The 57,671-nt window shown below is 34.7% G+C and carries 57 protein-coding genes and 2 tRNA genes (2 of these 59 cut by a window edge); 40 read left to right on the top strand and 19 right to left on the bottom strand.

What is annotated here, in order from left to right; translation table 11 throughout:
• From glgB to lepA, 4 genes are all read right to left on the bottom strand, one after another.
• Window positions 1-1,425, bottom strand: the 5' portion of a protein-coding gene (gene glgB / locus Q5N74_RS07845) for a 1,4-alpha-glucan branching protein GlgB (protein ID WP_304388210.1). It extends 483 nt beyond the left edge of the window; 1,425 of the gene's 1,908 nt are visible here — the first part of the coding sequence; the start codon lies at window positions 1,423-1,425; the stop codon falls past the left edge of the window.
• A gap of 1 nt (window position 1,426) precedes the next feature.
• The gene (locus Q5N74_RS07840; RefSeq protein WP_304388209.1) at window positions 1,427-2,692 is read right to left on the bottom strand and encodes a glucose-1-phosphate adenylyltransferase; all 1,266 of its coding nucleotides are present in this window, start codon (window positions 2,690-2,692) and stop codon (window positions 1,427-1,429) included.
• Between the two features lie 6 nt (window positions 2,693-2,698).
• The gene (locus Q5N74_RS07835; protein WP_304388208.1) at window positions 2,699-4,105 is read right to left on the bottom strand and encodes a glycogen synthase; all 1,407 of its coding nucleotides are present in this window, start codon (window positions 4,103-4,105) and stop codon (window positions 2,699-2,701) included.
• Between the two features lie 493 nt (window positions 4,106-4,598).
• On the bottom strand, window positions 4,599-6,395 hold the full coding sequence (gene lepA, locus Q5N74_RS07830; RefSeq protein ID WP_304388207.1) for a translation elongation factor 4: 1,797 nt from the start codon (window positions 6,393-6,395) through the stop codon (window positions 4,599-4,601).
• Window positions 6,396-6,623: 228 nt separating this feature from the next.
• Here lepA and Q5N74_RS07825 point away from each other — a divergent pair, with 228 nt between their 5' ends.
• The 3 genes from Q5N74_RS07825 (at window position 6,624) to dusB (ending at window position 11,416) form a co-directional block, all read left to right on the top strand.
• The gene (locus Q5N74_RS07825) at window positions 6,624-9,095 is read left to right on the top strand and encodes a hypothetical protein (protein ID WP_304388206.1); all 2,472 of its coding nucleotides are present in this window, start codon (window positions 6,624-6,626) and stop codon (window positions 9,093-9,095) included.
• Between the two features lie 104 nt (window positions 9,096-9,199).
• The gene (locus Q5N74_RS07820; RefSeq protein WP_304388205.1) at window positions 9,200-10,333 is read left to right on the top strand and encodes a T9SS type A sorting domain-containing protein; all 1,134 of its coding nucleotides are present in this window, start codon (window positions 9,200-9,202) and stop codon (window positions 10,331-10,333) included.
• Window positions 10,334-10,420: 87 nt separating this feature from the next.
• Window positions 10,421-11,416: a tRNA dihydrouridine synthase DusB gene (dusB, locus tag Q5N74_RS07815; RefSeq protein ID WP_304388204.1), complete on the top strand. Its 996-nt coding sequence runs from the start codon at window positions 10,421-10,423 to the stop codon at window positions 11,414-11,416.
• A 270-nt stretch (window positions 11,417-11,686) separates the two neighbouring features.
• Here the strand turns inward: dusB and Q5N74_RS07810 are convergent, their stop codons facing one another.
• Both Q5N74_RS07810 and rbfA read right to left on the bottom strand, forming a co-directional pair.
• Entirely contained in the window at window positions 11,687-12,892 is a 1,206-nt protein-coding gene (locus tag Q5N74_RS07810) for an ABC transporter permease (protein WP_304388203.1), read from the bottom strand.
• 7 nt (window positions 12,893-12,899) lie between these two features.
• Window positions 12,900-13,304 carry a 30S ribosome-binding factor RbfA gene (rbfA, locus tag Q5N74_RS07805; protein WP_304388202.1) on the bottom strand — a complete coding sequence of 135 codons (405 nt, stop codon included), beginning with the start codon at window positions 13,302-13,304 and terminating at the stop codon, window positions 12,900-12,902.
• Window positions 13,305-13,458: 154 nt separating this feature from the next.
• Here rbfA and mce point away from each other — a divergent pair, with 154 nt between their 5' ends.
• From mce to Q5N74_RS07790, 3 genes are all read left to right on the top strand, one after another.
• Window positions 13,459-13,869 (top strand): methylmalonyl-CoA epimerase, encoded by a 411-nt coding sequence (gene mce / locus Q5N74_RS07800; RefSeq protein ID WP_304388201.1) that lies wholly within the window; start codon window positions 13,459-13,461, stop codon window positions 13,867-13,869.
• Window positions 13,870-13,955: 86 nt separating this feature from the next.
• Window positions 13,956-14,029: transfer RNA gene (locus Q5N74_RS07795), tRNA-Ile, on the top strand.
• Between the two features lie 318 nt (window positions 14,030-14,347).
• Window positions 14,348-14,542, top strand: a complete 195-nt coding sequence (locus Q5N74_RS07790; RefSeq protein WP_304388200.1) for a PID-CTERM protein-sorting domain-containing protein — start codon at window positions 14,348-14,350, stop codon at window positions 14,540-14,542.
• Here Q5N74_RS07790 and Q5N74_RS07785 read toward each other — a convergent pair.
• Window positions 14,539-15,141, bottom strand: a complete 603-nt coding sequence (locus tag Q5N74_RS07785) for a riboflavin synthase (RefSeq protein ID WP_304388199.1) — start codon at window positions 15,139-15,141, stop codon at window positions 14,539-14,541. The genes Q5N74_RS07790 and Q5N74_RS07785 overlap by 4 nt on opposite strands.
• A 105-nt stretch (window positions 15,142-15,246) precedes the next feature.
• On the opposite strand from Q5N74_RS07785, the gene pdxA reads away from it, so the two are divergent.
• The 9 genes from pdxA (at window position 15,247) to Q5N74_RS07740 (ending at window position 22,877) form a co-directional block, all read left to right on the top strand.
• Complete coding sequence (gene pdxA, locus Q5N74_RS07780) at window positions 15,247-16,293, top strand: 4-hydroxythreonine-4-phosphate dehydrogenase PdxA (RefSeq protein WP_304388198.1); 1,047 nt, start codon at window positions 15,247-15,249, stop codon at window positions 16,291-16,293.
• A gap of 162 nt (window positions 16,294-16,455) precedes the next feature.
• Window positions 16,456-16,995 carry a DUF177 domain-containing protein gene (locus Q5N74_RS07775; RefSeq protein WP_304388197.1) on the top strand — a complete coding sequence of 180 codons (540 nt, stop codon included), beginning with the start codon at window positions 16,456-16,458 and terminating at the stop codon, window positions 16,993-16,995.
• A 9-nt stretch (window positions 16,996-17,004) separates the two neighbouring features.
• Entirely contained in the window at window positions 17,005-17,208 is a 204-nt protein-coding gene (gene rpmF / locus Q5N74_RS07770; RefSeq protein ID WP_069829108.1) for a 50S ribosomal protein L32, read from the top strand.
• Window positions 17,209-17,388: 180 nt separating this feature from the next.
• Window positions 17,389-18,390, top strand: a complete 1,002-nt coding sequence (locus tag Q5N74_RS07765; RefSeq protein ID WP_304388196.1) for a beta-ketoacyl-ACP synthase III — start codon at window positions 17,389-17,391, stop codon at window positions 18,388-18,390.
• Window positions 18,391-18,413: 23 nt separating this feature from the next.
• Window positions 18,414-18,893 (top strand): acetyl-CoA carboxylase biotin carboxyl carrier protein, encoded by a 480-nt coding sequence (accB, locus tag Q5N74_RS07760; RefSeq protein ID WP_304388195.1) that lies wholly within the window; start codon window positions 18,414-18,416, stop codon window positions 18,891-18,893.
• 96 nt (window positions 18,894-18,989) lie between these two features.
• Window positions 18,990-20,342: an acetyl-CoA carboxylase biotin carboxylase subunit gene (accC, locus tag Q5N74_RS07755; RefSeq protein ID WP_304388194.1), complete on the top strand. Its 1,353-nt coding sequence runs from the start codon at window positions 18,990-18,992 to the stop codon at window positions 20,340-20,342.
• A 273-nt stretch (window positions 20,343-20,615) separates the two neighbouring features.
• On the top strand, window positions 20,616-21,728 hold the full coding sequence (locus Q5N74_RS07750; protein WP_304388193.1) for an FAD-binding oxidoreductase: 1,113 nt from the start codon (window positions 20,616-20,618) through the stop codon (window positions 21,726-21,728).
• 1 nt (window position 21,729) lies between these two features.
• A complete protein-coding gene (mtgA, locus tag Q5N74_RS07745) occupies window positions 21,730-22,413 on the top strand; it encodes a monofunctional biosynthetic peptidoglycan transglycosylase (RefSeq protein ID WP_304388192.1) in 684 nt (227 codons plus the stop codon).
• A gap of 2 nt (window positions 22,414-22,415) precedes the next feature.
• Entirely contained in the window at window positions 22,416-22,877 is a 462-nt protein-coding gene (locus Q5N74_RS07740) for a 3-oxoacyl-ACP synthase (protein ID WP_304388191.1), read from the top strand.
• 1 nt (window position 22,878) lies between these two features.
• Here Q5N74_RS07740 and Q5N74_RS07735 read toward each other — a convergent pair whose 3' ends face one another.
• From Q5N74_RS07735 to Q5N74_RS07710, 6 genes are all read right to left on the bottom strand, one after another.
• Window positions 22,879-23,793 (bottom strand): ABC transporter ATP-binding protein, encoded by a 915-nt coding sequence (locus Q5N74_RS07735; protein ID WP_304388190.1) that lies wholly within the window; start codon window positions 23,791-23,793, stop codon window positions 22,879-22,881.
• 85 nt (window positions 23,794-23,878) lie between these two features.
• Window positions 23,879-26,026, bottom strand: a complete 2,148-nt coding sequence (locus Q5N74_RS07730) for a prolyl oligopeptidase family protein (RefSeq protein ID WP_304388189.1) — start codon at window positions 26,024-26,026, stop codon at window positions 23,879-23,881.
• Between the two features lie 89 nt (window positions 26,027-26,115).
• Window positions 26,116-27,105, bottom strand: coding sequence for an aspartate-semialdehyde dehydrogenase (locus Q5N74_RS07725; RefSeq protein ID WP_304388188.1), 990 nt, complete (start codon window positions 27,103-27,105; stop codon window positions 26,116-26,118).
• Between the two features lie 142 nt (window positions 27,106-27,247).
• The gene (gene mscL / locus Q5N74_RS07720; RefSeq protein WP_304388187.1) at window positions 27,248-27,649 is read right to left on the bottom strand and encodes a large conductance mechanosensitive channel protein MscL; all 402 of its coding nucleotides are present in this window, start codon (window positions 27,647-27,649) and stop codon (window positions 27,248-27,250) included.
• Window positions 27,650-27,711: 62 nt separating this feature from the next.
• Window positions 27,712-28,818, bottom strand: coding sequence for an alanine racemase (alr, locus tag Q5N74_RS07715; RefSeq protein WP_304388186.1), 1,107 nt, complete (start codon window positions 28,816-28,818; stop codon window positions 27,712-27,714).
• A complete protein-coding gene (locus Q5N74_RS07710; protein WP_304388185.1) occupies window positions 28,811-29,458 on the bottom strand; it encodes a thymidine kinase in 648 nt (215 codons plus the stop codon). The genes alr and Q5N74_RS07710 overlap by 8 nt, the downstream gene beginning before the upstream one ends.
• Before the next feature lie 106 nt (window positions 29,459-29,564).
• Here Q5N74_RS07710 and Q5N74_RS07705 point away from each other — a divergent pair, with 106 nt between their 5' ends.
• The 4 genes from Q5N74_RS07705 to Q5N74_RS07690 are packed head-to-tail and all read left to right on the top strand — an operon-like array spanning window position 29,565 to window position 31,923.
• Window positions 29,565-30,308 carry a hypothetical protein gene (locus tag Q5N74_RS07705; protein ID WP_304388184.1) on the top strand — a complete coding sequence of 248 codons (744 nt, stop codon included), beginning with the start codon at window positions 29,565-29,567 and terminating at the stop codon, window positions 30,306-30,308.
• Window positions 30,308-30,979, top strand: a complete 672-nt coding sequence (gene rsmI / locus Q5N74_RS07700) for a 16S rRNA (cytidine(1402)-2'-O)-methyltransferase (RefSeq protein WP_304388183.1) — start codon at window positions 30,308-30,310, stop codon at window positions 30,977-30,979. Before Q5N74_RS07705 ends, rsmI begins: the two co-directional genes overlap by 1 nt.
• A 16-nt stretch (window positions 30,980-30,995) precedes the next feature.
• Complete coding sequence (locus Q5N74_RS07695; RefSeq protein ID WP_304388182.1) at window positions 30,996-31,340, top strand: HopJ type III effector protein; 345 nt, start codon at window positions 30,996-30,998, stop codon at window positions 31,338-31,340.
• A gap of 13 nt (window positions 31,341-31,353) precedes the next feature.
• Entirely contained in the window at window positions 31,354-31,923 is a 570-nt protein-coding gene (locus tag Q5N74_RS07690; RefSeq protein WP_304388181.1) for a uracil-DNA glycosylase family protein, read from the top strand.
• Window positions 31,924-32,605: 682 nt separating this feature from the next.
• On the opposite strand, the gene Q5N74_RS07685 is transcribed toward Q5N74_RS07690, so the two are convergent.
• Window positions 32,606-33,196, bottom strand: a complete 591-nt coding sequence (locus Q5N74_RS07685) for a carboxymuconolactone decarboxylase family protein (RefSeq protein ID WP_304388180.1) — start codon at window positions 33,194-33,196, stop codon at window positions 32,606-32,608.
• 68 nt (window positions 33,197-33,264) lie between these two features.
• Between Q5N74_RS07685 and Q5N74_RS07680 the strand changes: the two genes are divergently transcribed.
• The 6 genes from Q5N74_RS07680 to Q5N74_RS07655 all read left to right on the top strand — a co-directional run bounded on the left by Q5N74_RS07680 (window position 33,265) and on the right by Q5N74_RS07655 (window position 40,231).
• Window positions 33,265-34,275, top strand: coding sequence for a dipeptide epimerase (locus tag Q5N74_RS07680; protein ID WP_304388179.1), 1,011 nt, complete (start codon window positions 33,265-33,267; stop codon window positions 34,273-34,275).
• Window positions 34,276-34,281: 6 nt separating this feature from the next.
• Entirely contained in the window at window positions 34,282-35,313 is a 1,032-nt protein-coding gene (locus Q5N74_RS07675; RefSeq protein ID WP_304388178.1) for an aminotransferase class I/II-fold pyridoxal phosphate-dependent enzyme, read from the top strand.
• Window positions 35,314-35,502: 189 nt separating this feature from the next.
• Window positions 35,503-35,925, top strand: coding sequence for an OsmC family protein (locus Q5N74_RS07670; protein ID WP_304388177.1), 423 nt, complete (start codon window positions 35,503-35,505; stop codon window positions 35,923-35,925).
• A gap of 48 nt (window positions 35,926-35,973) precedes the next feature.
• Complete coding sequence (gene recJ / locus Q5N74_RS07665) at window positions 35,974-37,662, top strand: single-stranded-DNA-specific exonuclease RecJ (RefSeq protein WP_304388176.1); 1,689 nt, start codon at window positions 35,974-35,976, stop codon at window positions 37,660-37,662.
• A 163-nt stretch (window positions 37,663-37,825) separates the two neighbouring features.
• A complete protein-coding gene (locus tag Q5N74_RS07660) occupies window positions 37,826-38,962 on the top strand; it encodes a Fic family protein (RefSeq protein WP_304388175.1) in 1,137 nt (378 codons plus the stop codon).
• A gap of 3 nt (window positions 38,963-38,965) precedes the next feature.
• The gene (locus Q5N74_RS07655) at window positions 38,966-40,231 is read left to right on the top strand and encodes an MFS transporter (protein ID WP_304388174.1); all 1,266 of its coding nucleotides are present in this window, start codon (window positions 38,966-38,968) and stop codon (window positions 40,229-40,231) included.
• A gap of 6 nt (window positions 40,232-40,237) precedes the next feature.
• Here Q5N74_RS07655 and Q5N74_RS07650 read toward each other — a convergent pair whose 3' ends face one another.
• Both Q5N74_RS07650 and Q5N74_RS07645 read right to left on the bottom strand, forming a co-directional pair.
• Entirely contained in the window at window positions 40,238-40,993 is a 756-nt protein-coding gene (locus Q5N74_RS07650) for a UDP-2,3-diacylglucosamine diphosphatase (RefSeq protein ID WP_304388173.1), read from the bottom strand.
• A gap of 219 nt (window positions 40,994-41,212) precedes the next feature.
• Window positions 41,213-41,665 carry a 6-carboxytetrahydropterin synthase gene (locus tag Q5N74_RS07645; protein ID WP_304388172.1) on the bottom strand — a complete coding sequence of 151 codons (453 nt, stop codon included), beginning with the start codon at window positions 41,663-41,665 and terminating at the stop codon, window positions 41,213-41,215.
• 111 nt (window positions 41,666-41,776) lie between these two features.
• On the opposite strand from Q5N74_RS07645, the gene Q5N74_RS07640 reads away from it, so the two are divergent.
• From Q5N74_RS07640 to Q5N74_RS07600, 9 genes are all read left to right on the top strand, one after another.
• On the top strand, window positions 41,777-42,418 hold the full coding sequence (locus tag Q5N74_RS07640) for a 2OG-Fe(II) oxygenase (protein ID WP_304388171.1): 642 nt from the start codon (window positions 41,777-41,779) through the stop codon (window positions 42,416-42,418).
• Window positions 42,419-42,703: 285 nt separating this feature from the next.
• The gene (locus Q5N74_RS07635; protein WP_304388170.1) at window positions 42,704-43,498 is read left to right on the top strand and encodes a universal stress protein; all 795 of its coding nucleotides are present in this window, start codon (window positions 42,704-42,706) and stop codon (window positions 43,496-43,498) included.
• Window positions 43,499-43,504: 6 nt separating this feature from the next.
• A tRNA-Ala gene (locus tag Q5N74_RS07630) sits at window positions 43,505-43,578 on the top strand.
• A 537-nt stretch (window positions 43,579-44,115) separates the two neighbouring features.
• Complete coding sequence (locus Q5N74_RS07625) at window positions 44,116-44,346, top strand: helix-turn-helix domain-containing protein (protein WP_304388169.1); 231 nt, start codon at window positions 44,116-44,118, stop codon at window positions 44,344-44,346.
• Between the two features lie 80 nt (window positions 44,347-44,426).
• The gene (locus Q5N74_RS07620) at window positions 44,427-45,635 is read left to right on the top strand and encodes a primase-helicase family protein (RefSeq protein WP_304388168.1); all 1,209 of its coding nucleotides are present in this window, start codon (window positions 44,427-44,429) and stop codon (window positions 45,633-45,635) included.
• Between the two features lie 205 nt (window positions 45,636-45,840).
• Window positions 45,841-46,689: a toprim domain-containing protein gene (locus Q5N74_RS07615; protein ID WP_304388167.1), complete on the top strand. Its 849-nt coding sequence runs from the start codon at window positions 45,841-45,843 to the stop codon at window positions 46,687-46,689.
• Window positions 46,690-46,711: 22 nt separating this feature from the next.
• Complete coding sequence (mbpA, locus tag Q5N74_RS07610) at window positions 46,712-47,194, top strand: mobilization protein MbpA (protein ID WP_304388166.1); 483 nt, start codon at window positions 46,712-46,714, stop codon at window positions 47,192-47,194.
• Window positions 47,195-48,058, top strand: coding sequence for a relaxase/mobilization nuclease domain-containing protein (locus Q5N74_RS07605; protein ID WP_304388165.1), 864 nt, complete (start codon window positions 47,195-47,197; stop codon window positions 48,056-48,058).
• A 16-nt stretch (window positions 48,059-48,074) separates the two neighbouring features.
• A complete protein-coding gene (locus Q5N74_RS07600) occupies window positions 48,075-48,401 on the top strand; it encodes a DUF6730 family protein (protein ID WP_304388164.1) in 327 nt (108 codons plus the stop codon).
• 96 nt (window positions 48,402-48,497) lie between these two features.
• Here the strand turns inward: Q5N74_RS07600 and Q5N74_RS07595 are convergent, their stop codons facing one another.
• Window positions 48,498-49,526: a LacI family DNA-binding transcriptional regulator gene (locus Q5N74_RS07595; protein WP_304388163.1), complete on the bottom strand. Its 1,029-nt coding sequence runs from the start codon at window positions 49,524-49,526 to the stop codon at window positions 48,498-48,500.
• Window positions 49,527-49,698: 172 nt separating this feature from the next.
• Between Q5N74_RS07595 and Q5N74_RS07590 the strand changes: the two genes are divergently transcribed.
• From Q5N74_RS07590 to Q5N74_RS07570, 5 genes are all read left to right on the top strand, one after another.
• Window positions 49,699-52,326, top strand: a complete 2,628-nt coding sequence (locus Q5N74_RS07590) for a TonB-dependent receptor (RefSeq protein ID WP_304388162.1) — start codon at window positions 49,699-49,701, stop codon at window positions 52,324-52,326.
• Between the two features lie 97 nt (window positions 52,327-52,423).
• On the top strand, window positions 52,424-52,765 hold the full coding sequence (locus Q5N74_RS07585; protein ID WP_304388161.1) for a glutaredoxin family protein: 342 nt from the start codon (window positions 52,424-52,426) through the stop codon (window positions 52,763-52,765).
• A gap of 8 nt (window positions 52,766-52,773) precedes the next feature.
• A complete protein-coding gene (locus Q5N74_RS07580; RefSeq protein ID WP_304388160.1) occupies window positions 52,774-54,132 on the top strand; it encodes an MFS transporter in 1,359 nt (452 codons plus the stop codon).
• A gap of 36 nt (window positions 54,133-54,168) precedes the next feature.
• A complete protein-coding gene (locus tag Q5N74_RS07575; RefSeq protein ID WP_304388159.1) occupies window positions 54,169-55,107 on the top strand; it encodes a carbohydrate kinase family protein in 939 nt (312 codons plus the stop codon).
• Window positions 55,108-55,120: 13 nt separating this feature from the next.
• A complete protein-coding gene (locus tag Q5N74_RS07570) occupies window positions 55,121-56,854 on the top strand; it encodes a glycosidase (protein WP_304388158.1) in 1,734 nt (577 codons plus the stop codon).
• A gap of 72 nt (window positions 56,855-56,926) precedes the next feature.
• Here the strand turns inward: Q5N74_RS07570 and Q5N74_RS07565 are convergent, their stop codons facing one another.
• Window positions 56,927-57,124, bottom strand: coding sequence for a hypothetical protein (locus Q5N74_RS07565; protein WP_304388422.1), 198 nt, complete (start codon window positions 57,122-57,124; stop codon window positions 56,927-56,929).
• A gap of 28 nt (window positions 57,125-57,152) precedes the next feature.
• Here Q5N74_RS07565 and Q5N74_RS07560 point away from each other — a divergent pair, with 28 nt between their 5' ends.
• Entirely contained in the window at window positions 57,153-57,287 is a 135-nt protein-coding gene (locus Q5N74_RS07560) for a hypothetical protein (RefSeq protein WP_304388157.1), read from the top strand.
• Here the strand turns inward: Q5N74_RS07560 and Q5N74_RS07555 are convergent.
• Window positions 57,276-57,671, bottom strand: partial view of a nucleotidyl transferase AbiEii/AbiGii toxin family protein gene (locus Q5N74_RS07555; RefSeq protein WP_304388156.1) — the 3' portion only. 291 nt of this gene lie beyond the right edge of the window; 396 of the gene's 687 nt are visible here — the last part of the coding sequence; its start codon lies beyond the right edge, outside the window; the stop codon is at window positions 57,276-57,278. The genes Q5N74_RS07560 and Q5N74_RS07555 overlap by 12 nt on opposite strands.

Here is a 57,671-nt window from a genome sequence, read left to right as displayed (position 1 = left end):
TAATTTAGTACCAGGATGCGTAAACATATAGCCGTATAGAAGACGCAGGTTTGCAAAACGTTGCCATTCATCACCCGGCATTCTACCTAGTATGGAGTTTTTACCATAAACCACTTCATCGTGCGATAGTGGTAACATAAAATTCTCTGAAAACACATAGGCTAAACTAAAGGTTATATCGTTTTGGTGGTATTTTCTATATATTGGATCTTTACTAAAATAGTCCAATGTATCGTGCATCCACCCCATCATCCATTTCATTCCAAATCCTAAACCGCCTAAAAATACGGGTTTAGAAACACCTGGAAATGCGGTAGACTCTTCAGCAATGGTTTGTGTGTCTGGAAATGATGCGTAAATTTCTTGATTTAATTCTTTAAGAAATTCTATCGCAGCTAAGTTTTCTCGACCGCCGTAAATGTTTGGTTCCCATTCGCCGTCTTCTCTAGAATAATCTAGAAATAACATGGAGGCCACGGCATCAACACGCAATGCATCTGCATGGTATTGATCCATCCAAAAGGCAGCATTACTTATTAAAAAGGATTTAACTTCGTTTCTTTCGTAGTTGAAAATCAAACTTTTCCAATCTTGGTGGTAACCTTTGCGCTTGTCTGGGTGTTCGTATAAACTAGAACCATCAAAAAAGCCTAAGCCATGTGCATCTTCTGGAAAATGAGAAGGGACCCAGTCTAAAATAATACCAATATCGTTTTGGTGTAATTTATCGACTAAATATTTAAACTCTTCTGGGTATCCAAAACGAGACGATGGAGCAAAATAACCTGTAAGTTGGTAACCCCACGAAGGGTCGTAAGGGTATTCCATAATAGGCATGAGTTCTACGTGAGTAAAATTCATGTCTTTTACGTAGGTAACCAAGTCGTCTGCCAATTCGTAATAAGACAAAAATCGGTCTTCTTCGATATGGCGTTTCCAAGATCCTAAATGGACTTCGTACACCGAGTATGGAGCGTCTAAAGCGTTGTTCTTTTTACGCTTTTTCATCCAATCGGTATCTTTCCATCTATATGAATCTTCCCAAATAACGGAAGCCGTTTTTGGTGGGTGTTCGCAACGACGTGCGTATGGATCTGCTTTTTCCGTTTTTATACCGTTGTTGTGGCTTTCAATTTTGTATTTGTAGATGTTTCCTTTACCCACAAGTGGAATAAAGCCTTCCCAAATACCACTGCTATCCCAACGAACGTTTAATTGGTGTTCGCCTTCGGCCCAATAGTTAAAATCGCCAATTACAGAAACTTGTTTTGCGCTAGGAGCCCAAACAGCAAAGTAAGTGCCTTCAATACCATCAACAGTTGTTAGATGAGACCCAAATTTTTCATAAAGCCTATAGTGTTTACCTGCTTTAAAAAGGCTAATATCGAAGTCTGTAAATAGACTATAAACTTTTACTTGTGCCATATTATATTATAAATCCATTAGGAATAATTGCTCCTTTTTTAACAACTACAATACCATCTTTAATAGCGTAAGTGTCTGTTTCGGTATCTTCTAAGTGACTACCTCCATTAATCCTTACATCATCACCAATGCGACAGTTTTTGTCAAGAATGGCATTTTTAATAAAGCAGCGTTCGCCAATGCCCATTAAAACATCAATTTTCTTTTCTTCAATTTCTAAAAGTGTTTCATAGTAATCGCTACCCATCATATAGGTTTTGATAACGGTACTTTCTTTACCAATTCGAGACCGAATACCAATTACAGATTGTTCAATTTTAGCAGCGCTGACAATACAGCCTTCGGCAATGACTGTTTTGTTTAGTGAGGTACCAGCTAATTTGGTAGTAGGTAGCATGCGTGCACGTGTGTAAATACGTTTTGATTTATCGTATAAATCGAATTTAGGAATATCGTCTGTTAAACCAAGATTTGCTTCGAAAAATGAATCAATATTACCAATATCAGTCCAATAGCCTTCATATTGAAAACTTAGTGTTTTATGCTCTTCAATAGATTGTGGAATAATTTCTTTACCAAAATCGTTTGTAGATTGGTCGTTCATTAATTCTACTAAAAGCTCTCTGTTGAAAATGTAAATACCCATAGATGCTAGGTAGTTACGCTCTTCTTTTTTCATGTCGTCACTTACTTCCGATGTCCAATCTGGTAATAAACTAGCATCTGGCTTTTCAATAAAAGAGGTCACAACGTTTTCGTCGTTTGCTTTTAAAATACCAAAAGAAGTGGCGTCTTTAGCGTTTACAGGAATGGTTGCAATAGAGATTTTAGCATTACTTTTTTCGTGAGCCTCAATCATTTTATCATAATCCATTTGATAAAGTTGATCTCCAGAAAGTATCAAGGCATAATCAAAATCATGTCTTAAAAAATGGTGCATACTTTGGCGAACAGCATCGGCAGTTCCTTGAAACCAACCTTTATTTCCTGGTGTTTGTTCTGCAGCTAATACATCAACAAAAGCACTACTAAAAAAACTAAAATGATAGGTGTCTTTAATATGGCGGTTTAGAGAAGCGGAATTGAACTGTGTTAATACAAACATGCGTTTTATGTCTGAATTGATACAGTTAGAGATTGGAATATCTACTAATCTGTATTTACCGGCTATTGGTACAGCTGGTTTTGAACGTTCTTCTGTTAATGGGTGCAATCTAGAACCTTGCCCACCACCTAAAATGATGGCTAGTACCTTGTTATTAATCATATTGGTTTAGTTTATTGATTTATATAAATTTTTGTATTCTGCTGCTGAAACGTGCCATGAATGGTCTATTTCCATTATTGTGTTTCTTGTTTTCTTGTATTTTTTTTGGTTTTTATATAGGGTAACGCCACGATTTATAGCGTTTGTTATTTCTGAAATAGTGACATTATTATGGCAAATACCAAAACCGTTTTCTTCAGAAATATCGGTAACGGTGTCTTTTAAACCACCAATACTCCTAACTATAGGAATGGTGCCGTAGCGTAAGGCATACATTTGGTTTAAACCACAAGGCTCTACACGTGAAGGCATGAGTAAAAAATCGGCACCAGCATAAATAATATGTGATAGTTTTTCATCGTAGCCTATAAAAGCATTGTATGTACCAATGTAATCTTTTTTTAAGGTTTCTAACTGTTGCTCAACAAAATCATTTCCAGAGCCTAATAACAAAATATTAAGGTTGTTATTGTCTAGTGCTTCTTTAAAGACTTCCGGAAATAAATCAGATCCTTTTTCTCCTACCAATCTACCAATAAAAGCAAAAAGAGGTTTTTCAAAATCTAGATTAAAAGTATCACACAAGAATTTTTTATTAGCTTCTGCGCCAGCTTTAACGGTTTTTATATTATAGTTTGCTTCTATATAATAGTCTGTTTCAGGGTTCCAAACATCGGTATCTATACCGTTTAGTATCCCAGAGCATTTATCGCTTTCTGCGCTTAATAAACTTTCAAGCCCATTGGCGGCTAGTTTTAGTTCTTCCATATAACTTGGCGATACCGTGGTAACGTGCCAAGCGCATTTAATAGCCGATGCTAACGGGTTTATGGTACCACCCCAATCTAATAAACCAACATGGTCGAAATTAAATGGTGGAATTAAACCCACTTTTAAATGCGAAAACCACCCTTGGTATTGGGCGTTATGTATGGTTACAATATTTGGTATTTTTCTAAAGGCTTCATATTTATAGCTTTCTTGAAGCATAAAAGGAATGAGCCCCGTGTGGTGATCGTGACAGTGAATGATATCTGGATAATTATCCCAAGTTAATAACCAATCGAGTGCTGCAATTTGAAAAGCTAAAAAGCGCTCGGTATCATCAGATGAATACACGTATTCTCTAAATAATAGGTCTGGGATATCTATAAAAAAGACATCAAAATCTAAAGGTTTTTCGGTTAATGTTAAAACATTAAAACCAATAAGGTTATTACCTAAAGTGACGTTATTACTATAAACCGTTGTAAACGCATTTTCTTTGGTAAACTTATTATCATAAAAAGGCATGATAACTTGAGAATTGTCTTCAGAACTCTTTTGGTATTTTGGGAGAGCTCCTACAACATCTGCAAGACCTCCAACCTTTGCAACTGGGTAGCATTCTGCACTAATATGGATAATTGTCATTTAATATTTTTGCTTTGTTTATAAACTTACAAAAATATTATGCAACAAATTGAAGGAAAATTATTTTTAAAGAAATTATTGAGGATTGCTCATTAATCAAATTATTCAATAATAAAATTTATATTATAGGTTGAAATAATAGTAATCATTCAATCAATTTTCGGCCTAAGTTGTAATTTCAACAAATAACGTAGGTTTATTTAGTCAGTATTTTTAAGTAAAAAACTAAAAAAGTAGCTGTTTTTTTATACTTTAACATGAAAATATGGCTTAAGGTTTACTTGGGTGTTTTAAGGTTGCCCGCCAGATGTGTAAATTACAGTATATATAAGGACGCTTGTATACGGTTACTTTTTTTACAAATAGACCTTTATTTTGAATTTATAAAGCAACTGGAATAAAAAAAGGAACCTCATTCAGAGATTCCTTTTTGCTTTATTATTTTTATTCAAACCTTGTGAATTCGTTAATTTTCGAACTCGAAAGGGATGTGTTAATCATTCAATTTTAAAACAGCCATAAATGCTTGCTGAGGTATTTCAACATTACCTACTTGACGCATACGTTTTTTACCTTTTTTCTGTTTTTCTAAAAGCTTACGTTTACGCGAAATATCACCACCATAACATTTGGCAGTTACATCTTTACGAAGTGCTTTAATAGTTTCACGAGAAATAATTTTAGCACCAACGGCGGCTTGAATTGGGATGTCGAATTGCTGACGTGGAATTAATTCCTTCAACTTTTCACACATTTTTTTACCTATATTTTGTGCGTTATCAGCGTGAATTAATGCGGAAAGTGCATCAACCGGTTGTGCATTTAATAAAATGTCTAAACGTACTAATTTTGACACTTTCATCCCAATAGGGTGATAATCAAAAGAAGCATAGCCTTTTGAAACGGTTTTTAAACGGTCGTAAAAATCGAATACAATTTCTGCTAAAGGCATTTCAAAGGTTAACTCAACACGTTCTGTAGTTAAATAGGTTTGGTTGGTTACAAGGCCTCGTTTTTCAATACACAACGACATAACATTACCAATAAAATCGGCTTTAGTAATAATAGTTGCTTTTATATATGGTTCTTCAACACGGTTTACGGTTGAAGGGTCTGGTAAGTCTGATGGGTTGTTTACAATAAAAGCCTCGTTTGGGTTTTTATTTGTAAATGCATTGTACGATACATTGGGAACCGTAGTGATTACCGTCATATCGAACTCGCGCTCTAAGCGTTCTTGGATAATTTCCATATGAAGCATGCCTAAGAATCCACAACGGAAACCAAAGCCTAAGGCAGCAGAACTTTCTGGAGCAAACACCAACGATGCATCGTTCAATTGTAGTTTTTCCATCGAGTTACGAAGCTCTTCATAATCTTCTGTATCAACTGGGTAAATACCAGCAAAAACCATGGGTTTTACATCCTCAAAACCTTCAACGATATTGGTGGTAGGGTTTGCAAAATCGGTAATAGTATCACCCACTTTTACTTCTTTTGCGGTTTTAATACCTGTAATTAAATAGCCAACATCACCCGTTTTAACCGATTGTTTTGCTACTTGTGTTAATTTTAAGGTTCCTACTTCATCTGCATAATATTCATTATCCGTCGCAACAAATTTAATTTTTTGTCCTTTTTTAATTTCTCCATTAAACACTCTAAAGTAGGTTTCAATACCTCTAAACGTGTTATAAACAGAATCGAAAATTAAGGCTTGAAGGGGTGCATCTGGATCGCCTTTAGGCGCAGGAACACGTTCTATAATGGCTGCTAATATATTTTCGACGCCAAAACCTGTCTTTCCACTCGCATGAATAACTTCTTCAGGTTTACAACCTAATAAATCAACAATATCATCGGTAACTTCTTCAGGGTTTGCACTTGGTAAATCGACTTTATTTAGAACTGGTATAATTTCCAAATCATTTTCTAAAGCCAAATATAAATTTGAAATCGTTTGTGCTTGAATACTTTGTGCAGCATCCACAATAAGTAACGCACCTTCGCATGCAGCGATAGAACGCGATACTTCATAAGAGAAATCGACGTGACCCGGTGTGTCAATAAGGTTTAGAATATAATTTTCTCCCTTATACATATATTCCATTTGGATGGCGTGCGACTTGATGGTAATACCACGTTCGCGCTCCAAATCCATACTATCAAGTAGTTGGTTTTGTTTTTCTCGTTCGGTTACAGTACCTGTAAAATCTAACAAACGGTCTGCAAGCGTGCTTTTACCGTGATCTATATGTGCAATAATGCAAAAGTTTCTAATATTCTTCATAAAGAATTCCTACCCTAATTTAATGTACAAATATAGATGTTTTAAATGACGCTGAAAGATTGAAAGCAGGTAAATTACATTATCTGGCGTTAGTTGGCCTAATAAATGTATTTTTAAAGCTTATGTTGTAGGTTTTTTTAGATTTGTAAAATTAAACCTTCACTTGAATTACTAGTCTAACAGAGTGTTATTTCAACAAGCAATCAAATTAAAACAAACCGTGTTTACATGCTTAATTTTATAAAAAATCTTAAAAAAGGTCTACTAAATAGTCTTTTAATAGGTATTACTTTTACTGCTTTTTTACAGGCTCAAGAGAAAAAATCAATTCCAAATATTGAAAAAATATATGTGCATACCGATAGGTCTACTTACGCTTTAGGCGAGTCGTTATGGTATAAAGCCTATTCGGTTTATGCGTATAATAACTTGCTTTTTAATGATAGTAATATTTTGTATGTTGAATTAATTTCACCCGATTCAAAAATAATAGTTCAAAATAAAACGCGCCTAGAAGATGGGTTGGGGCATGGCGATTTTAAATTAACAGATTCTACAGGTGTTAAAGCGGGTGTATATCAACTTAGAGCCTACACAAACTACAGTCGAAATTTTGGTACCGATTTTGTTTTTAAGAAAGAGATTTTAGTAACGGATGTTTTTGATAATAAATTGAATAAACCCGATGCTAAGTTGAAACCTATAAAGATGGAAAAAACCACCTTGGACGCGACTCCAAACACTTTTGATGTTCAGTTTTTTCCTGAGGGCGGTTCGCTTTTAAGCACTGTTGAAAGTGTTATCGCGTTTAAGGCTGTAGACAGTAAGGGAAAGCCTGTAAAGGTGCAAGGTAAGGTGGAGGATTCTAGTGGTGAACTCGTTGCTTTTTTTGGAAGTATGCACGATGGGATGGGTAAATTTCAATTGAAACCCATGAAAGGGAAACAGTATCATGCAGTCATTTCATTTGCAAATGGAACGGAAATAAATGTACCACTTCCTAAAGTTAACGAGACGGGCTATTTGTTAAGTTTCAAAAAAATTAATAATAGCGATGTTGTAACGATTAAAACCAATGAAGCCACCATACAGCAGCAGCCTAATGCGCCAGTTACTTTGGTTTGCAAAACAAGAGGGGTTTCTTATTTTGATGGCACACAACTATTAAAAGAAACAAGCTTATCTTTTGAATTGCCTAAAACGGATTTCCCAGAAGGTATTAGTCAAATAACATTATACGATGCTAATTTAAGACCACAGAGTGAGCGTTTGGTGTATGTTGAAAAAGAACAGGATTTAGAAGTGACCCTTGCAACCGATAAAAAAATATACGAACCCTTAGAAAAAGTAACGGTTAACATAGCGTCTAAAACCAAAACGGGTGTTGGGGTGCCAGCAAGTTTTTCTTTAAGTAGCGTCGATTTAAATGGCGTGAAAGATGCTTCAAGTAATGGAACCACTATTAGTTCTTATTTTTTAATGGAATCTGATATTAGAGGGCAAGTACATAATCCTGGTTATTATTTTAATGCCAATAACTCGAAGCGTTTTGAGCATTTAGATTTATTGCTTTTAACACAAGGTTGGCGTGATTTTTTATGGAAAAAACTTCCTAAATTAAACGATTCTTTAGCTTATGAAATAGAAAAAGGTTTTACCATTTCTGGTAGGGTTAAAAAGCTTTTTGGTGATAAACCTTTAGAAAATAACACTGTTTCTTTAACATTGTTTAGCAAAAGTGGTATGAACGGACTTAATACCATAACCGATTCCAACGGAAGCTTTAAGTTTGATAATTTGCATTTTACAGGTAATGCAAGTATGTATTTAAATTCCAAAAATGAAAAAGGAAAAAGTAATGGCATGGTGGAGTTGGATACCTTAAATTGGACACCTATGCGTGTCGATTTTAAAAGTAAGATACCTGTTGAAACACCACAAATGAGTATTTTTAAAGAACAGGTGTACAGAAAATATGTTCTTAATGGCGTAGCACCAGAAAATGTATTGGATGAGGTGGAGGTTATTGCAAAAAAGCCCAGGACTGTAGAAAACATGAATAGTGATTTATTTAGAGGGTATGTTATAGATGAAGAATCGCCTCCTTTTGTAGATATTTTTGAATTGTTGAGATATGCCATCCCCACTCTTGATCTTAACACTTCCGAGTCAATTAAATTCAGTAGAAACACAGAGCCTGCCCTTATTGTAGTTAATCAAACCCGTATATTAGACCCAGATCCAGATTATGAAGGAGCATTAATGGTACTTGATTATGTAAGAGGTATTATGGTTGACGATGTCCTCAAAATAGAATATGACAACAGTGCTGTTTCTACCATGATATACGGTAACCAAGGACGAAATGGTGTTATATCTATTTATCTAAAAGGAACGGGTGATTACGATACATCAAAAAAAACGTTTCATTCTTTAAAACAACACATTGAAGGGTTTTATAATGCACGTGAGTTTTATTCGTTTAACCCCGAAAAACCATCTTTAGAAATGGATAATAAAGAAAAGGTTAGGAATACTATATACTGGAACCCATATATGCATCCAGACCCAACAGGTGTTTCTCAAGCAAGTTATTACAATACAGAAGTTGAAACCAATATAAAAGTAAGTTTAGAAGGCATAACGGCAAACGGTATTCCTGTTGTGCTGCATACCAATTATAGTGTGAAGCGTGACTAGTTTTTAGGTGTTTTTTAAAAGTCTATTATTCATAATAGCACCTTGTTTTTTATATAAAGTCAATTTTTAGCTTAATTTTGATTCCTTGAAGTAAATGGCTAATTATGAAATACCTAATTACATTATCACTAGGCATCATAGGCATATGGAGTGCAAGTGGACAAATAAAAAATGCTACTGAAAAATTTCCGCTACCAACTATTTTAAACGAATCATCTGGTGCTATTTTTTTTAATGGTAAAGTAATTACTCATAACGATTCTGGTGGCGAGAACAAACTTTATGAACTGGATACCATTTCTGGGAACGTAACCCGAGAAGTGGTTATTAGTAATGCCACCAATTTAGATTGGGAAGATATCACCCACGATGATACAAGTATATATATTGGCGATATTGGGAATAATGTTAGCGGAAACAGAACCGATTTAAAAATCTATAAGATTAATAAAAGCGACTACACCAATCAAACAAGCGTCCATGCAGAAACCATTGCTTTTAGTTATTCCAACCAAACAGATTTTACATCCAATCCCAATAACACCGAATGGGATGCCGAAGCATTAGTGTCATTTGATGCTTCAAATTTAATCCTATTTAGTAAAAATTGGGTCAATGGAAGCTCCTTAGCGTATGTTGTACCTAAAACGCCAGGAACTTATACGCTGTCACCTTTAGCAACCACACTGGCCAGTGGCGGATTAATTACTGGAGGCACTTATAATATTTTCTCGGGGAAACTTTATTTAGTAGGATATTCCGAAGCGCTAGAGCCTTTTGTTTGGGTGAGTGAAAACTTTACTGGTAACGATATTTTTTCAGGAACAAATACCCAAATCATGCTTTCTTCATTTGGTTTTGAACAAGCAGAAGCCATTACGTTTGTTAATGAAAATAGATATTTTATCACCTCGGAATCGTTTTCAAAATCATTTGGTAGTTTTACTATAGCAGATCATGCAAAATTAATTTCCTTTTCAACCAATGATACTCGGTTGTCATTAAATAAAATAAACGAAGCTGAGGCTATTTTGCTTTACCCAAATCCTGTAATAAATTATCTAACCATTAAAAACGCCGCAGTTAATAAGGTTGAAATCTATGACGCTAAACTAACTCAACTTTATACGGGTACTAATAAAATTATAGACATGGAGCATTTTAGTAAGGGTATTTATATTGTTAAAATGATGTCTAATCAAGGCGAGCTAGCAATAAAAAAAGTGGTTAAAAAATAGCGTATTTGCTACAAGTTTTAGTGGCTATAATTAGGTGTGTTATTAGGTTTACTCAAAAAACACTAATTTTGCATCAAAATTTTCAACGTGGTAAAAATACACAACATAGAACTTCCCGATTTTCCATTGCTTTTAGCACCTATGGAAGATGTTAGCGATCCTCCATTCAGAGCCTTATGTAAAGAACAAGGTGCCGATGTGGTGTATACTGAATTCGTATCGAGCGAGGGCTTAATTCGTAACGCCGCAAAAAGCGTTATGAAGTTGGATATTTATGAAAAAGAGCGACCAGTGGGCATTCAAATATTTGGTGCCAATTTGGAAAGCATGCTGCAAACCATCGATATTGTTGCAGAATCAAAACCAGACATTATCGATATCAACTTTGGTTGTCCCGTTAAAAAAGTAGTAAGTAAAGGCGCTGGTGCCGGCATTCTAAAAGATATTTGTTTAATGGAGCAACTTACCGCTGAAATGGTGAAACGCACCAGCATCCCCATAACAGTAAAAACCCGTTTGGGTTGGGATCACGATTCTATACGCATTCTTGAAGTTGCCGAAAGGCTGCAAGATGTTGGCTGTAAAGCCATCGCTATTCATGGGCGTACCCGTGCGCAAATGTATAAGGGAAATGCCGATTGGAGACCCATTGCCGATGTTAAAAATAACCCACGCATGCACATTCCTGTATTTGGAAATGGTGACGTTGATACGCCAGAAAAGGCTATGGAAATGCGCGATGTTTACGGTTTAGATGGCTGTATGATAGGGCGCGCCAGTATTGGTAACCCATGGTTTTTTAAGCAAGTAAAACACTTTTTCACAACAGGCGAACACTTAGCACCTATTTCTATTGAAGAGCGTGTAGAGGCAGCACGCCGTCACCTGCAAATGGCTATCGATTGGAAAGGCGAAACTTTGGGCGTTTTCGAAACCCGTCGCCACTACACCAATTACTTTAAAAACATTCCACACTTTAAAGAATTACGAATGAAAATGGTAACGAGCGACCATTCAGAAGATGTTTTTGCAGCCTTCGATGAGGTCTTAGATCAGTTTGCCGATTATCAATTTACAGAGTAGTTTAACTTGGGCAAATGGCAAAAGCCACCGCGCTATCCGCTATATCTTTTTAAAACGACTTTGCAAGGGGCGAGCAAAGAAGCAACCTACTAAATTTTAGTTTGCGCTACAGTTTGTGCCTATTAAAGTTTTAAAAAGGATGCCGCTACTATCGCTTTTGCGGGCTTTCCGAAGGTTTTTTCTTTTTATTAAAGGAGTTGGGAAAATGCAAGTTCGCACCTAATGGTTTTTCAAAACTTGTGAAATCTCAAGAATTAGAATTCTACGAAGTTAATGGCCTTCTACCAACGATTTTGTAACCCGTACCGATGCTATTTTAGAAGCAATAATACCCAAAACGGAAATGGTTATAAATACAATAAGTAAATTTTCAATTTTGATATTTACAGGGTAAGCTAACGAAGGTGTAATCATAACCAGCGAAAATGTTTTTTGAAGAAACACAATAATTAAGCTAATTACTAAGCCTATAAAACCACCCACAACACTCATTAAACTCCCTTGGTAAAAGAAAATACGGCGAATGTCTCTTACGGTAACACCTATATTAAATAAAGTATTGAGGCTTCGTTTTTTATCGAGCATCATCATAATTAAGGAACCAATCACGTTGAAAAATGCAATAATCAACACCAGCGTAAAAATGAGGTAAACCGCCAAGTTTTCAGTGTTAAGCATTTTGTAAAGCGCATCGTTTAATTGGGCTCTATTTTTTATAATAACTTGATCTCCTAAAATAGCTTGAATGCGTTCTTTCGCAAGGGTTTCATCAACACCGTCCTTCAGTTTAAATTCGATGGCACTTATTTGGTTGGGTTCATAATTTAATAAATTCTGAGCCAATTCAATAGGAGCAAACACATAGCTGTCGTTTAGTTTTTCATTAATAAAAAACACACCCACGTTAATAACGTTCATGCTATTAAATGCATTTTTTATGGAAGTAATTTGTCCTTTTCCAGGTTTCGGCACATAAATATTTATCGGGTTGGTATAGTCTAAAATACCTAAAGATAAATTGGTTGCAATACCCCAGCCCACTATAATTTGTCGCGATTTTGGTTCTATCCAATGCCCGTGTTCTATAACCGTATCAAAATTAACTACCTGTTGAAAATGCTCGTCAACACCCTTTATGGTGGCGATGGTATTTTTGTCTTGAGACGCAATGATAACACGCTCTTCAACAATTTTGGCATATTGTGCTATGTCGTCTAACTTATTAAGTTTGCTAATGGCGTCGTCGGTTAGTATGAACGACTTTCCAACGGCAGTTTCTGCTTTCAGGTTAGGATCTATTATGCTCGAAAATTGAAGCGTAAAATCTTTTAAACCGGCAAAACCAGAAAGCACAATAAATAAGGAGGCAGAACCTAAAATAACACCAATAACGGCGATAATGGTAATAAAATTAATAGCATTGTTACTGCTTTTTGAGCGTAAATAACGTTTTGCTATATATAAAGGGAAGTTCAAATTTCGATTAAGATTTTTTCCTTTTGTCTAAAATAGATGGGTCTTTAATAGGGTTTTCTTGGCCTTTTAAAGATTTGTCAATTTGGTCGATGTACTCTAAAGAATCGTCAATAAAAAATTCTAAATTAGGCATACGGCGCAATTGGTTTCTTGTGCGTTGTGCTAATTCATGTCTAATTAATGGGGTGTTCGATTTGATTCCAACCAGCAATTCTTTTGCTTTGTCGTTAGGAAAAATACTTAAATATACTTTAGCAACCGATAGATCTACCGTTACCTTTACTTTAGAAACTGATATTAATATGCCATGCATGCCACCTTGTGTAGCAGCGCCCTGAAGCACTTCAACTAAATCGCGTTGTAAAACCGATCCTATTTTTTTCTGTCTTTGACTTTCCTCTACGTTACTCATTTTGATACCTATTAAAGGTTTAGGATGCAAAAATAGCGGTTATTTAAAGATTATCTTACTTTTGGTAGGCAAAATTTGTATCTTAATAAGTTTTCCGTTAAAGCGGAATGAATAAAGAGATTTCTTTTAACAAGGGAATGACAAAAACTAAACAATGAATAAAATTGAACACATAGGAATAGCGGTTAAAAACATCGAAAATTCTAATGAGTTGTTTTCTAAACTTCTTGGAGCGCCCAGTTATAAAACAGAAACCGTAGAAAGTGAAGGTGTAAAAACCTCCTTTTTTAAGGTGGGAAGTAATAAAATTGAACTTTTAGAAGCAACCAATGCCGATAGTCCTATCGCAAAGTTTATAGATAAAAAGGGAGAAGGCATCCATCATATCGCTTTTGATGTGGAAAATATTGAAGAAGAAGTAAAAAGATTAACAGGTGAAGGTTTTGTTGTTTTAAACGAAATAGCCAAAAAAGGGGCTGATAATAAGCTAGTTGTTTTCCTGCACCCTAAAAGTACAAACGGTGTTCTTATAGAGTTGTGTCAAGAAATTATTTTAAAAGAATAATTTTCTTGCGGAGTTTTAAAATTAGTATTAAATTCGCAGCCAATTTCGGCATGAAGCGGTATTTAATACGGTAACATATACGAAGCGGTCCTATAGCTCAGTTGGTTAGAGCACCTGACTCATAATCAGGTGGTCCCTGGTTCGAGCCCAGGTGGGACCACGGTTTTACAAAGCCTTTCAAGCAATTGAAAGGCTTTTTTTTGTACTATAATTAATAAGATGTTAATTCTTTTTTAAAACCGTAATAAATCAATTTAACTTCTATACTATTTTATATATATTTGTCTTGATTATAAAAAATGAAAGATTTTTTTTATACAAAAATACTTTTTCCATGAAAGAGGCGTTTTTTATATAATTAGAAAAAATAAAGAATAATTGCATTTTGTCGATCATTTTTAGCGCTTCACAGATGATTTAAGCCTAAAAAACACAGAATTCCTTTGTTGGCTTGGTTTTTTTTATACATTTGCACCCAATGACAATACAAAATAAAAGAATATTTGCCTCAATCTTATTTGTATTAATAAGTGTTGTATGCGCAGCTCAAACACAACCGCCGCCGCCAGGGATACCACCACCACCGGGGCTTCCTATTGATGGAGGTGTACTTATAGGTGTTTGTGTTGGTTTATTCTATGGTGCAAAAAAACTAGTGTTTAATAAAAACTAGTTTTTGCCCAAATGCCCTAGTTCTAGAAGTCTAGATACATATTTTCCTAAAACATCAAATTCTAAATTTACTACAGTTCCTTTTTCAAGGGTATTAAAATTGGTGTGGTTATAGGTGTAAGGTATAATCGCAACACTAAAGCTGTCTTTTTTTGAGTTTACAACGGTTAAACTTGTTCCGTTTATAGTTACCGATCCTTTTTCTATCGTAATATTATTTAAAGACGTGTCATAACTAAAAGTGAATTCCCAACTTCCATTGGCTTCATTAATATGCGTGCAAACAGCCGTTTGGTCTACATGTCCTTGTACAATATGGCCATCTAGCCTATCGCCCAATTTCATGGCACGTTCTAAATTTACTTGGCTACCAATTTGAAGTGAGCCTATATTGGTTTTATTTAAAGTTTCTTTTATGGCAGTAACCGTATACTCGTCACTATCAATACTTATTACCGTAAGGCAAACGCCATTATGAGCAACACTTTGGTCTATTTTTAATTCGGGGGTAATCACACTTTTTACGGTGATGTGAAGATTATCTAATTCAGATTTTAAATTTGAAATGGTTCCAATATCTTCAATTATTCCAGTAAACATAATATTGTTTGTTTATTTAACTAAATTTGCGATTCCAAATGAATACCAAAAAGGTTTTTTATTCGGAATAATTATCAAAATTACAAACAAAAGTTGTCATTCTTAATGAAGAAATCGGAAAATATAGTAGTTGGTATATCAATAGGTGACTTAAATGGCATTGGTGGAGAAATTGTTTTAAAAACATTTGAAGACGCTAGGATGCTAGAATTCTGTACGCCCGTAATTTTTGCATCGTCAAAAGTTATGAATTTTTTCAAAACACATTTTAATTCGGAAATCAATTTCAATAGCATAAATAATTTAAATCAATTAGCGACAGGAAAGGTTAATGTGTTTAATTGTTGGAATGAACCTGTAACTATAGACTTTGGTAAAGAAGATATTAAAATAGGGGCGTACGCGATTAAATCGTTGGAAGCCGCAACAAAAGCACTAAAAGAAAGCCTAATTGATGTTTTGGTTACAGCACCTATAAATAAACATAATATACAATCTGAAGAATTTAAATTCCCAGGTCATACCGATTATTTGGCGCAAGAACTAGAAGGAGAAAGCCTAATGTTTATGGTAACCGATTCGCTTAGAGTGGGGTTATTAACAGACCATGTGCCTGTAAAAGATATTGTAGAGAACCTAACGGAAGCATTAATAACTAAAAAAATAAATGCTGTTTATAACTCCTTATTAAAGGACTTTAATATTGTAAGACCAAAAATTGCCGTGTTAGGTATAAACCCGCATACGGGAGATAATGGTGTAATAGGTAATGAAGATGATACTATTTTACGCCCAACACTTCAAAAAATAAAGGAAGATGGTAAGCTAGTTTATGGTCCTTATGCTGCAGATAGTTTTTTTGGTTCTAATAATTATAAGAATTTTGATGCTATTGTAGCAACCTATCACGATCAAGGTTTGATTCCTTTTAAAACATTATCCTTTGGTCAAGGTGTTAATTTTACCGCAGGATTAAATAAAATTAGAACATCTCCAGACCACGGAACTGCCTATGAAATAGCAGGAAAAGGGGAGGCCGACGAGAACTCTTTTAAGGAAGCTGTTTTCACTGCCATTCAAATTTTTAGAAACAGATTTGATTATGAGGAACTTACAATAAATCCTCTAAAAAAATCAAATAGAAAGATGTAAACAAAAAAATGTTTATAAGTAATGTTGCTTAAATAAAAATTTATATATTTGCAGGCTCAAAATAGATGTGATAATGAAACGAGCATGTTCAAAATTTTATTTCACAACGAGATGATTAATAGCGAACTGCATGTGTCCGTTTAAAAAAAATAAGATAAACACATGAAGCCATTAAAAGAGTTTACAATTCCATTTGTAGGGTTAAAGCTAGGAAAGCATCATTTTGAGTATAAAATAGAGCAAGCGTTCTTTGAATATTTTGAGTATGAAGAGTTTAATGATGTAAAAATTGATGTTGATCTAATATTAGATAAAAAATCAACTTTACTAGAATTAAATTTTAAAATTTCAGGATTTGTAAATGTTAATTGCGATTTAACAAACGAGCCTTACAATCAAACCATAGATAATGAGTTTGATTTGGTGGTGAAATTTGGAGATGATTATAATGACGAGTTTGAAGATATTCTTATTGTGCCTCACGGAACATATGAGATTATCACACAACAATACATTTACGAATTAATAGTACTATCAGTACCAATTAAACGCGTTCACCCAGGAGTTAAAGATGGAACTTTAGATTCTGATATACTTGAAAAACTAGAAGAATTAAGCCCAAGGCTTAAGGAAGAAAAAGAAACTGAAGAGGAAACCGATCCTCGTTGGAATACATTAAAGAAACTATTAACGGATAAATAAATATAAAAAATGGCACATCCTAAGAGAAAAATCTCGAAAACAAGAAGAGATAAAAGAAGAACACATTATAAAGCAACTGCGCCACAGATTGCTACTTGCCCAACAACTGGTGAAGCACACCTGTATCACAGAGCTCATTGGCATGAAGGAAAACTATATTATAGAGGTCAAGTATTAATTGACAATTCTGAAGCTGTAGAAAACGTAGCATAAGTAATATGCATGCATATAATAAAACGCTCACATGTGAGCGTTTTTTTTATGATATGCTTTTTCTGCAGGACAAAAACACGTACTTTGCATTATATTTCGTAAGAATTTAGTAGTTTTCACGAAATATTGAGTGTTTTTGTTCAATTTTAATGATTTTTTGATCAATTTAACTATAGAGTTATGGGAAAAATCTCAGCAGCAATAACCGCTGTTGGCGCTTATGTGCCAGAATACATCTTAACCAATCAAATTCTTGAGACTTTGGTTGACACTAATGATGAATGGATAACTTCCAGAACAGGGATTAAAGAGCGTCGAATTCTTAAAGACGAAGGTAAGGGAACTTCTTACTTAGCTATAAAAGCGGCTCAAGACCTTATTAATAAAAAAGGTATAGACCCTAAAACAATAGAACTTGTTATTGTTGCAACAGCAACTCCAGACATGAAAGCGGCTTCAACAGCCTCTTACACTGCAACCGAAATAGGAGCGACAAACGCATTTTCATTCGATATGGATGCGGCATGTTCTAGTTTCTTATACGGTATGTCTGTAGCATCAAGTTATATAGAATCTGGTCGCTATAAAAATGTATTATTAATTGGAGCCGATAAAATGTCTTCAATAATTAATTATAAAGATAGAGCGACTTGTATTATTTTTGGTGACGGAGCAGGTGCTGTTTTGTTTGAACCGAATGAAGAAGGTTTAGGTCTTCAAGATGAATACCTAAGAAGTGATGGTACTGGTAGAGAGTTTTTACAAGCTACTTATGGTGGGTCTTCATTTTCATTAACAGCAGAAATTTTAGAGCAAGGTGGTCAATATGCTTTTCAAGAAGGTAAAACGGTATTTAAAAATGCTGTTTTCAACATGGCAGATGCTGCAGTTAAAATATTAGAACGTAATAATTTAACAAAAGATGATGTAGACTGGTTGGCAGCGCATCAAGCAAACAAACGTATTATTGATGCAACCGCAAACCGCATCGATTTAGACGAAAAGAAAGTGATGATTAATATTCATAAGTATGGTAATACCACATCGGCGACTTTACCGTTACTATTAAATGATTATGAATCGCAACTTAAAAAAGGAGATAATGTAATTTTTGCCGCTTTTGGAGGCGGATTTAATTGGGGATCCATTTATTTAAAATGGGCATATAATTCAGTAAACTAACCACTAACTAATTAGTAAAGATTATGGATATTAAAGAAATTCAAAACTTAATCAAATTTGTAGCCAAGTCTGGAGCAAGCGAGGTTAAATTAGAAATGGATGATATTAAAATCACCATTAAAACAGGATCAGATCCAGAAACAACAGCAGTACATTACGCACCAATGGCACCTCAAATGCCACAAATGCATGCACCTGTTGGAGAAGCTCAACCTGTTGCAAGTGCAGCTGCTCCTGCAGCGCCTGCAGAAGAAGATTCAAAATTCATTACCATTAAATCACCAATTATAGGAACGTTCTATAGAAAACCATCACCAGATAAACCATTATTTGTTGAGGTTGGACAAACCATTGCTGAAGGTGATGTGCTTTGTATTATAGAAGCTATGAAACTATTCAATGAAATTGAATCTGAAGTTTCAGGAAAAGTTGTTAAAATATTAGTTGATGATTCTTCTCCGGTTGAATTCGATCAACCATTATTTTTGGTAGACCCATCTTAATTTGAAGTTTAAAGTTTGAAAGTTTAAAAGTTTGAAAGCATATGTGCCAGAAAACTTGTAAACAACTAAACCATTAACTCTTAAACTCAAAATATTATGTTTAAAAAAATACTGATTGCCAATAGAGGAGAAATAGCACTTCGTGTTATTAGAACCTGTAAAGAAATGGGCATTAAAACAGTGGCTGTTTATTCAACCGCAGATGCAGAAAGTTTACACGTTAAGTTTGCAGATGAAGCTGTTTGTATAGGGCCCCCTTCAAGTGCACTTTCTTATTTAAAAATGTCTAACATTATATCGGCTGCAGAAATTACAAATGCAGACGCGATTCATCCAGGTTATGGGTTTTTATCTGAAAACGCTAAATTTTCAAAAATTTGTGAAGAGCACGGAATCAAGTTTATTGGTGCCTCTCCAGAAATGATTGATAGAATGGGAGACAAAGCCAATGCAAAAACAACAATGATTGCTGCAGGCGTACCATGTGTTCCAGGAAGTGAAGGTGTAATTCAATCATTCGAAGAATGTGAGAAAGTTGCTAAAATCACAGGATATCCAGTCATGCTTAAAGCATCTGCTGGTGGTGGTGGAAAAGGAATGCGAGGCGTTTTTAAACCTGAAAATTTAAAAGATGCTTGGGATTCTGCACGTCAAGAAAGTAAAGCTGCTTTCGGTAATGACGATATGTACATGGAGAAACTTATTGAAGAACCAAGACATATTGAAATTCAAATTGTTGGTGATTCTACAGGTAAAGCATGTCATTTATCTGAAAGAGATTGCTCGATTCAACGTCGTCATCAAAAACTAACAGAAGAAACTCCTTCACCATTTATGACCGATGAACTTCGAGAAAAAATGGGAGCTGCAGCTGTAAAAGCAGCAGAATATATTAAGTATGAAGGCGCAGGAACTATCGAATTTTTAGTAGATAAGCACCGCAACTTCTACTTCATGGAGATGAATACCCGTATTCAAGTAGAACACCCTATAACAGAACAAGTCATAGATTTCGATTTAATTCGCGAACAAATTCTTGTTGCTGCAGGGGTGCCAATTTCTGGTAAAAACTATTTACCAAAATTACATTCTATAGAGTGTCGTATTAATGCTGAAGACCCGTTTAACGGCTTCCGCCCATCACCAGGAACTATCACAACGTTACATGCGCCTGGAGGTCACGGTGTACGTTTAGATACGCATGTGTATGCAGGTTACACGATACCGCCAAATTATGATTCTATGATTGCTAAGTTAATTACAACGGCGCAAACAAGAGAAGAAGCGATCAATAAAATGAAACGTGCTTTAGATGAATTTGTAATTGAAGGTGTAAAAACCACCATACCATTCCACAGACAATTAATGGATCATCCAGATTATTTAGCTGGAAATTATACCACGAAGTTTATGGAAGATTTTGTGATACAAAAACAAGTTGAAGACTAAATAAAAATACTAAAAACTCCGGAAGCAATTTCGGAGTTTTTTTATGGTGTTCCTTTTGCTTTTTTTTAAGGAAAAGCAAAAGTCAGGCTATCCGCTATATCTTTTTAAAAGGTCCTTGCGAGCACTAAGAACGAGGCAATCTGTTAAATGGTTGTCCAAACATGTTAATTACTACCCTATTTTAAAAAGGATGCCGCTTCTATCCTTAACACAAAACACACATTCATATCATTATTTCACTATTTTTACAAGTAACAAGAATTCAAAAACGAAATGAATCTCTCTTATTGGGAAATAAAATCATGGTTTACCAACGTAGATTTCACTATTGTTGGCAGTGGTATTGTGGGCCTAAGTTGTGCCTTGCGGTTAAAAGAACAATTTCCAAAAGCTAAAATAGTCATCTTAGAAAAAGGCATGTTGCCACAAGGAGCTAGCACAAAAAACGCGGGATTTGCTTGTTTTGGTAGTCTTAGCGAACTACTAGACGATTTAAAAACACATTCTGAAGACCAAGTAATTCAATTGGTAGAAAAGCGCGTAAAGGGGCTCCAGTTGCTAAGAGATACTTTGGGTGATGCAGCTATAAACTACCAAAATAATGGGGGCTATGAGCTGTTTTTAAAGGATGATATGCTGTTTGAAACCTGTCTTTCAAAACGAGTAGATATCAATAATTTGCTTCAGCCTATATTCAGAAAAGAAGTTTTTAGTGTAAAGTCGAATCATTTTCATTTTAAAAATATTAAAGAACAGTATGTTTTTAATCAGTTTGAAGCGCAAATTGATACGGGAGCTATGATGGAAGGATTGCTTCTAAAAGTACAAACAGCAGGTGTTAAAATTCTAAATAACATAACGGTTGAAGGTTTTTCAGAAGCCAGTAATTCCGTTAAAATAAAAACGAATGCTGTCGAGTTTTCTTCATCCAAATTATTTATTGCCACCAACGGTTTTGCATCTCAACTTATTGCAGAAATCGTGAAACCAGCACGGGCGCAAGTACTTATAACAAAACCCATTAAAAATCTTCTTATAAAAGGGACTTTTCATTTAGATAAAGGGTATTATTATTTTAGGAATATAGATGATCGTATTTTGCTAGGAGGTGGCAGAAACCTTGATTTTAAAGGGGAAGAAACGACCGAATTTGCAGAAACAGAAATCATTCAGAATAAATTAGAACACTTGTTAAAAACCATCATTTTACCTGAAACTTCTTTTGAAATTGAACAACGATGGAGTGGTATTATGGGCGTTGGAAAACAAAAAAATACAATTGTAAAACCATTGAGTAATCACGTATATTGCGGCGTAAAATTAGGTGGTATGGGAATTGCCATTGGAAGTTTAGTTGGTAAAGAATTAGCAGAATTAATAGCATAATATGTTTAGAAAAATATTTAGATTTTTATATAAAAGTTTCCTTTGGTTTTTTGCGATTTCAATAGGTTTGGTGGTTATATATAAGTGGGTGCCCGTTGTGGTTACGCCATTAATGGTTATTCGTACTGTCGAGCAAAAAATGGATGGTAAAGATTTGGTGTGGAAACACGATTGGGAATCTATAGATAATATTTCAAAAAACCTGCAACTAGCCGTTATTAGTAGTGAAGACCAAAATTTTTTAAACCATTATGGGTTTGATATGAAAGCCATAGAAAAAGCCATTGAATTTAATAAAAAAGGAAAACGTACTAGGGGAGCAAGTACCATAAGTCAACAAACGGCTAAGAACGTTTTTTTGTGGCCGCACCGCAGTTGGTTGCGTAAAGGTTTGGAGGCTTATTTTACGTTTCTAATCGAATTAATTTGGTCGAAGGAACGCATCATGGAAGTCTATTTAAACAGTATTGAAATGGGGAACGGTATTTATGGTGCTGAAGCGGCAGCGCAACATTGGTTTAAAAGACCGGCATCCAATTTACGTCAACAAGAAGCTGCTGCTATTGCTGCTATTTTACCTAATCCGTTACGATACAGAGCAAATCCTGCAACCAATTATATTCAAGGTAGAAAGAATTGGATAACACGCCAAATGCGCTTTTTTGGCCCTTTAAAATACGATTAAAGATGGCGTTAAATTTAAAAATTAAAGAAAGGCTGTATGCACTGTGTGTCGATTTTGTTGACAATAGATTTCGCAGCATTCAAAATACGATTAACGAGATTCAAGAATCTTTAACCTCTGAAACTAAAAGTAGTGCTGGTGATAAGCATGAAACAGGCAGAGCGATGCTGCAATTGGAGCGTGAAAAGGCGGGAAATCAATTAGCCGAAATTCAAAAAATAAAGGAACACGTATCTAAAATAGATGTTTCTAATACGTCAGCATTCATAGGTTTAGGCTCTGTGGTTTATACCAATAAAAGCAATTATTTTATTGCTATTAGTGCAGGTGAATTAAAAGTTGATCATGAAGTGTTTTATGCGATTTCACCCAATACCCCAATTGGGCTATTACTTATGGGAAAAACGCTTGAAGACACAGTTTCTTTTAGAGATCAACAATTTAAAATACTAAACGTGTTTTAAATTATTTTAATACGGAAAGACACATATTTAGACCTTCTTCTAAATTGGAATCATGCTCAAAAAATACGATGTTTCCATCCAAATCCGCTTCAATTAAATAGTAGTTCCCTTTAAAATAGGATTGTTTTACAGTTGCTTTTAAGTTTGAATTTTCAACTATTTTAAGTTGATTAGCATACACAATTCCATAATTTTCGATGATATTGAATTCATCAAAAAAAGAAGCAATTAATTTGTTTTCTGGGTTTTTATAAAGTTCTGCAGGTGTGTTTTCGGCTATAATTTTAGTGTCGTGTAAGACCATCATGTGGTCTGAAAAAGAGAGGACATCATCTTTATCATGTGTAGCTACAATACAGGTAATTTGCTTTTCTTTTAAATATTTAAAAAGACTGCGACGTAACGATTGTTTCTTAAAATTATCAATATGGCTAAAAGGCTCATCCAATAGTAAAACCTCGGGTTGTTTTGCAATGGCTTTCGCAATAGCAACACGTTGCTTTTGGCCGCCACTTAATTCTTTAGCTTTAGTATGTGCATAAGCTTGTAGTTCCACCACATCCAAAAGCTCGTTGATACGTGCTTGTTTTTCTTCAGGATAAAAATTAGAAAGATAGGCGCCAATATTTTCTGCAACCGTAATGAAAGGCATTAAATCAAATTCTTGAGCCACGTATTTCATGTACTCTGGGCCAATAATAAGCTTGTGTTTAGGGCCTAATATTTCCTGGTCTTTCCAAAAAATATGCCCTTCCTTTAAATCGTACGTCCCATAAATCAATTTTAAAAGGGTGCTTTTTCCAGAACCACTTTCACCAATAATAGAATAATGTTCACCTGGTTTAACGGTGAAACTAATATTCTTTAAAACAGGTTTCTTTTTATATTGAAATGTGAGGTTGTTTACTTGTAGCATAAAATGATAAAGGTCTCCTCGGGAGCAGTCGAGATGTTTTTTAAAACTGTTCTTGACCGCTCATGAAGAGACTATATAGTATTATTTAGTTTTTATGGGTATTTGTTGGCAATTCTTGAATGCCCATATTAAAAAGTGTAAATCCAAATATATCGGCGTATTGCTCAATAGTTTTACTAACAGGGGTACCTGCGCCATGACCTGCGTCGGTTTCAATGCGAATAAGTGTTGGGTTGGTGCCTGTTTGTTTATTTTGTAATTCGGCTGCAAACTTAAAACTGTGGGCTGGTACAACACGGTCGTCGTGGTCGCCAGTAGTAATTAAAGTTGCAGGATAGTGTACTCCTGTTTTTACGTTATGTACGGGAGAGTAGTTTTTAAGATACTCAAACATTTCTTTAGAATCTTCCGCTGTCCCATAATCATACGCCCAACCCGCTCCAGCGGTGAAGGTGTGGTAACGCAACATATCTAAAACGCCTACAGCAGGCAACGCTACTTGAGCTAAATCGGGGCGTTGCGTCATAACAGCTCCAACAAGCAAACCGCCGTTAGAGCCTCCGCGAATCGCTAAATAATTTGATGTAGTATATTGTTTCGTAAATAAGTATTCCGCGGCAGCGATAAAGTCGTCAAAGACATTTTGTTTTTTTAATTGTGTCCCTGCATCGTGCCATTTCTTGCCATATTCACCACCACCACGTAAATTTGGAACTGCTAAAATACCGCCTTGTTCCATCCAAATGGCATTGGTAATACTAAAAGACGGCGTTAAGCTAATATTGAATCCGCCATATGCATAAAGTATTGTTGGGTTTGTTCCATCCAATTTAAGCCCCTTTTTATGGGTTATCATCATAGGGATTTTAGTGCCATCTTTAGACGTGTAGAACACTTGGTTGCTTTCGTAAGCATCACTATTAAATTCAATACTTGGTTCCCAAAATAAAGCGGTTTCACCCGTTTCTGGGTTTAGTTCGTAAATGTTTGAAGGGGTATTATAATTAGTAAATATATAATACAAAACCTCATCTTTCGATTTGCTTTTAAAACCATCGGCAGTCCCCAATCCTGGAAGTTCGATGTCTCTAATAAAAGTACCTTGGTAATCGTATTGTTTTACTTTTGAAATGGCATCGACCATATAATTTGCAAAGAAATAGCCACTTCCTTTTGAAGGGTTTAGTACAAATTCAGTTTCTGGAATCACATCTACCCAATGTTCAGGAGTTGGGTTAGAAGCATCTACCGAGACTATTTTTTTATTAGGGGCGTTTAGGTTGGTTACAATAAATAGTTTACTGCCTTCATTTTCAATAATGTATGAGTCGCTATCTGTGTGATTTAAAATGGCAACGAACTTGCTGTTTTTAGCAGATAAATCTTTTATAAAAAGCTTCCTTCCAGAGGTTGAAATACGTGGGTAGATGATTAAAAACCGATTATCCTCTGTCACACTGGTGGAAATATACCTGTGTTTTTCTTCTGGTTTTCCTCCATAAATAAGGCTGTCTTCACTTTGAGGGGTGCCGAGTTTATGGTAATAAACTTTATGTTGATCGGTTTTGGCTGATAGTTCACTGCCCTTTGGTTTGTCGTAACTCGAATAGTAAAACCCTTCTTTTTTGTACCAAGAAATGGAGCTGAATTTAATATCAATTAAGGTGTCTTCAATTTGTTCTTTGGTTTCCGTATTTAAAACAATCACTTTCCGCCAATCACTACCGCCTTCAGAAATAGAATAGGCTAAAAGGCTTCCGTCTTTTGTGAAGCTTAAAGCATCCAACGATGTTGTTGCATTTTCAGAAAAAGTGTTGGGGTCTATAAACACCTCATCGGTACCAGTTCCTTTTTTTCTATAAATAACATTTTGGTTTTGTAAACCGTCATTTTTAGAATAATAGGTGTAATCTCCTTCTGTAAACGGAGCGCCAATTTTTTCGTAATTCCAAAGTTTAGAAAGGCGTTCTTTAAGTTGATTTATATAAGGAATTTGTTTTAGATAGTTTGAAGCACATTCGTTTTGTGCTTGTACCCAAGCTTCAGTTTCTGCACTTCGGTCGTCTTCTAACCAGCGATACGGGTCTTTTACATCAGTATCGAAATAAGTATCAACAGTGTTAACGGTTTTTGTAGGAGGGTAGTTCACAATAATAGCTTTATTTTCAGTTTTGTCGGTTTTACAAGCAAATAAAAGGGCCGCTGTAAAAAGGGGAATTAGTAATTTTTTCATGAATTGAAATTATCAGTTTTCCCAAAAATAATTAAAAAAAGCTTCTGTACCGAAATACAGAAGCTTTATATATAATGGCTTAATGTGTTTTACACTAAGTTGTTTTCAATTAAATATTCACTAATTTGAACCGCATTGGTAGCAGCTCCTTTACGTAAGTTATCAGCAACAATCCACATGTTTAAGGTGTTTGGTTGCGACTCATCTCTACGTAAACGACCTACAAACACTTCATCTTTATCATGCGCTAAAATAGGCATAGGGTATGAGTTTGTTGCAGTATTGTCTTGTAAAACTACTCCAGGAGTATCGCTAATAAGTTGTCTCACTTCAGCTAAATCAAAATCGTTTTCAAATTGTACGTTTACAGCTTCTGAATGACCTCCAGAAGTTGGGACACGAACAGCCGTAGCTGTTATTGAAAAGCTGTTGTCGTTAAATATTTTTTGTGGCTCTTTGGCCAATTTCATTTCTTCTTTGGTATACCCATTTTCTAAAAACACATCACAATGTGGCAATACGTTTCTGCTAATTGGGTAAGGGTAAGCCATTTCACCTTCAATACCAGCCATTTCGTTTTCTAACTGTTTAACGGCTTTAACGCCAGTTCCAGAAACCGATTGGTAAGTTGAAACCACAACACGTTTCATTTTGTATTTTTTATGAAGTTGTGATAATGCTAATACCATTTGAATAGTAGAGCAATTTGGGTTGGCAATAATTTTATCGTCTTTAGTTAATTCGTGTGCATTAATTTCTGGAACCACCAATTTCTTAGTAGGGTCCATTCTCCAAGCAGAAGAGTTATCAACTACGGTAGTACCTGCTTCAGCAAATTTTGGCGCCCATTCTAAAGAGGTGTCTCCACCAGCCGAGAAAATAGCGATTTGCGGTTTTGCAGCCACAGCATCAGCCAAACCAATTACGGTATATTCTTTATTATTATAGGTCAATTTTTTTCCAACAGAACGTTCAGATGCTACTAAAAGCAATTCAGTTACAGGGAAATTACGTTCAGCAAGAACTTTTAGCATCACTTCGCCTACCATACCAGTGGCACCAACAACAGCTACTTTCATTTTAATTTATTTTAAGATTCAATAAAATTTACAAGGCAAAATTAACTAATAATTCTTTTTTAGAATGAAAAAAAGCCCTTGTTTTCTAAAAACGAGGGCTTTTTAACAACAAATAACACGGTGTTATATAGTTAACACTTTGTTATTTTTTAAGTAAATCTCTAATTTGAATAAGTAATTCTTCTTGAGATGGTCCTTTTGGTGCTGCTGGAGCCGCTGCTTCTTTTTTCTTGGTTTTATTGATTCCTTTAATAAGCATGAACATAACGAATGCCACAATTATAAAGTCTATTAAACTTGTTAAGAAAGCTCCGTATAGTACGGCAATTTCACCAGTTACTTCTCCTGCTTCATTAGCAACGCCTGGTGTAATAACATATTTTAAATCGTTAAAGTCAGATTGGAATATCAATCCTATTAATGGAGATACAATTCCAGCAGTAAATGAAGTAACAACTTTATTAAAAGCAGCACCCATTACAAAAGCAACTGCAATGTCTACAAGGTTGCCCTTCATTGCAAAATCTTTAAATTCTTTTAGCATAATAATAAGTTTATAGTTAACTGAGGTCAAAAATAGTTAAAAAACAGTAATTGCTCTAATATTTACTGTAAGAATAATCTTTTAACACGTTGTGAGATACCAGTAATAAGTTCATAGGAAATAGTGTTGGCTGTTAAGGCCAAATTCTCAGCTGTGGCGTGGGGACCGAATACAATTACTTCATCACCTTCGTTACAATCAATCGAGGTAACGTCTACCATAATCATATCCATACATACATTCCCTAGAATATAAGCGCGTTGGTTGTTAATTATAACATAGCCCTTGCCTTTTCCGTATTGCCTGCCTATACCATCGGCATGGCCAATAGGCAATGTGGCTGTTCTTAAAAAAGCATCAGTTTTAAAAGCGCGATTGTAACCAACAGATTGCCCTTTTTCAATTGCATGAATTTGAGAAATAATAGTTTTTAAAGTACCAATAGGTTTGAAGTTTTTGTTTTCTTTTTCAGAATTTCCAAAACCATACAAGCCAATACCGCTTCTTACCATATCAAAATGGGCTTCGGGGTAGTTTAAAATGCCAGATGTATTGCAAAGGTGTAAGAGGGGTTTGTAACCAATTTGTTTTGTAATATTTTCAGTTATTCTTTTAAATGTTTCTATTTGATTTATAGTGAAGTCGCGTTCGTTTAAATCTTCACTAGCTGCTAAATGTGAAAAAACAGACGTTATTTTTACTGATGATGTTGATTTTACTTGGGAAATAACCGTATCCACATCTTGTTCAGAAAAACCCAAACGGTTTAAACCGGTATTAAATTTAATATGAATGGGGTAGTCGCTTTGTTTTTCCGCGGAAGCGATTGCTATAAATTCTTTTAAAATTTTAGCGTTGTATATACTAGGTTCTAAACAATTTTCAATTAAAATATTAAAATTAGCTGCTTGTGGGTGCAGTACCAAAATAGGCTTGGTAATTCCTGCTTTTCTAAGAGAAATACCCTCATGCACAAAGGCAACAGCAAAATAATTTACAGGTAGGTTTTGTAAATAATTGGCAATGTTGCAAGCGTCACTACCATAGGCAAAGGCTTTAACAACGGCCATAAATTTGGTGTTGCTATGCAGTCTCGATTTTAAATGGTCAAAATTATGTTTTAAGGCTTTTAAATCGATTTCAAGTACAGTTTCTTGTGCTTTAGGCATCCGGATTTTGTGGTTTTGGAGTCACTTCTTCGGCTTCGTTCACCTTCATTACTCTTATTTTATCGCGTGTCATGGCTTTGTAATAAGCAGCTCTACTAAGGGGTTCGTATTCATCAACCTCACCTAATAAAACCAGATTATCACTTTTGGCTTTACGGTAACTGTATTGCGCTAAATTGCCTGTTCGGGTACAAACAGCGTGTACTTTGGTTACATATTCGGCAGTCGCCATTAAGTTAGGCATGGGCCCAAAAGGGTTGCCTTTAAAATCCATGTCTAGACCTGCGACAATAACACGTACCCCTTTGTTGGCCAAATCGTTGCAAACACGCACAATTTCGTCATCAAAAAATTGGGCTTCGTCAATACCAACCACATCACAGCCATCGGCCAAAATAGGAATATTGGCAGCTGCAGGAACGGGCGTTGAGCGAATTTCGTTGGCATCGTGAGACACCACCATATCTTCGTTATAACGCACATCTATAGAGGGTTTAAAAATCTCTACTTTTTGTCTGGCAAATTGAGCACGTCTAAGCCTTCGGATCAATTCTTCAGTTTTTCCTGAAAACATAGAGCCACAGATAACTTCAATCCATCCAAATTGTTCTTTATGATTTACTGTATTTTCAAGAAACATTTTGTAATTTTAACACTTAAATAAAGCGATTATTCGTTTGTATAAAGGTGACGCAAATTTATTAAAAAACAAATGCCTAAATAGCAATAATTTAAATTTTATAACAATGAAGAAGAAGATAGAGTCTGAATTGATAAGTATTGCACACAGAATTCTTAAATTAAAAGGAAAAGAGGATGTTGTTAAGATGCATACAGAGGTAAAGGAGCTTTTTGAAAAGCTATCGGTATTAAAATTTGCGCATGAAAATTTTGAAGGCGATTTACCAACCATAGGAAATGATTCCTCCTTTTTTGATATGTTAGATACCGCTTTTAATAACAAAATAAGCGATAATATTGAAGTAGAAGATAAAATTTACGTGAACCTTGATGAGGTTGTAGACGACCATATTATGGAGCCTGGTATTGTAACTATTCGCGATATGGTGGCTCAAATGCCAAATGATCCTCAAGATATGGAAGTTGTTTTAGAAGAGGCTGTAGCGAAAGAGGAACAACAGAAACACCACTTAGACGATTTAATGTCTGGTTTTGCTGATATGCCTGTTTTCGATCCTGTTCCAAAAGCGGCAAACGGTGTTTCAAACGAGAAAAAATCATTAAACGACACTCTTAAAAGTGGCGGATTGAACATAGGTTTAAATGATAAATTAGCTTTTATAAAACACTTGTTTGATGGTAAAAATGAAGATTACGAACGTGTTATTTCACAGTTAAATACCTTTCAATCGTTTACCAATGCCAAACAATTTATTGTAGAGATAGTAAAACCAGATTATAATAATTGGGTTAATAAAGAAGAGGTTGAAGAGCGATTTCTTCAAATTTTAGAAAGCAGATTTAATTAATGAGTAAACTTTACATTGTACCAACACCCATTGGAAATTTAAAAGACATGACCTTTAGAGCCGTTGAGGTTTTAAAGGAAGTCGATTTAATTCTGGCCGAAGACACGCGAACCTCTGGGAAATTATTAAAACACTATGAAATTTCAACCCATATGCAGTCGCACCACATGCACAACGAGCATAAAACGGTTGAAAATTTAATTTTAAAATTACAGAGCGGTACTACCGTGGCTTTAATTAGCGATGCGGGAACACCAGCCATTTCAGACCCTGGATTTTTATTAACACGGGCGTGTATTGAGAATAATATTGAGGTTGATTGTTTGCCAGGAGCTACTGCTTTTGTGCCGGCTTTAGTCAATTCGGGTTTACCAAATGATAAGTTTGTTTTTGAAGGTTTTTTACCCGTTAAAAAAGGGAGACAAACACGTTTGTTGCTGCTTGCTGAAGAAACTAGAACCATTATTTTTTATGAAAGCCCTCATAAATTAATAAAAACATTGGGGCATTTTTGTGAGTATTTTGGTGAAGATAGAGAAGTATCGGTATCAAGAGAACTTACCAAGTTGTTTGAAGAAACAGTACGAGGCACAGCCAAAGAAGTGTTAGAACATTATACCAATAAACCACCAAAAGGAGAAATAGTTGTTGTGGTTGGTGGGAAAAAATAAATAAGATATATTAATAATGAATTTAGAAGTATTAAAAAACACATTAAAAGAGACACCAAAAAGTACTGAATTTACAGATACTATGGAGGTAATAGAATCTAACTATAATTTTACGCCAACGGCTTTTAAAAATGGCGATTTACAAAATAATGCTGGTGAAAATTCAGGGTCTTGTAAATTATTTGCTTTTGCAAAATTGCAAGGTTTTTCAAAAGAGGAAACCTTAGCGTGCTTTGGTAAATTTTATTTTGAAGATGTGTTAAACGATCTTAATGGGGCAGGACATCAAAACATTAGAAACTTTATGAAAACAGGTTTTGAAGGGTTGACTTTTGATGGGGAACCACTAAAACTTAAATAGTTTTTTATTTCAGATGGAAGACTTATTATCAACTATAAGGCAATGTACCATCTGTGAAAAATACTTGCCTTTAGGTACGCGACCTATCGTATCTGCACATTCTGCTGCAAAAATTGTAATTATTGGTCAAGCGCCCGGAACGAAAGTGCATAAAACAGGAATTCCTTGGGATGACCCCAGCGGAAAGCAATTGCGAAACTGGTTGGGTGTTACTGAAGACGAGTTTTATGATGCCACAAAATTTGCCATAATACCCATGGGTTTTTGTTATCCAGGAAAAGGGAAAACAGGCGATTTACCACCACGCCCTGAATGTGCTCCGCAATGGCACGAAGTTTTATTAGAAAAATTACCAAATGTCGAGTTGATTCTTTTAATAGGCATGTATTCTCAAAAGTATTATTTGGGTAAAAAAGCAAAGAAAACATTAACCGAAACGGTTGCCAATTATAAAGCGTATTTGCCAAAGTTTTTACCATTGCCACATCCATCACCTCGAAATAGGTTTTGGTTAACTAAAAATCCTTGGTTTGAGGTTGAGGTATTGCCGGAGTTGAGGAGTGGGGTTAAGAAATTGATTTAGAAAAGTTGGTGAAATCCACATAAACCATAAAAAAATCATATACTTTCAAGTACAGAGATTAAATTATTAGTAAAGAATAGAAATGCTATAGTAATAAATATGAGGATTGGGAGGATTACCCAAAAGACAATTAATCTTAAACATTTATATAGGTATTTGCCTCTAAACCTTGATAGTATGTTAATGTTAACAGATTCCATAATAACTAATTAAATGAATTTTTATCACCTAAAGTACTTCTCATAAATAAATTAGTATTTCTAAGTGTATTCTTTTCAAAACTTTCAATGTCTTTTAAGGTTGCATCAGGGAAAAGTCTCTTGTGTTGCCTTATTCTAATTAGCATTCCTATTTTAAATACATTGCATATGCCAATTATGAAACTAAATGATCTGGCGATTATTAAATATGTTTCCATTATTTCTAATATTTTTAACTAAAGTAAATCAGTCTTTTAAAATAGTTTAAGACATGAAAATCACCTCAACTTTACTCTGTATAAAATTATTACTTTATCTATTATTTAGAGTCTTTCTTAGATTGTTAATTCCGTAGCTTCATATGATTTATGTTTAAATCAAAAAAACCTCACCATTTCGGGTAAGGTCAATTAAAAAGTTGTTCATCTATATAGTGAATAAAAAAGCAGAAACTCATCATGAGATTCCTGCGAAAGCAGGAATTAAAGGTGCTTTCCCTTCTCCCAGCCATGTTTTCCTAAATATTGGTCACCACTTTCAACGGCGCCATTTTCAATAGAAGTTCCCATGCTGTCGTTCCAACGGTTTAAATAGCCAAAAAGTGAAATAACACCTAGCATCTCAACAATTTCACCTTCATCCCAAAAGTCGTATAAGCGTTTTTTAATGGCTTCATCAACGGCATTTGGTACTTGTGATGCTGCTAAGCTAAATTCTAAGGCGGCACGTTCTGCCTCGCTAAAAGCAGGGTGTGTACGGTATTCCCAAATGTTGTCTAGTTGTTCTTGTTCGGCACCATAACGTTCGGCAGCACGAATGGCATGGGCTTGGCAATACCTGCAACCCGTTGCATTACTACTTACCCAAGCTATCATGCGTTTTAAAGCCGATGTGACGCGGCCTTCGTTAGCCATCACAGCTTTATTTAAATTAATAAACGCCTTGCTAATGGCTGGACGCCGTTGCATGGTAAGCACCGAATTTGGGCAAAAACCTAAGGTTTCATTAAAGAATTCGGCTAAGTTTTTTGTTTCAGAATCGTGATCGGGAGATAATGGTGTTACTAAAGGCATAATTTTAGTTTTACATTGAAATCAAAGATATAATTTTATTAACTTCCCTCCATCATTTATACTTATTTATGGAGTTACTACTTAAGTCATTCAATTTAAAATTAAAGCATACGTTTTCAATTTCTAGAGAATCTTACAATGTACAACCTACATTAATTGTTGAATTAAAAGACGGTGATTTTTCAGGTTTTGGAGAGGCGACTTCAAATCCCTATTACCACATTACGGTACAGAAAATGATGGACGCTTTAACTAGTTTGAAACCAATTATTGAAGCGGTAAACCATAGTACTCCCGAAGAATTTTGGAAACTCATGTACCCGCATTTAAAGCAAAATATGTTCGCGTTATGTGCTTTAGATTTGGCGTATAACGATTTGTATGCGCGTAAACATGGCAAAAAACTATACGAACTTTGGAATTATGATATTTCAAACAACCCCTTAACAAACTACACTATTGGTATTGATACCATTGATAAAATGGTGTCTAAAATGAAGGAACTTCCATGGCCTATTTATAAAATTAAACTAGGGACTAAGGAAGATATTCAAATTGTTACCGAGTTGCGAAAACATACCAATGCTATTTTCAGAATTGATGCCAATTGTGGGTGGACGGTTGATGAAACCATTAAAAATGCCCAAACTTTGAGAGATCTTGGTGTGGAGTTTTTGGAACAGCCTTTGAAAGCCGATGATTGGGATGGGCATAAAGCCGTGTATCAAAAATCAGTATTGCCTATCATTGCCGATGAAAGTTGCCAAGTGGAAGCCGATGTAGCGCGATGTTACAATCACTTTCATGGTGTTAATGTGAAGTTGGTAAAATGTGGCGGGTTAACAGCTGCAAGACGTATGCTGGTGCATGCTAAAGAATTGCGTATGAAAACCATGGTGGGTTGTATGACGGAATCTTCGGTAGGCATTTCGGCTATTGCTCATTTACTACCACTTTTAGATTATGTAGATATGGATGGAGCTTTGCTTTTAGGTAAAGATATTGCAAGAGGTATTACACTTGAAAATGGCGTGACAACATACAGTAAATTAAACGGAACCGGTGTGGCATTAATTTAGTAGTGTATGGTAATTGATGGATTTCCAGATAGAGAGATTATTGTAAATGGGCAACCCTTTTTGTATTTCGGAGGTACTTCATATTTAGGTTTATCTACAAACGAAGCGTTTCAAAATAATCTTATCTCTGGTATAAAAAAATGGGGAACTTCTTATGGAAGTTCTCGAAATGCTAACGTAAAATTGTCTGTTTATGAGAAGGCAGAACATTTGTTTTCAGAAGTAATAGGGGCAGAAGCTGTTGTGACCTGTTCTTCGGGTGCGCTCGCTGGTAAATTAGTTGTTGAGCATTTGTCTAAGCACGAAATCACCTTTTACCATTACCCTAAAACACATCCAGCGATTTTACATAAAAGCAGTGTGCCTCTATTTGTAAATGGAAAACTGCACCCCAATTTGCTTAACAATACAAACGAAGCTGTTGTAATAACGGTTGATGCGCTGTTGGGTTTAGAAGTAGAACCTACAGCATTCCATTTTTTAAACGAGATTTCATCACAAAAAAAAGTTACTTTGGTATTAGATGAATCGCATAGTCTGGGTATTGTTGGTGAACATCTCAAGGGTGTTTTTAGTACCATATCGCATGAAAAATTATTTCGAAAAATCATGGTGTCGTCGTTGGGGAAAGCGCTGGGTATTTCGGGAGGCATTATTGCTGCCGATACAGGTTTTATTGAAGCCTTAAAACAGGAGCCAGATTTTGTTTCGTCGTCAAGTATCAATCCGGCGTATTTAGATGCTTTTTTGGTGTCACAAGATATTATTAAAGCACAACGGAAAAAGCTTCAAAACAATTTAGATTTTTTGTTTGAAGGATTGATTTTGAATTCGGACTTTAAGTTCCATAAAGAATATCCCGTTATTTATTGTGAGGATGAACGTCTTTGTGATTTTTTATATGAACAAGGAATCGTAATGACACATTTTAAGTATCCCACCTATAAAACAGCAATGAGTCGTATCGTTATTACGGCAAATCACACTCAAAATGATTTACTTAAACTTAAACAATCGTTAATAGCTTTTAACGGCTAAAAGATAGGTGTTTAGGTTGTTTGTAATTTGACTTTAAATAAAATAAAAAGCTTTTAATGCAAGATTTTCAACACTTTAGCTTTTTAGTTGTGTATTATATATTAGTGAGCAACTAATACGGTTGAATGCTTTTGTTGTAAAATTAATACGTATTTTTGCCGTTTGTAAGTAATAAAATCGATTATAAAAATGACAAATAGTATTACAACAACCTGGTTGGGGAACATGAAGTTCGAGAGTACAAACCCATCTGGGCATAATTTGTTTATTGATGCAGGGCCAGAAAATGATGGTAATGGTGATGGGTACCGCCCAAAAGCCTTGATGTTATCTGCGCTAGCAGGTTGCTCTGGTTTAGATGTGGCGTCTCTTATTAAAAAAATGAAGTTGGATGTTTCCGATTTTAAAATAGATATCGACGCAAACCTTACCGAAGAGCATCCTAAATTTTATGATAAAGTAGCGATGCATTTTCATTTTTACGGTGATAATTTAAGTGAAAAGAAACTTCAAAAGGCAGTCGATTTATCGGTTGAAAAATATTGTGGTGTTATGGAAATGTTTCGCCAATTCGCAGAACTTACTATAGAAACTCATTTCCATAGTAAATAAAGTTAAAAAGACTTCTCTCAACTTTTAATCTAAAACTTTAAACTAACAATGCGTTGGACACTAAAACCCAAACCCGATTCTAATAAAGTTGAAGTGTTGCAAAATGCACTTCAGGTAGATCCTATTGTGGCAACCTTGTTGTTGCAGCGTGGTATTGAGACTTATGAGGATGCTAAAACGTTTTTTAGACCAAGTTTAGACGATTTGCATGATCCGTATTTAATGAAAGATATGGATAAAGCAGTGGCTAGAATTGAAAAAGCCATGGCTAATGATGAGAATATTTTGGTCTATGGCGATTATGATGTAGATGGTACTACCGCAGTAGCACTCATGTCATCCTATTTAAAATCGAAGTATAATTTAGTATATACCTACATTCCTAATAGGTATGATGAGGGGTATGGTATTTCATATAAGGGTATCAATTTTGCTTTAGAGAACGATTTTTCACTTATAATTGCTTTAGATTGTGGTATTAAATCGGTTGATAAAGTGGCATATGCCAAAGACCTTGGTATTGATTTTATTATCTGCGACCATCACAGACCTGCTGATACTATTCCTGAAGCCGCTGCTGTTTTAGATCCAAAAAGAGAAGATTGTAATTACCCGTATAAAGAATTGTGTGGTTGTGGAGTTGGTTTTAAGCTCATCCAAGCTTTGGCTTTAAAAGATGGAAAAACTGCCGAAGATTTAACCGAGTATTTAGATTTAGTAGCTACGGCTATTGGAGCAGATATTGTGCCTATTGATGGTGAAAACCGCGTGCTAGCCTATTTTGGATTGTTAGTTATAAATAGTAGTCCAAGACCAGGTATTAAAGCTATTCTTGATCAAGTTGAAAAAACAGAATTAACCATTACCGATGTGGTTTTTGTAGTGGCGCCTCGTATAAACGCGGCGGGACGTATGGAACATGGTAATTTTGCCGTGCGATTACTAACAGAAGAGGATAGTGATTTAGCTGCTAAATATGCTTCTGAGATTAACGATTACAATCTCGAAAGGCGAGAAACAGATAAGTATATCACAGAAGAAGCACTAAAACAAATCGAAGCGCATAAAGAACAGGATCGTATGACAACGGTTGTGTATCACCCAGAATGGCATAAAGGCGTTATTGGTATTGTGGCTTCTCGATTAACCGAAACTTATTACAGGCCTACTTTGGTCTTTACTAAAAGCAACGATAAATTAGCTGCTTCGGCACGTTCGGTAAAAGGTTTTGATGTATATAATGCTTTAGAAGCATGCAGTGAACATATAGAGCAATTTGGTGGCCATAAATACGCTGCAGGTTTAACGCTTTTAGAAGAAAATTACGAGGCGTTTAAACAAGCTTTTGAAGATGAGGTTTCTAAAACCATTGATAGGAACCTTTTAACACCGGAAATTAAAATTGACTCTAAAATAAATTTAGAGGATATCACTCCTAAGTTTTATCGTATTTTAAATCAGTTTGCACCTTTTGGACCTAATAATATGACACCGGTTTTTATGTCGGAAAATTTGGTTGATACAGGCTACGGAAAATGTGTTGGTGAAGATAAAACGCATTTGAGAGTCACTGTAACTCAGCCACCATCTAAAAGTTTGGTCGCTATTGGTTTTAGTATGGGTGATAAATTCGATTTAATTTCAAATAAGAAACCATTTGAAGCTGTTTATACTATTGATGAAAATGAATGGCAAGGCAATGTTTCTTTACAATTGAAACTTCGGGATTTAAAATAATACTATTTCAATAGAAACTTAAAATTAAATACTTCTCTATTTTAGAATTTAACAAAAAACTAAAATTAAGTGCGTTCTTATTTTAGAATTTAACAAAAAACTAAAACTAAGTATATGCTTATTTTAGATTTTTTTTACTTTTGTAAAAATAAATTTTGTCTTTATGAATTGTTTTGAGTCTGGAAAAAGTATAAATCAAGGTTATTATAAAAGTTTTCAACCTAATCTAATAAATAAAGATTGGCAAATATCTGATATGCAAATATTTGCCTTATTAAGTAAGGCTGATAGGCATTTGGGAAGGTTGGACATGTATTCAGAATATGTGAACTTAGATTTATATGTAAGTATGCATATTGCTAAAGAAGCAACGCAATCATCTAAAATAGAAGGGACTCAAACTAATATGGAAGATGCTTTTTTGAGTAAAGAAGACGTTGCCTTTGAGAAAAGAGATGATTGGGAAGAAGTACAGAACTATATTGCAGCAATGAATGAAGCTGTGAAAATGTTGCACACGCTTCCTTTTTCATCTAGACTTATTAAGCAAACACACAAAATATTATTGCAAGGAGTTAGGGGTGAACATAAACTGCCTGGGGCATATAGAACAAGCCAAAATTGGATTGGAGGCGCTTCAATTAATGATGCTGTTTTCATTCCTCCAAATCACAATTCTATAAATGATTTAATGTCTGATATTGAAAAGTTTGCGAATGACGAACTAAATCAGTTACCTGATTTACTTAAAATAGCTATTATTCATTATCAATTTGAAACCATTCACCCTTTTTTAGATGGTAACGGAAGAGTTGGAAGGTTATTAATTACTTTATATTTAGTAGGGAAAGGAATTTTAAAACAACCTATTTTATATTTATCAGATTTTTTTGAGAAAAATAGAACGTTATATTATGATAATTTAATGAGGGTTAGAACACATAATGATTTAGGTCAATGGCTCAAATTTTTCTTAACAGGCATTATTGAAACGGCTCAAAAAGGCGTTAAAACATTTGACGGTATTTTACAACTTCAAAAAAATATAGATGAAAAAATAAAAATACTAAAGGGAAGAAGCACGGACGCTAAATTACTCATTGAATATTTATATACGAAACCTGTAATTAACGCAGCAACGGTTGCAGAAGTTATAGACAAATCAGCAGCTTCAGCTTATAAACTTTTGAGAGATTTCGAGACTTTGAAAATTTTAGATGAAGTAACTGGATCAGAACGAGGGAGACTTTATGTGTTTAGTGAGTATATAGAATTATTTAGTAAAGACGATAGAAGTTAAAGTATGGCAAAAACAGACCCCTACGCAGCACTGCGCATTAAGGAATTCAATATTTTTTTATTAGTACGCTTTGTGCTTGTTTTTGGCTGGTCTATGCAATTTATTGTCATAGAATGGGAGGTCTATAGTATAACCAAAGATCCGCTTTCATTGGGTGTTATTGGGCTCATGGAAATTATCCCAGCATTTACCATGGCATTATTTGCTGGCCATATTGTAGACCAAAAGGAAAAACGGAACTTGTTAGCGCTTTGTATTGCCGCTTTTTCCATTATTAGTTTGGGCTTGTTTTTATTAACATGGCCTAAAATTGTGGGCGATTGGTCTACCCAATCCATTTTATATAGTATTTATGCTTTGGTGTTTTTTGGAGGTTTTTTACGATCTTTTTTTGGACCTACCATATTCTCATTGGTCGCTTTAATAGTGCCTAAAAAAGTCTACCCCAATGCCGCAACTTGGAATAGTTCGACCTGGCAAATGGCATCGGTTTTAGGACCTGCTTTTGGCGGTTTTTTTATTGGTTGGATTGGTGTGCATTGGTCGCTTTGCATTATTTTTGGTTTAATTATAGCGTCCTTTTTTATTTTATTGAAAATTAAAAGAAAGCCGATTTTAAACCCGAAAATTGGGGAGCCTGTTATAGAAAGTTTGAAGGAAGGCGTGCGTTTTGTGTTTAAAACGAAAGCCGTTTTGGGCGCTATGACTTTAGATATGGTTGCGGTTCTTTTTGGTGGAGCCATTGCGCTTTTACCACTCTTTGCACAAGATATTTTGAAAGTAGGCAGTGAAGGTTTTGGTGTGTTGCGAGCAGCACCTGCAGTTGGCGCTTTTATAACCATGTTAATAACGGCTTATATTCCTATTAGTAAAAATGCGGGTATGAAATTGTTGGCAGCTATTTTTGGTTTTGGGGTTTGTATTATTGTATTCGGCCTATCTTCTATATTTTGGGTTTCTGTACTCGCCTTGTTTTTTAGTGGTGTGACCGATGGGGTTTCTATGGTGGTACGTCAAACCATTTTGCAATTAAAAACACCAGACCACATGCGCGGGCGTGTATCTTCTGTGAATTCGATGTTTGTGGGCTCTTCTAATGAGCTAGGAGCTTTTGAGAGTGGTGTTACTGCTAAATTTATGGGTGCTGTAACTGCGGTGGTGTTTGGTGGTACTATGACGTTAATTACCGTTGTTACCACAGGTATTGTGTCGCCTTCGTTTAGAAAATTAGATTTAACGAAGGATTTAGAGGAGCATAATAAAGATTAAATATTTTTATTTGTAAACTTTCAATTCCAGATTTTCGCCATCAAAAACACCATAAGTATAATACCCAATCCAATCGCCCAAATTGATGTATTTTGAGTTTTCGTTTAGATTAATTTGCATGGGTAAATGCCTGTGACCAAATATAAAATAATCGCGGTGTTTATCTTTTAATTTCTCCTTGGAATACTGCACCAACCATTCCTTGTCTTCACCAAGAAATGTAGCATCATCGTCACCAGAAATCAATTTGTTTTTTACCGATAAATATTGTGCTATGTTAACACCAATATCGGGGTGTACCCATCTAAAAACCCATTTAAAAAAGGGGTTTGTAAATACCTTTTTCATGCGTTTATAGCCTTTATCGTGTGGGCCTAAGCCATCTCCATGACCAATAAAAAAGGTTTTGTTGTTAAAGGTGAATTCTTTGGGTTTGTGGTAAACGGGAATGTTTAGTTCTTCTTGAAAATAACCATTCATCCATAAATCGTGGTTGCCAACAAAAAAATGAACAGGTATTCCAGAATCGGTTATTTCAGCTAGTTTGCCTAGTGTTCTGGTAAAGCCTTTAGGAACTACGGTTTTATATTCAAACCAAAAGTCGAATAAATCGCCTACTAAAAAAATAGCGGCAGCATCGTGTTTAATGCTGTCTAACCAAGCAACAAATTTTTGTTCGCGGGGGCGAGAAGCTTCGGCTGTTGGTGCGCCAAGGTGATTATCGGAGGCGAAATATATTTTTTTTCCTTCTGGAATATTCATGCGGTAAATATAAATAAATTACCCACTAATGCACGAATAATTGTTTTATTACTAAACATGGTTGGTAAGCGCGTTAGGGATAGAAATGAAAATCCTTTTTAAATTAAAAAACATCTGCCTTCTAGTTAAACACTAAATTGGCAGATTACTTTGTTCTTCGTGCTCGCAAAGCCGTTTAAAAAGATTGTAATGTATAGCCCGACCCGATAGGGGAACTCCCTAATTATTGTCGTACGCATACCACTCGGCAAACGAACTATCGGTTTCTTGAAGTTTTAGAGAGTGTAACTCGATGTTTTCGGGCAAACGACTCTTTATTTTTTTTGCAAAATCGATAACCATCATTTCACTGGTTGGTTGGTAATCTACAAGTAATACGTTGTGACCTCTGTCTTCAAGCTCTTTGGCAAGTTCTACGTGTGGCGTATTTTTATTGAAAACAGTGGCGTGATCGAATACGTTTACAATATCTTCTTTTACTATTTTTTTTAGGTCGCCAAAGTCTATAACCATACCGAATTTCACGTTTTTACTATCGGAAATAGGTTTTCCAATAACAGTTACAGAGAGTTTATAGCTGTGACCGTGTACGTTTTTACACTTACCATCGTAGCCATAAAGGGCGTGACCGGTTTCGAAAGAGAATTGTTTTGTAATGCGAATGAAGCTCATTAGAGATAAATTTAAAGTACAAAGATAGGGGTTTTGTAAAAGCAATTTGTTTTTAGATTACATTTGCGCGCTTTTGTTCGTGCTGAACACAAAGTTTTTTGTTAAATACTTATGAATCATCTTTTTGAAGCTATTGATTTTGTTGAGAATGACCTTTATGAACAGATAATTTCTGACATAGGCAAGCAACAATTTAGTATTATAGAGAACTTTTTCTCGACGGAAGAGGTTAACATTTTAAGACAATCGCTTTTAGAAAAGTATGAAGAGGATGCTTTTAAGAAGGCTGCCATTGGTAATAGGGTGAATGAAACGATTGTAAAATCTATTCGTGGCGATGTTATTTTGTGGATGGATGAACGGATTGCTGATGCTAGTGAAATGTTATTCTTTAATAGAATAAATGATTTGGTGGAGTACTTAAACAGTACCTGTTTTATGGGAATTCTGCATAAAGAGTTTCACTATGCTATTTACCCTCAAAACACGTATTATAAAAGGCATATTGATACATTTCAAAATGATGATAGACGGAAATTATCCTTTGTTTGTTATTTAAATGAAGATGGCTGGTTGCCAGAAAACGGTGGTGAGCTGGTATTGTATTTAAATGAAAATGGTGAGGAAGTAGAAAAGGTGATCTATCCCTTCCCAGGACGTGTTGTTATTTTTGAAAGCCAAATTATTGAACACGAAGTGAAACCCGTAAATACCGAACGTTTAAGTATAACGGGTTGGTTAAAAACACGTTAGTTAGCGTCTTTTTCTTCGATTTACGAAATATACAATGACCAAAATAAGGGCTAAAACTAGAAATAAACCATTGCCACTTACAAAACTTAAAATATCCATAGTTGTTGAGTTTAAAGCGCAAATGTAAAAATATTTACGATATAAATTCACAAGAAGAATGAGTCTGTTTTTATTGGTTATTAATGTGAATTAATTTTAAAATGTCAGTTTAATTTCGTCTATATTTGCGCAACGTTTTATGCAATTCATTTAATTGGTTACTTTTGTATTAAAATTATTTACAACATGAAAAATATTTTAGTACCTGTTGGAGCTTCGGAAAATGCATTAAGTAATTTACAATATGCAGTAGATTTTGCTCAAGCTTTTGGAGCCAAACTTTTTGTAGTTCAAGTATATAATGTGTATACGAAGGCAGGGACGATGATAAAGATTGATCATATTTTAGAAGAAGACACGCTTAATTATTTAAACGACTTGGTTTCTAAAGTAGATACAAAAAATATTGAGGTTGTTGTTAGAGCGCTTAAAGGCAAGTTTATTGACACCATTGAGATGGCGTGTAAAGCTGCCGATATTGATTTGATTTTAATTGAACCAAGAATTTATTCAGAAGATGACGAGTTGTTTTTAGGTAAAACATCTGGTAAAATTGTAAAGCAAACCCTTATCCCAACTTTAGTAATTCCAGAAGGTTATGTTTTTAAACCTATTGAAACTATTTTGATGGCTGTAAAATCGGCTGTTATTCAAAAGGAAGGAGTTTTAAGTCCGCTTAAAGCTGTGAAAGATAATTTTAAAGCGGTTGTAAGTTTGCTTTTAGTGAAAACACCTTATTATAATGAAGGTGATTTTGAGATGAATGATGAGTTATCTGGTTTAATTACAGATACCATTCAATCTGAAAACCCAACGACATATCATGGGGTTTTAGAGCATTATAAATTGCACAATCCAGATATGCTTTGTGTAGTAAGACGTAAAAGAGGTTTTTTCATGAAGAAATGGGAGAAAAACCAAATTTATAAAAAAGATTTTAACAGTAGCTTACCTGTTTTAGTGTTAAGTGAATTAAAATAAATAGCCGGGGATGTAGCTCAGTTGGCTAGAGTGCTTGACTGGCAGTCAAGAGGTCGTGGGTTCGAATCCCATCTTCTCCACAGTGATAGCAAGGCTTTACAAGGTTTCACCTTTTAAAGCCTTTTTAATTTGCACGCAATTTGCACGCACTAGAAGCATTTAATTAAATTTGCATCCATTTGATGCCAATTGGTTTAATTTGTTTTCATTTAGTTTCATTTCATTTTAAATGTTTACTTTATAATAATTTTTTACGATGTAATGCTTTGTAATTAAATATGTTATAATTATCAAAATCTGCGTTTTCAAACCTCACCATTTATCAAAACCCGTGAATTCCATTGTTAATAACTCAATAAACGCCCTAAAAAGGTCATTTTCTGTCCATTAAATTTGATGCCGTTTGATGGCAAAAGACGTCAAGAAATATTATATGCAAAAACCTTAATTGAATTTGTTGATGTTTGTTGTATTTTGTTGTTTGTCAAATAGTTGTGAATAACTAATTAATTTTATTTTTTCTTTCAACAGCCACGTTTTATACCTTTATTACTATAATCCCGTAAGGGAAAGCAAAAGCGCTTTTGTTCATTTTATTAATCTATAAAACAATAAAAATGGACACTATTTTAATACTAGAACGATTAGATCGTTTAGAAAAACTACTTATAGGAAGCAAAGAGGTCTTGACCTTTGATGAAGCTAGTGACTATACTGGCATATCCAGAAGCTATCTTTATAAACTGACAGCTTCAGGAAGAATTCCACACTCTAAACCAAACGGTAAAATGCTCTTTTTTGAGAAGAAGAAACTTGAGGATTGGTTACTTCAAAATGAAAGGGAATAATACTTCATAGACTTTCAAAATTCAAAACAAATTAGTTTAACCCTATACCATGATTTAATTGTGGTATAAAAACAATTATTATGGAAAAGATACCCTATGTACGTGTCGGCACCTCTTATTATAAACTTGTAAAGGCACCAACCATAGCCGGACATTTTAACGAAATCTTGGTGCACTGGAATATGGAAACCATTAAACAGGACCATGGTAAAGACCATTTAAGTAAAATTCCGAAATACGATGGCTTTACCTGTATTCCAAGCCATATAAATTTTAACCAGGAATATTTAGGGTTTTATAACATCTATTCCCCTTTGGGCAAAGTGCCCAAAGAGGGAGACATCTCTTTGTCCTTAAAATTTGTAAAACACATCTTTGGTAAACACTGTGAATTGGGCTTGGATTATCTACAGCTATTATATCTAAAACCCATTCAGGTACTTCCTATCCTTTGCCTCGTCTCCAAGGAACGCTCCACGGGAAAAAGTACCTTCTTAAAATGGCTCAAGGAAATCTTTGAAAACAACCTGACCTATTTGACCAATGACAGTTTTAGCAGCCAGTTCAATGCCGATTGGGCAAACAAACTTTTAATCTGTATTGACGAAGTTCTGTTCAATAAGGAAGAACTCACCGAACGCATCAAATATTTGAGCACTACTAATATAAATAAGCTGGAAGCCAAAGGCAAGGATAAACGCGAAGTGGAATTTTTCGGAAAGTTTATCCTGTGCAGTAACAATGAAGACAATTTTATAAAGATTGATGCCAATGAAACCAGATTTTGGGTAATTAAAATCCCAACCGTTGATAAAGAGCAAACCAACTTCCTTGAAAACCTAATCAAGGAAATTCCAGCTTTTATGCATTTTTTATCAAACAGAAAACTAAGTTCTAGACATTTAACCCGGATGTGGTTTACAGCACACCAAATTAAAACCCAAGCATTGGCAAAACTGGTTCAGAATAATCGTAATCGGGTTGAAAAGGAGCTGGCGAGTATTCTTATGAGTGTGCTTGAAAAATTCGATATAGAGACTGTAGATCTCTGTCCAATGGATGCCTTGTTAGCACTCAACAAAACCCGAGTGAAAACAGATTTGACACAATTGCGAAAATTACTGAAAACAGATTGGAAATTAAACAATCAGGAGAACTCGAACAAATATCAAAAATTTGTGATTTGGACCGATGGCGATATGACTTTGGTTGATGCAAAGGGCAGATATTTTACCGTAGAAAAGGATTTCTTGACCAAAAATTTTGATGAAACGATGACGGAATCGTAAAACCCCAATGTTTATAAGGGCTAAGGCTGTCATCAAACTGTCATCATTTTATCATCAAAAAAAATAATGATGATAGAAAGAGGTTGAAAAAAACATAAATGATGATGTGATGACAAATCGATGACGGATTAAACCCAGTGATATAAGGGCTTTAGAGGGTATTGTCATCAAATCATCAAAAAAACAGCTAAAAAACCATTGGCTTATGAAAAGAAAAATAAATTGTGAAACAGCCCGTAATTTTTCAGTGGTAAATGCACTGGAAAAATTAGGGCACTTTCCCAAAAAGACAACGGAAAAAGAAGCTTGGTTTCTGAGTCCTTTCAGGTCAGAAGCCCAAGCCTCTTTTAAAGTCTCTAAAACCAACAATCGATGGTACGACCATGGCGAAGGAATAGGCGGAAACGTGATAGATTTAGTTTGTAAGATTTTAAAGTGTTCGATAAAGGAAGCCTTGGACTATTTAAACAATGACGTAACCAATTTTTCATTTCAGCAGCAAAAGGTTTTTAATGATAATGAAACCCAGATTGATATTACCAAAATTCAAGAGTTAACACATCCTGCCTTAATTCAATATCTAAGCTCCAGGGGAATTTCAATAGCCATTGCCAAGATCTATTGTAAAGAAGTTTGGTACAGGTATAAAAATATTCCATTTTTTGCTATCGGATTACAGAATCACAAAAATGGCTGGGAGTTGCGAAACAAGTTTTATAAAAATAGTAGCAGTCCAAAATCCTATACATACATCCAAAACAATCCAAAACAACTCATTATTTTGGAAGGCATGTTCGATTTGTTATCACTTGCCACCATAGATGAAGATATGATGAACATTTCAGATATTATTATTTTAAACTCCATCGCATTTATTAAACAGATAGAAAAACACATAAGTAAATACGAATTGGTGCATCTCTATTTGGATAATGACAGCGCTGGAAAAAACGCTATTCAATATTTAATCAATACATACAACCATGTCATTGATAAAAGTTCATTCTATAAAAACCATAAAGATTTAAACGACCTGTTGCGCTATGAAAAATGAGAACAAATTTGATTTTAAATCAATGGTTGAAAAGACCCAGTATGTAAAGATTCCTGCCGATATACTAAGTGATTCGGATAGTATAGAGTTGGATATAATACTGAACTCACCTGAAACTGAAATGGTCTTGGGGAGGAATGCGAGATGTGTGTCTGTGGACACATTCTCGTTTGCTCCCCATGGTCGCAAAGAAAAAAAAGAGTTGTTTAAGGGGAAGGGTGACCTCGTGAAGTTTCGATGTACCGTTTACGAAAAGAAACTTCTGAAAGTGAAATCAAAACGGAGTGGATTGAGTTTAAGCGAATACATTCGGCGAAGTTTATTTGACCAAGAAATTACGGAACGTTTTTCAGATGAACACATCCAGCTTTATAAAATGCTTATTAAGTACCACAATAATTTTAAGGCCATTGGAAACATGTATAGAAAACGGAATCCTAAACTAGTTGAAACGGTTTACAATCTTGCAGATGAAATTAAAACACATCTTAAAAAATTTCAATAAATGATTGGGAAAGGCAAAAGCATATCGCACACCAAAGCTTGTATGTGTTACGGATGGAATCAAGAAAAGGATGCAGAAATTGTATTTAAGGAATTTTTGCATGGTGATTCGCCAGATGAATTCACTAGGGAATTCAAAATACTCCAGGACCAGAATTACAACTGCTCAAAAAACACGCTATCTTTTATAATAAGTCCAACGATAGAAGATGGCAAAAGATTGGAACCAAAGGATCTAAGCGAAATCACAAAACGTTTTATCCATGAAATGAAACTGGGTGAACGACAAGCCATTGCCTTTGTACATAAGGACAAAGAACATAAGCACATCCATTTATATGTTAATCGTATTGATTTTAGAGGGGTCGCCTATAACGATAGCTTTATTGGGAAACGGAGTCAGCAAGCTGCTGAAAAGGTAGCGGAACGGATGGGATTGACCACGGTGAAACAGATCCAATTTGAAAAGGAGTTCAATCTAAAGGAAATCCGAACAGAAATTAAGCGCCGTCACGATCTAACAATGAAACAGTTCCAGCCCAAATCCTTTGATGATTATGTAAAAGCCATGCAGGTAAATGGCGTTAAGGTCATTCCAACCATTAATAATCAAAACAAGCTACAGGGCTTTCGGTTTAAATTTGATGGTCATAACTTAAAAGGTAGCGAAGTACATCGCAATATGTCTCTTGGTAATATTGGAAAAAAGATATCAGGTATCCATGGGGCAAGAATATTAAAGGAAAACAATGTAAGTATCAAACTAACTGGTAAGGTGGTTGATTTGACACCGAGCTTAGCCCTGAAGATTACAAAGTTCATTATTAAAAAAGCCATTAATAAAGGAATAGATATAGGATATTAAATTAAACAGGACAATCATGACAAAACTTGAAGAACTATCAGCTTTATTGGTCAATGAAATCAATGATTTTAAGAATGGCGTTGAAAAATTAGAAAAAATCACGGTGCAAATAAAAGAGGCCAAAATTAAATTGGATGTTACGGAATACAAATCTATTATTGAAAAATATGAACAGCGAATGGAATCTCATTTATTGACTATCCAAAATTTTGAAAACCGATTTGAGAAACAATTGAAACAAGTTAAAATATATACTACTTGGGCGGTATTAGTTTTTTTTGGAATAATAGCAGTATGTATAGTATTTTCCTTTTTTTTATTAAAAACTACTTCCTTAACTTAGTATTCTAATTAGTTGAGATGTTGATTAACAAGTTATTGGTTTCAGGGTGGTTTCTACTTCAAATTTTAATAACATTATATAAGTATAATAATGAGTTTATTTTTTTGTGGATTCCCTCTTTACTAATGCAGTTTCTAATACAATTTCTTTATAAACAACGGGTTTGTTTTTTTTAATTCGTTTCATTTCTTTATAAAGTTGTTTAAAAGCTACTTTTCCCATTTCAAATCCTGGTTGGTTAATCGTTGTTAAGGTTGGCGAAATCACCGAAGACATAAACCAATTACTAAACCCGACAATAGAGATGTCTTCAGGGACTTTTACACCTTGTTTATTAAATTCAGTCAAAGCCCCAATGGCAACTAAATCGGTATTTATAAAAATACCATCCACATCGTTGTGGTCTTTTAATAATTGTTGTGCGTTTTTTTTGCCTTCTTCAAAACTCATATCGTCGCATTGGCAGATATAAACTAAAGAAGGGTCGTAAGGCATATTATTATCTAACAAGGCCTTTTTGTAACCAAGAAATCTGTCAATAGAGTTTTGCGGTAAAAGAGCACCTCTAAAATGGGCTATGCGTTTACAGCCTGTATCTATTAAATGTTTTGTTGCCATATAGGCGGCTTTTCTGTCATCTATTATAACTTTCGAGCATTTTACAATTTTAGCAATTTTATCGAACATAACCAATGGCTTGTCTTGTGCAAGAACGTCGTTTAAATGATTGAAATTGGCAGTACCATTGGCAAGTGATATTAATATGCCGTCAACACGCTGACTCATTAATAAATCTATTTGCTTTTTTTCTAATTCATAAGATTCATTAGATTGAAGAATAATAACCAAATACCCTTTTTTTTCCGCTTGTGAAATGATACCCCTAATTACATTTGAAAAGAAATGATGCACAATTACCGGAATTATTAAACCAATGGTTTTAGATTCTTTGGTTCTTAAGTTAACCGCAAAAGCATTGGGTTTGTAGTTTAATGTTTTTGCTAATTCTTTAACTAAAGCTTTTGTTTTAGGGCTAACATCTGAGTAATCTTTCAATGCTTTTGAAACAGTTGTGACAGAGATATTTAAATGCTCTGCTATTTGTTTTAGGGTAACTGGTTTCATTATAGATTTTATATTTTTTTTGAGTTAAATATAAGAAAAAAATCAAAATCGAAAACGTTTTCGTTTATTTCGAAAACGTTTTCGGTACGAAATTCATATTTTTAAGAGTTCTTAAATGTAAATTGTGTCGTAATTAAACTAAAATATTATTAAATAACTAAATTTAAGACAAATGAATGCAACAAAAACAAAATGGAGTTTTTTTCTTCTAATGTTATTTTCAGTATCGGCAATTTTTGCACAATCAACGATTTCTGGAACTATAAAAGATCCTAGCGGAGTGCCATTGGGAGGGGTGAATGTTATTTTAGATGGAACTTCTAAAGGTTCTGTTTCTGATTTTGACGGTGACTATGCAATTAGCAATGTAGAAAATGGTACTTATAAATTAAAAGCATCATCTTTAGGGTACAAAACTTTTACTAAAAGCATTACAGTTCAAGGTAAGGATGTAAAATTAGATTTTACAATGGCAGAAGATGCCGCATCTTTAGACGAGGTGGTTGTTACAGGTGTTGTAAATCCAAAATCTAAAATCGAGTCGAGTGTATCTGTTTCTACAATGGATGTTAAGCTTATTGAACAGGCTTCACCAAGAAGTGCTGGAGAGCTTTTTAGAAATGTACCAGGTATACGTGCAGAATCTTCCGGTGGCGAAGGTAATGCCAACTTTAATGTTCGTGGTGTGCCAATTTCTTCTGGTGGATCTAGATATTTCCAAATTCAAGAAGACGGGTTGCCATTAAACTTATTTGGAGATACCTCTTTTGGAAATGCTGATAACTTCTTAAGAATTGATTCTAATATAGGAAGAGTTGAAGCTATTAGAGGAGGATCAGCATCTACTCAAACATCTAATGGTCCTGCAGGTATCATTAACATGATTAGTAAAACAGGGGCAACAGAAGGAGGTTCTTTAGGAACTACTTTCGGATTAGATTATCAATCAAATAGATTAGATTTTGAATATGGGGCACCATTAGAAAATGGATTATCTTATCATATTGGAGGGTTTATGAGATCTGGTGAAGGTCCAAGAGAAATAGGTTACCAAGGAAATAAAGGTGGGCAATTTAAAGCGAATCTTACTAAAAGATTTGATAATGGGTATGTGCGTGCGTATGCCAAGTTTTTAAACGATAAATCGGTTATGTATTTGCCAATGCCAATGCTCTTGGAAGGAAGTAATGATAACCCAACATACTCTAACTTACCTGGTTTTGATATCACAAGTGACGCAGTACAATCTGCTTACTTACAGCAAAGTGCTGGTACATCTCCATTTACAGGCGAAAGACATGTTAATGATGTTAGAAACGGTAATAATCCTATTTCTAAGGCTTTAGGCGCAGAATTTTCTTTTGATTTAGGAGATGATTGGAAAGTAGCAGGTAAAGCAAGATACTCTAACAATAGTGGTCAATGGGTTGCACCGTTTACTGCTGCAGTAGGTACGGTTTCTGAAATTGAAACAACGGCAAGAGACGCTTCAAATGCTACGGGAGCTTTAGTGTATGCTGATGGCGATAGAGAAGCTTTCAATCCTTCAAACGGATTAGCACAAATTATACATATGTTTGACGTAACGGTTGACGATTTAAGTAACTTTTTCAGCGATGTAAAAATATCTAAAAAATTAGGTGATAATGTAGGTGTTACGGCTGGTTTATTCAGTGCGACACAAAATACTAAAATTGGATGGCAATGGAGTTCTTTCCTATCTGAAGTTAAAGGTGGAGGAGACGCAAGATTAGCGGATTTTGATGGTTTTTCTAGAGGCGGACAATATTCTTACGGAACACCTGTTTGGGGTAATTGTTGTCAACGTAAATACAATACAGTACATAATGTAAACTCTCCTTATGTAGGTGTAGACGCTGATTTAAGTGAAAAATTAAATTTTGACGGTAGTATACGTTTTGAAAATGTACGTGTGAATGGAAATATACAAGGTGGTCCAACAAGTCAAGGTGAATTTGATTATGACGGAAATGGAACCATTGAAGGCATTGAGGAAAGTGTGCCGGTAATTATTGGAAATGCTGGTCAAATTGTTAACGATAACTATAATTTTGTTTCTTACTCTGCGGGTCTTAACTATAAATTGAGTCAAGGTGCTGCTGTTTTTGCTAGATATAGTTCTGGTGCATCTGGAAGAGCTTCAGATAGAAATAATTATGGTACAGATGGAAAAGCAGATGTGCAGTATGATGAAGTTTCTCAACTTGAAGTTGGGTACAAGAAACGACTTAAAAATGGAGTTCTTAACTTAACTGGGTTTATGAGTAATACTGATGAAGGTTTAAGTAACGAATTAAATAGATCTGTAGGTAACCCTTTTAAAGCTTTAGGTTTAGAGGCTGAAACTTCTTTAGATTTTGGAGATGACTTTTCTTTTAATGGTTCTTTTACTTGGACTAAAGCCGAAATTGATGGTGGTGCTAATAAAGGAAATACTCCTAGAAGACAAGCCGATTTGGTTTATAACTTATCGCCATCTTATAATTTTGGAGAAACCAGTCAACATAGTGTAGCATTAAGTGTTTTAGGTACATCAAAATCGTACGCGCAAGATGATAACGATTTAGTGATGCCGGCATATGCATATTTTAACTTAATAGGAAGAGTTGGTTTAACCGAGGGTCTTTCTTTAGTGTTAAGTATGAACAATATTTTTGATACAGTTGGTATAACAGAAGTTGAAGGTAATGGCGATGGTGCTTTTGGTTCAAATCGTTTAGTGAGAGCAAGATCTATTAGTGGTCGTTCATCAACCATATCGCTTCAATATAAATTTTAATACTGGTTAATAGCATTTAGTTAGTTTTTAAGTTAGTAATTAGAGTTGGTGTTTTGGCAACTTGATATCAACTCTTTTACTTTAAATTTATTCCAATATGAAATATTTAGCTTTTACATTTCTTTTTTTTATGACTTTAAATAGTCAAACTAAACTTTTAAGTGATGATTTGGTACAAGAACAAAAAACCATTATTGTTTATGGCAGTGATACTTGTCATTATTGCACCGATACCAAAGCGTTTTTAAAAGAAAAAAAAGTAAAGTTTATTTATTTTGATGTAGATGTGAATTTGGAAAAACAACAAGAGATGCTGAACAAATTAATAAAAGCAAATATTGATGTTTCTAGTTTAAGTCTACCGGTTATTGATAAAGGTGGAGAAATTTTTACCAACGGAAAAGATTTTAAAGCATTTCTTAAAAGAATTATTAAATAAAATATAAAATGGCAGTTATGTTAACCAAACCTAGATTAAGCTTTTGGCAGATTTTTAATATGAATGTTGGATTCTTAGGAATTCAATTCAGTTTCGGTTTACAACAAACCGCTGTTAACCCTATATTTTCTTTTTTAGGAGCACATCATGAAGATTTGCCCTTATTAAACCTAGCAGGTCCTGTAACAGGTTTAATCATTCAGCCTATAATAGGTGCTATTTCAGATAAAACTTGGTCACCGCGTTGGGGAAGACGTAAACCGTTCTTTTTAATTGGCGCACTAATTGGTAGCTTGTGTTTGTTTGCATTTCCTTTTAGTCCAACACTTTGGTTTGCCGTTGGTTTGTTGTGGATTCTAGATGTAGGTAATAATATGGCTATGGAACCTTATCGTGCTTTTGTGGGCGATAAATTACCAAACAAACAGCTAAGTTTTGGATATCAAATGCAAAGCTTATTTGTAGGTGCTGGAATTGTTTTGGCCAATGCCTCTATTTTTCTTTTTCAAGATTGGTTTGGTGGCGCAGAAACGGTTACTGAAACTGTAAGTGCTATTCCAAAATGGTTGTATTATTCCTTTTTTATTGGGGCTGTATTGTCTGTGGGTACCATATTGTGGTCTGTTTTAAAAACACCTGAAATTCCACCTTCAGACGAGGAAATTGAGGATATTAAAAGGCACAATGCTTTGCCGCTTTCAGATAGGATAAAAACACCTTTTTTAGAAATTGTTTCAGCAATAAAAGATATGCCCAAATTTATGTGGAAATTATCTGCGGTTTATCTGTTTCAGTGGTATGCTTTATTTGTGTATTGGCAGTTTATTGCGCCCATGTTTGAAGAAAGTATGGGGTTTGATAAATCGCAAGCCTTAAGTCAGGCAGCAAAAATGAATACTACTTATAACGTTTCCACCATTGTTTTTGCATTGGCTTTAGTGCCTCTAGCGTTAAAATTTGGAGGTAAAAAAGTATATGTACTAAGTCTGTTTTTAACAGGAATTGCTATGCTTTCAATCCCCTATATACAAGATCCATTCTTGGTTATTTTACCCATGATTTTATTTGGAATTGGGTGGGCTGCCATGATGGGGATTCCTTATTCTATGGTTTCAAAAATAGTGCCTCAAGAACGTCGAGGCGTCTATATGGGTATACTTAATATGATGATTGTTATTCCTATGGGAATTCAAACATTAACGTTTGGGCCTATTGTTAAAAATCTTCTTAATAATAGTGCTTTTAATGCTATATTATTTGGAGGTGTATTTTTTGTGATAGCAGGTATTCTGGCGTTACGACTTAAACAGCCAAAGGACAATGAAGATGGTGATGAGGCAGTACCGATGGGCAGTGGCGGACACTAGTTTAAAAGCGAATGACTTATTAAAAACGAATTTATTTTGAAAAATAATATAAAAGATATAGATATTTTATGCGTTGGCGAAGTGCTTGTCGATTTTATAGGGCATCAAGCAGGCGTGCAAATTAACAACACAAGAGATTACCACAGATATTTAGGGGGTTCACCCACAAATGTGGCTATGAATTCCGCCAGATTGGGATTAAAATCTGTTTTGGTAGCAACAGTTGGTAATGATGGTTTTGGTGAATATATTTTTGAAAGACTTGGTGAAGTAGGTGTACTAACCCATTTTATTAAACGGCTTGAAGAGGAGCCTACCAGTGTCATTTTTGTGTCTAGAACAGATGGTACACCAGATTTTATTCCGTTTCGAAAAGCTGATTATTGCATTACCGAAGATCAAATTTCAAGAGAAATACTTTCTAATACCAATATTTACCACACTACCTGTTTTGCATTAAGCAAAAAACCCGCACAATCCACTATTTTAAAAAAGGCTGAAGAAGCTTTTAGTTTAGGTTGTAAATTAAGTATTGACGTCAATTATGCTAAGAAATTATGGGATAGTCAAGAAGAAGCGCTTAGTGTTATTAAGGCCTACTGCAAGTTCAACCCATTGGTAAAGATTAGTGAAGACGATATGTTGCGACTATTTGAGAAGGAATTATCACATGAAGATATATTTGAGTTTTTTCATTCTCAAGGAGTAGATGTCGTTTGTTTAACCTTAGGTAGTAAAGGTGTTAAACTATCGCAAAAAGGAAAAAACGTAATTCAGTTACCAGCTATTAAAATTGATGTGGTACAAGATGCTACGGGAGCTGGCGATGCGTTTTGGTCTGGTTTTTTATTTGCTTATATAAAAGAAAAACCTATGGAAAAATGCTTGGAGGTTGCTTTGCAACTAGCTGCTTTAAAACTTCAAAATGTAGGGAGGTTACCAGATAACATTAATATATTATCAGAACTTCTGTAAATCTTAAAAAGAGATGTCAAAAGAGAATAAAATTAGTAACGGTGTTATGCTCAATGCATATCCAGACAGTATAGGTAGTAATTTAAATGATACCATTACTATGCTAAAAATGCCCGAATTTAAGGATGTTTTTTCATTGTTTTATGTGTTGCCAACCTTCTTTAATAGCGACTTAGATAGAGGTTTTTCTATTATCGATTATAACATAAATGAAGAATTGGTTTCAGAAGCAGATTTAAAAGCTTTAGAAGCACTCAATATCCAATTGAAATTTGATATTGTATTAAATCATTTATCGGTGGCATCGCCTCAATTTAAAGATTTATTAAAACACGGAGATCAATCAAAATACAAATATTTTTTTATTAACTGGAATGAGTTTTGGGAAGGTCATGGCATAATGGGAGCTGATGGGGTTGTCATTCCTAACAAAGAATTTCTCAATAAATTATTTATGAGGAAATCGGGCCTGCCTATTCTTAAAGTTATGTTTCCCGATGGAAGCGAAAAACCGTACTGGAATACCTTCTATCAGCAAATTACGTATAATAAAATAACGGAAAGCGATTTACAAAGTATTAAAAAGTTAACTAGTTGGGAAGCTAGATTCATCACAGATAAAGTAAATAAAGCCATTGAAGAAAACCAAGATTTAACAAATCTGGATTTTGCAGATTGCAACCATGTTAAAAGCGACGTATTACAAGTTGTAAATAAAAAACGCTCTTATTTAGGGCAAATGGATGTAAATGCCAATTCCGAATTAGTTTGGGATTTTTATACTGAGACACTTGAAAAAGTGAGCAATTATGGCGGTAAAATTTTAAGATTGGATGCGTTTGCTTATTTGCACAAAGAAATCGGACAATCCAATTTTTTTAATAAACCAGGTACCTGGGAGCATCTTGAGCGTATTAAACAAATAGCAGACAAGAATAATTTAATACTTTTACCAGAAATTCACGCAGAATACGGATTGCATTTGCACGATGAGGTGGCTAAAGAAGGGTATCAGATATACGATTTTTTCTTGCCTGGTTTAACCATTCACACCATTGAAAATGAGAATAGTAAAGCCATTTTAACCTGGGCTAAAGAAATTATAGAAAAAGGCTATAAAACCGTGAATATGCTAGGGTGTCACGATGGTATTCCTGTGCTAGACCTAAAGGGAAAAGAAGTAAATGGCACCTATAATAAAGGGTTGTTGGACGATGCCGAGATCGAGGGAATAATGAACAAAATCATGGAACGTGGTGGTAGAGTTAAAAACCTGTATGATCCAGAAGGAAATAAAATCTCTTACTATCAAGTAAACGCTACTTTTTTTAGCGCATTAGGAGCAGATGAACAAAAGTTGTTGCTAGCTAGAGCAATTCAAATGTTTATGCCGGGGATTCCACAAGTATGGTATTTAGATATTTTTGCCGGAAAAAATGATTATGCTGCAGCCGATAAAGGAGGTAGTGCCGGACACAAAGAAATAAATAGAACCACCTTAACTCTAAAAGATGTTGAAGTAGCACTTAAAACAAACATAGTGCGCAATCAATTGGAATTAATCCGATTAAGAAATACCTCAAAGGCATTTTCGGGAACGGTCAAAATTAATGACTCAATTGATAGTATGATTGACATTTTATGGACAAATCAAAATGAATTCGCTCATTTAAAAGCTAATCTTAGAACAAAACAATTCAGTATAAAATATCTGCAAGACGGTGTGTCTAAGACTGTGTTGCTATAAGAATAGAGTTTTTAAATTTCCTTAACTATAAAAGTCATCATTACGATGATTTCAGAGAACAATAGGGTAATTTTAAAAAGCCCAAAGCTGAACTAACTTTTTGTTGTAATCATCTAATATTTCACTAGGTAATGATTTAAGATAAATTTGAGTGGTAATTAAGCCGTTATGTCCTAGCATGGCGGAAATGGCTTGTAAAGGTACATCTTGTAGCGTGGCTTGAGTAGCAAAACTATGGCGTGAGAAATAAGAGGTTACTCGTTGTACTATTTTATATTTAATACTCGCACACCTAAAAATGCCAAAAACAACCTATTTTGCACATGTAAAAATGCAATCTGGAACAATTACTAGAAAAATTGGCAGCATGAGTAAAACGAATGTGTACCGAAATGTGCATGCTTACTATTCGCCATTAGTATTATTTAAATAGTGATTGAATTTTCTTTATTATCATTTTATATCTCTTATCTTGAGTTTCATAATAAAGGTTTCCTATTATGGCTTCTTGCATCCTGTTTGAGTGCAAAATATTTTGAAATTGCTCCAGCAAATAAGTTTTGACTTTAGTATCAGCATAATTAACTATTTCATGCCAATCTGTACGATTATCCAAAATATAAACAATGTCTTCAAAATCATGACTCATCCTAGGGTCATTGCCTCCTCTATCTGTGTGAGCTACAAATTTACTGGCCAAGAAATAAGGTAATGGCATTATATTAATAATATATTCTTCAATTTGAAGTTGTTCTTTATGATCAAAACCTAATTCAAACCATGGATTTGCAGGAGCCCAACCTACTGGTGAAGTTCC

Source organism: Mariniflexile sp. AS56 (genome assembly GCF_030552475.1).
Classification (GTDB): Bacteria; Bacteroidota; Bacteroidia; order Flavobacteriales; family Flavobacteriaceae; genus Mariniflexile.
The sequence above is the reverse complement of the archived record's forward strand: the minus strand, read 5'-3'. Positions and strand labels throughout refer to the sequence as shown.

What these genes read in the sequence shown, in the direction of transcription:
- Q5N74_RS07590 (WP_304388162.1), top strand. Translation starts at nt 49,699, where the DNA reads ATGAATGCAACAAAAACAAAATGGAGTTTTTTTCTTCTAATGTTATTT.
- Q5N74_RS07615 (WP_304388167.1), top strand. Translation starts at nt 45,841, where the DNA reads ATGAAAAGAAAAATAAATTGTGAAACAGCCCGTAATTTTTCAGTGGTA.
- Q5N74_RS07840 (WP_304388209.1), bottom strand. Translation starts at nt 2,692, where the DNA reads ATGATTAATAACAAGGTACTAGCCATCATTTTAGGTGGTGGGCAAGGT.
- Q5N74_RS07635 (WP_304388170.1), top strand. Translation starts at nt 42,704, where the DNA reads ATGAAAAATATTTTAGTACCTGTTGGAGCTTCGGAAAATGCATTAAGT.
- Q5N74_RS07595 (WP_304388163.1), bottom strand. Translation starts at nt 49,526, where the DNA reads ATGAAACCAGTTACCCTAAAACAAATAGCAGAGCATTTAAATATCTCT.
- Q5N74_RS07690 (WP_304388181.1), top strand. Translation starts at nt 31,354, where the DNA reads ATGGAAGACTTATTATCAACTATAAGGCAATGTACCATCTGTGAAAAA.
- Q5N74_RS07775 (WP_304388197.1), top strand. Translation starts at nt 16,456, where the DNA reads ATGAAGCCATTAAAAGAGTTTACAATTCCATTTGTAGGGTTAAAGCTA.
- Q5N74_RS07785 (WP_304388199.1), bottom strand. Translation starts at nt 15,141, where the DNA reads ATGTTTACTGGAATAATTGAAGATATTGGAACCATTTCAAATTTAAAA.
- mbpA (WP_304388166.1), top strand. Translation starts at nt 46,712, where the DNA reads ATGGTTGAAAAGACCCAGTATGTAAAGATTCCTGCCGATATACTAAGT.
- Q5N74_RS07695 (WP_304388182.1), top strand. Translation starts at nt 30,996, where the DNA reads ATGAATTTAGAAGTATTAAAAAACACATTAAAAGAGACACCAAAAAGT.
- Q5N74_RS07650 (WP_304388173.1), bottom strand. Translation starts at nt 40,993, where the DNA reads ATGAATATTCCAGAAGGAAAAAAAATATATTTCGCCTCCGATAATCAC.
- pdxA (WP_304388198.1), top strand. Translation starts at nt 15,247, where the DNA reads ATGAAGAAATCGGAAAATATAGTAGTTGGTATATCAATAGGTGACTTA.
- Q5N74_RS07600 (WP_304388164.1), top strand. Translation starts at nt 48,075, where the DNA reads ATGACAAAACTTGAAGAACTATCAGCTTTATTGGTCAATGAAATCAAT.
- Q5N74_RS07560 (WP_304388157.1), top strand. Translation starts at nt 57,153, where the DNA reads ATGCCAAAAACAACCTATTTTGCACATGTAAAAATGCAATCTGGAACA.
- mce (WP_304388201.1), top strand. Translation starts at nt 13,459, where the DNA reads ATGAATAAAATTGAACACATAGGAATAGCGGTTAAAAACATCGAAAAT.
- rpmF (WP_069829108.1), top strand. Translation starts at nt 17,005, where the DNA reads ATGGCACATCCTAAGAGAAAAATCTCGAAAACAAGAAGAGATAAAAGA.
- Q5N74_RS07725 (WP_304388188.1), bottom strand. Translation starts at nt 27,105, where the DNA reads ATGAAAGTAGCTGTTGTTGGTGCCACTGGTATGGTAGGCGAAGTGATG.
- Q5N74_RS07735 (WP_304388190.1), bottom strand. Translation starts at nt 23,793, where the DNA reads ATGCTACAAGTAAACAACCTCACATTTCAATATAAAAAGAAACCTGTT.
- Q5N74_RS07685 (WP_304388180.1), bottom strand. Translation starts at nt 33,196, where the DNA reads ATGCCTTTAGTAACACCATTATCTCCCGATCACGATTCTGAAACAAAA.
- accC (WP_304388194.1), top strand. Translation starts at nt 18,990, where the DNA reads ATGTTTAAAAAAATACTGATTGCCAATAGAGGAGAAATAGCACTTCGT.
- Q5N74_RS07580 (WP_304388160.1), top strand. Translation starts at nt 52,774, where the DNA reads ATGGCAGTTATGTTAACCAAACCTAGATTAAGCTTTTGGCAGATTTTT.
- Q5N74_RS07570 (WP_304388158.1), top strand. Translation starts at nt 55,121, where the DNA reads ATGTCAAAAGAGAATAAAATTAGTAACGGTGTTATGCTCAATGCATAT.
- lepA (WP_304388207.1), bottom strand. Translation starts at nt 6,395, where the DNA reads ATGAAGAATATTAGAAACTTTTGCATTATTGCACATATAGATCACGGT.
- mtgA (WP_304388192.1), top strand. Translation starts at nt 21,730, where the DNA reads ATGTTTAGAAAAATATTTAGATTTTTATATAAAAGTTTCCTTTGGTTT.
- Q5N74_RS07710 (WP_304388185.1), bottom strand. Translation starts at nt 29,458, where the DNA reads ATGTTTCTTGAAAATACAGTAAATCATAAAGAACAATTTGGATGGATT.
- Q5N74_RS07820 (WP_304388205.1), top strand. Translation starts at nt 9,200, where the DNA reads ATGAAATACCTAATTACATTATCACTAGGCATCATAGGCATATGGAGT.
- rbfA (WP_304388202.1), bottom strand. Translation starts at nt 13,304, where the DNA reads ATGAGTAACGTAGAGGAAAGTCAAAGACAGAAAAAAATAGGATCGGTT.
- Q5N74_RS07585 (WP_304388161.1), top strand. Translation starts at nt 52,424, where the DNA reads ATGAAATATTTAGCTTTTACATTTCTTTTTTTTATGACTTTAAATAGT.
- Q5N74_RS07620 (WP_304388168.1), top strand. Translation starts at nt 44,427, where the DNA reads ATGGAAAAGATACCCTATGTACGTGTCGGCACCTCTTATTATAAACTT.
- rsmI (WP_304388183.1), top strand. Translation starts at nt 30,308, where the DNA reads ATGAGTAAACTTTACATTGTACCAACACCCATTGGAAATTTAAAAGAC.
- recJ (WP_304388176.1), top strand. Translation starts at nt 35,974, where the DNA reads ATGCGTTGGACACTAAAACCCAAACCCGATTCTAATAAAGTTGAAGTG.
- Q5N74_RS07765 (WP_304388196.1), top strand. Translation starts at nt 17,389, where the DNA reads ATGGGAAAAATCTCAGCAGCAATAACCGCTGTTGGCGCTTATGTGCCA.
- Q5N74_RS07835 (WP_304388208.1), bottom strand. Translation starts at nt 4,105, where the DNA reads ATGACAATTATCCATATTAGTGCAGAATGCTACCCAGTTGCAAAGGTT.
- Q5N74_RS07625 (WP_304388169.1), top strand. Translation starts at nt 44,116, where the DNA reads ATGGACACTATTTTAATACTAGAACGATTAGATCGTTTAGAAAAACTA.
- Q5N74_RS07640 (WP_304388171.1), top strand. Translation starts at nt 41,777, where the DNA reads ATGAATCATCTTTTTGAAGCTATTGATTTTGTTGAGAATGACCTTTAT.
- Q5N74_RS07740 (WP_304388191.1), top strand. Translation starts at nt 22,416, where the DNA reads ATGGCGTTAAATTTAAAAATTAAAGAAAGGCTGTATGCACTGTGTGTC.
- Q5N74_RS07750 (WP_304388193.1), top strand. Translation starts at nt 20,616, where the DNA reads ATGAATCTCTCTTATTGGGAAATAAAATCATGGTTTACCAACGTAGAT.
- Q5N74_RS07730 (WP_304388189.1), bottom strand. Translation starts at nt 26,026, where the DNA reads ATGAAAAAATTACTAATTCCCCTTTTTACAGCGGCCCTTTTATTTGCT.
- accB (WP_304388195.1), top strand. Translation starts at nt 18,414, where the DNA reads ATGGATATTAAAGAAATTCAAAACTTAATCAAATTTGTAGCCAAGTCT.
- Q5N74_RS07680 (WP_304388179.1), top strand. Translation starts at nt 33,265, where the DNA reads ATGGAGTTACTACTTAAGTCATTCAATTTAAAATTAAAGCATACGTTT.
- Q5N74_RS07670 (WP_304388177.1), top strand. Translation starts at nt 35,503, where the DNA reads ATGACAAATAGTATTACAACAACCTGGTTGGGGAACATGAAGTTCGAG.
- Q5N74_RS07605 (WP_304388165.1), top strand. Translation starts at nt 47,195, where the DNA reads ATGATTGGGAAAGGCAAAAGCATATCGCACACCAAAGCTTGTATGTGT.
- Q5N74_RS07645 (WP_304388172.1), bottom strand. Translation starts at nt 41,665, where the DNA reads ATGAGCTTCATTCGCATTACAAAACAATTCTCTTTCGAAACCGGTCAC.
- Q5N74_RS07675 (WP_304388178.1), top strand. Translation starts at nt 34,282, where the DNA reads ATGGTAATTGATGGATTTCCAGATAGAGAGATTATTGTAAATGGGCAA.
- Q5N74_RS07705 (WP_304388184.1), top strand. Translation starts at nt 29,565, where the DNA reads ATGAAGAAGAAGATAGAGTCTGAATTGATAAGTATTGCACACAGAATT.
- alr (WP_304388186.1), bottom strand. Translation starts at nt 28,818, where the DNA reads ATGCCTAAAGCACAAGAAACTGTACTTGAAATCGATTTAAAAGCCTTA.
- mscL (WP_304388187.1), bottom strand. Translation starts at nt 27,649, where the DNA reads ATGCTAAAAGAATTTAAAGATTTTGCAATGAAGGGCAACCTTGTAGAC.
- Q5N74_RS07825 (WP_304388206.1), top strand. Translation starts at nt 6,624, where the DNA reads ATGCTTAATTTTATAAAAAATCTTAAAAAAGGTCTACTAAATAGTCTT.
- Q5N74_RS07655 (WP_304388174.1), top strand. Translation starts at nt 38,966, where the DNA reads ATGGCAAAAACAGACCCCTACGCAGCACTGCGCATTAAGGAATTCAAT.
- Q5N74_RS07790 (WP_304388200.1), top strand. Translation starts at nt 14,348, where the DNA reads ATGACAATACAAAATAAAAGAATATTTGCCTCAATCTTATTTGTATTA.
- Q5N74_RS07660 (WP_304388175.1), top strand. Translation starts at nt 37,826, where the DNA reads ATGAATTGTTTTGAGTCTGGAAAAAGTATAAATCAAGGTTATTATAAA.